47 protein-coding genes, 2 tRNA genes and 1 pseudogene (1 of these 50 only partly in view) are annotated in these 50183 nt (G+C 34.4%); 24 read left to right on the plus strand and 26 right to left on the minus strand.

Annotation, left to right across the window (positions count from 1 at the left end):
* The 17 genes and pseudogenes from QOX35_RS14430 to QOX35_RS14510 all read right to left on the minus strand — a co-directional run.
* A protein-coding gene (locus tag QOX35_RS14430; protein ID WP_283687517.1) for a GumC family protein crosses the window boundary here: on the minus strand, window positions 1-344 show its beginning. 2071 nt of this gene lie to the left of the window's left edge; 344 of the gene's 2415 nt are visible here — the first part of the coding sequence; it begins with the start codon at window positions 342-344; its stop codon lies beyond the left edge, outside the window.
* A gap of 19 nt (window positions 345-363) precedes the next feature.
* Window positions 364-1164, minus strand: a complete 801-nt coding sequence (locus QOX35_RS14435) for a polysaccharide biosynthesis/export family protein (protein WP_283687518.1) — start codon at window positions 1162-1164, stop codon at window positions 364-366.
* Window positions 1161-2318 (minus strand): MraY family glycosyltransferase, encoded by a 1158-nt coding sequence (locus QOX35_RS14440; protein WP_135105958.1) that lies wholly within the window; start codon window positions 2316-2318, stop codon window positions 1161-1163. The genes QOX35_RS14435 and QOX35_RS14440 overlap by 4 nt, the downstream gene beginning before the upstream one ends.
* 39 nt (window positions 2319-2357) lie before the next feature.
* A complete protein-coding gene (locus QOX35_RS14445; protein WP_135106448.1) occupies window positions 2358-2891 on the minus strand; it encodes a UpxY family transcription antiterminator in 534 nt (177 codons plus the stop codon).
* 427 nt (window positions 2892-3318) lie between these two features.
* Entirely contained in the window at window positions 3319-4527 is a 1209-nt protein-coding gene (locus QOX35_RS14450; RefSeq protein ID WP_283687519.1) for a site-specific integrase, read from the minus strand.
* A gap of 878 nt (window positions 4528-5405) precedes the next feature.
* Entirely contained in the window at window positions 5406-6224 is an 819-nt protein-coding gene (locus tag QOX35_RS14455; RefSeq protein WP_283687520.1) for a glycine betaine ABC transporter substrate-binding protein, read from the minus strand.
* Complete coding sequence (locus tag QOX35_RS14460; protein ID WP_283687521.1) at window positions 6221-7102, minus strand: ABC transporter permease; 882 nt, start codon at window positions 7100-7102, stop codon at window positions 6221-6223. The genes QOX35_RS14455 and QOX35_RS14460 overlap by 4 nt, the downstream gene beginning before the upstream one ends.
* Window positions 7103-7104: 2 nt before the next feature.
* On the minus strand, window positions 7105-8322 hold the full coding sequence (locus QOX35_RS14465; protein WP_283687522.1) for a quaternary amine ABC transporter ATP-binding protein: 1218 nt from the start codon (window positions 8320-8322) through the stop codon (window positions 7105-7107).
* 5 nt (window positions 8323-8327) lie between these two features.
* Window positions 8328-8870, minus strand: a complete 543-nt coding sequence (locus QOX35_RS14470) for a hypothetical protein (RefSeq protein WP_283687523.1) — start codon at window positions 8868-8870, stop codon at window positions 8328-8330.
* Window positions 8871-8884: 14 nt separating this feature from the next.
* The gene (locus QOX35_RS14475; protein ID WP_283687524.1) at window positions 8885-9496 is read right to left on the minus strand and encodes a hypothetical protein; all 612 of its coding nucleotides are present in this window, start codon (window positions 9494-9496) and stop codon (window positions 8885-8887) included.
* 476 nt (window positions 9497-9972) lie between these two features.
* Window positions 9973-10341, minus strand: coding sequence for a VOC family protein (locus QOX35_RS14480; protein ID WP_283687525.1), 369 nt, complete (start codon window positions 10339-10341; stop codon window positions 9973-9975).
* Window positions 10342-10431: 90 nt separating this feature from the next.
* The gene (locus QOX35_RS14485) at window positions 10432-11226 is read right to left on the minus strand and encodes a helix-turn-helix domain-containing protein (RefSeq protein ID WP_283687526.1); all 795 of its coding nucleotides are present in this window, start codon (window positions 11224-11226) and stop codon (window positions 10432-10434) included.
* A gap of 89 nt (window positions 11227-11315) precedes the next feature.
* The gene (locus QOX35_RS14490; protein WP_283687527.1) at window positions 11316-12176 is read right to left on the minus strand and encodes a GNAT family N-acetyltransferase; all 861 of its coding nucleotides are present in this window, start codon (window positions 12174-12176) and stop codon (window positions 11316-11318) included.
* A gap of 19 nt (window positions 12177-12195) precedes the next feature.
* Window positions 12196-12927: a DNA alkylation repair protein gene (locus tag QOX35_RS14495; protein WP_283687528.1), complete on the minus strand. Its 732-nt coding sequence runs from the start codon at window positions 12925-12927 to the stop codon at window positions 12196-12198.
* 26 nt (window positions 12928-12953) lie between these two features.
* On the minus strand, window positions 12954-13496 hold the full coding sequence (locus QOX35_RS14500) for a GNAT family N-acetyltransferase (RefSeq protein ID WP_283687529.1): 543 nt from the start codon (window positions 13494-13496) through the stop codon (window positions 12954-12956).
* Between the two features lie 167 nt (window positions 13497-13663).
* Window positions 13664-13986, minus strand: a pseudogene (locus QOX35_RS14505) (RNA ligase family protein); the annotation flags it as partial.
* Window positions 13982-14443, minus strand: a complete 462-nt coding sequence (locus QOX35_RS14510; RefSeq protein WP_283687530.1) for a hypothetical protein — start codon at window positions 14441-14443, stop codon at window positions 13982-13984. The gene QOX35_RS14510 and the pseudogene QOX35_RS14505, both read right to left, overlap by 5 nt.
* A gap of 326 nt (window positions 14444-14769) precedes the next feature.
* Between QOX35_RS14510 and QOX35_RS14515 the strand changes: the two genes are divergently transcribed.
* The 6 genes from QOX35_RS14515 to QOX35_RS14540 all read left to right on the plus strand — a co-directional run bounded on the left by QOX35_RS14515 (window position 14770) and on the right by QOX35_RS14540 (window position 19286).
* A complete protein-coding gene (locus QOX35_RS14515; protein ID WP_283687531.1) occupies window positions 14770-15174 on the plus strand; it encodes a VOC family protein in 405 nt (134 codons plus the stop codon).
* A gap of 9 nt (window positions 15175-15183) precedes the next feature.
* Window positions 15184-16125, plus strand: coding sequence for a helix-turn-helix transcriptional regulator (locus tag QOX35_RS14520; protein ID WP_283687532.1), 942 nt, complete (start codon window positions 15184-15186; stop codon window positions 16123-16125).
* Window positions 16122-16595: an AraC family transcriptional regulator gene (locus tag QOX35_RS14525; protein ID WP_283687533.1), complete on the plus strand. Its 474-nt coding sequence runs from the start codon at window positions 16122-16124 to the stop codon at window positions 16593-16595. Before QOX35_RS14520 ends, QOX35_RS14525 begins: the two co-directional genes overlap by 4 nt.
* An 83-nt stretch (window positions 16596-16678) precedes the next feature.
* The gene (locus QOX35_RS14530; RefSeq protein WP_283687534.1) at window positions 16679-17155 is read left to right on the plus strand and encodes a DUF1905 domain-containing protein; all 477 of its coding nucleotides are present in this window, start codon (window positions 16679-16681) and stop codon (window positions 17153-17155) included.
* 12 nt (window positions 17156-17167) lie between these two features.
* Complete coding sequence (locus QOX35_RS14535; protein ID WP_283687535.1) at window positions 17168-17593, plus strand: DUF3788 family protein; 426 nt, start codon at window positions 17168-17170, stop codon at window positions 17591-17593.
* A 358-nt stretch (window positions 17594-17951) separates the two neighbouring features.
* Entirely contained in the window at window positions 17952-19286 is a 1335-nt protein-coding gene (locus QOX35_RS14540; protein ID WP_283687536.1) for a tyrosine-type recombinase/integrase, read from the plus strand.
* Window positions 19287-19371: 85 nt separating this feature from the next.
* Here QOX35_RS14540 and QOX35_RS14545 read toward each other — a convergent pair whose 3' ends face one another.
* Entirely contained in the window at window positions 19372-20133 is a 762-nt protein-coding gene (locus QOX35_RS14545; RefSeq protein ID WP_283687537.1) for a response regulator transcription factor, read from the minus strand.
* Window positions 20134-20428: 295 nt separating this feature from the next.
* Between QOX35_RS14545 and QOX35_RS14550 the strand changes: the two genes are divergently transcribed.
* The 7 genes from QOX35_RS14550 (at window position 20429) to QOX35_RS14580 (ending at window position 29171) form a co-directional block, all read left to right on the plus strand.
* Entirely contained in the window at window positions 20429-21124 is a 696-nt protein-coding gene (locus QOX35_RS14550) for a hypothetical protein (protein ID WP_283687538.1), read from the plus strand.
* Window positions 21022-21786, plus strand: coding sequence for a HesA/MoeB/ThiF family protein (locus QOX35_RS14555; RefSeq protein ID WP_283687539.1), 765 nt, complete (start codon window positions 21022-21024; stop codon window positions 21784-21786). Before QOX35_RS14550 ends, QOX35_RS14555 begins: the two co-directional genes overlap by 103 nt.
* A gap of 34 nt (window positions 21787-21820) precedes the next feature.
* Complete coding sequence (locus QOX35_RS14560; protein ID WP_283687540.1) at window positions 21821-24223, plus strand: outer membrane beta-barrel protein; 2403 nt, start codon at window positions 21821-21823, stop codon at window positions 24221-24223.
* A gap of 356 nt (window positions 24224-24579) precedes the next feature.
* Complete coding sequence (locus QOX35_RS14565; protein ID WP_283687541.1) at window positions 24580-25887, plus strand: radical SAM/SPASM domain-containing protein; 1308 nt, start codon at window positions 24580-24582, stop codon at window positions 25885-25887.
* A gap of 4 nt (window positions 25888-25891) precedes the next feature.
* Window positions 25892-28054: a peptidase domain-containing ABC transporter gene (locus tag QOX35_RS14570; RefSeq protein ID WP_283687542.1), complete on the plus strand. Its 2163-nt coding sequence runs from the start codon at window positions 25892-25894 to the stop codon at window positions 28052-28054.
* Window positions 28054-28434 carry a hypothetical protein gene (locus tag QOX35_RS14575; protein WP_283687543.1) on the plus strand — a complete coding sequence of 127 codons (381 nt, stop codon included), beginning with the start codon at window positions 28054-28056 and terminating at the stop codon, window positions 28432-28434. Before QOX35_RS14570 ends, QOX35_RS14575 begins: the two co-directional genes overlap by 1 nt.
* 41 nt (window positions 28435-28475) lie before the next feature.
* Window positions 28476-29171 (plus strand): glycosyltransferase family 32 protein, encoded by a 696-nt coding sequence (locus QOX35_RS14580; protein ID WP_283687544.1) that lies wholly within the window; start codon window positions 28476-28478, stop codon window positions 29169-29171.
* Window positions 29172-29371: 200 nt separating this feature from the next.
* Here QOX35_RS14580 and QOX35_RS14585 read toward each other — a convergent pair whose 3' ends face one another.
* The 7 genes from QOX35_RS14585 to QOX35_RS14615 form a co-directional block, all read right to left on the minus strand.
* Complete coding sequence (locus QOX35_RS14585; RefSeq protein ID WP_283687545.1) at window positions 29372-30079, minus strand: hypothetical protein; 708 nt, start codon at window positions 30077-30079, stop codon at window positions 29372-29374.
* A 2-nt stretch (window positions 30080-30081) separates the two neighbouring features.
* Window positions 30082-31023, minus strand: coding sequence for a relaxase/mobilization nuclease domain-containing protein (locus tag QOX35_RS14590; protein WP_283687546.1), 942 nt, complete (start codon window positions 31021-31023; stop codon window positions 30082-30084).
* Window positions 30989-31357: a plasmid mobilization protein gene (locus QOX35_RS14595; RefSeq protein ID WP_135105906.1), complete on the minus strand. Its 369-nt coding sequence runs from the start codon at window positions 31355-31357 to the stop codon at window positions 30989-30991. Before QOX35_RS14595 ends, QOX35_RS14590 begins: the two co-directional genes overlap by 35 nt.
* A 19-nt stretch (window positions 31358-31376) precedes the next feature.
* Window positions 31377-31538 carry a hypothetical protein gene (locus QOX35_RS14600; RefSeq protein WP_283687547.1) on the minus strand — a complete coding sequence of 54 codons (162 nt, stop codon included), beginning with the start codon at window positions 31536-31538 and terminating at the stop codon, window positions 31377-31379.
* 138 nt (window positions 31539-31676) lie between these two features.
* Window positions 31677-31961, minus strand: coding sequence for a helix-turn-helix domain-containing protein (locus QOX35_RS14605; RefSeq protein WP_135105904.1), 285 nt, complete (start codon window positions 31959-31961; stop codon window positions 31677-31679).
* 124 nt (window positions 31962-32085) lie between these two features.
* Window positions 32086-32907 carry a hypothetical protein gene (locus QOX35_RS14610; protein ID WP_283687548.1) on the minus strand — a complete coding sequence of 274 codons (822 nt, stop codon included), beginning with the start codon at window positions 32905-32907 and terminating at the stop codon, window positions 32086-32088.
* Between the two features lie 300 nt (window positions 32908-33207).
* A tRNA-Met gene (locus QOX35_RS14615) sits at window positions 33208-33281 on the minus strand.
* Window positions 33282-33552: 271 nt separating this feature from the next.
* On the opposite strand from QOX35_RS14615, the gene QOX35_RS14620 reads away from it, so the two are divergent.
* The 6 genes from QOX35_RS14620 to QOX35_RS14645 all read left to right on the plus strand — a co-directional run bounded on the left by QOX35_RS14620 (window position 33553) and on the right by QOX35_RS14645 (window position 43582).
* Window positions 33553-35547: an LptF/LptG family permease gene (locus tag QOX35_RS14620; RefSeq protein ID WP_502846772.1), complete on the plus strand. Its 1995-nt coding sequence runs from the start codon at window positions 33553-33555 to the stop codon at window positions 35545-35547.
* A 27-nt stretch (window positions 35548-35574) separates the two neighbouring features.
* On the plus strand, window positions 35575-36792 hold the full coding sequence (locus tag QOX35_RS14625; protein ID WP_135105898.1) for a bifunctional 3,4-dihydroxy-2-butanone-4-phosphate synthase/GTP cyclohydrolase II: 1218 nt from the start codon (window positions 35575-35577) through the stop codon (window positions 36790-36792).
* 53 nt (window positions 36793-36845) lie between these two features.
* Window positions 36846-38039: a pyridoxal phosphate-dependent aminotransferase gene (locus QOX35_RS14630; protein ID WP_252639370.1), complete on the plus strand. Its 1194-nt coding sequence runs from the start codon at window positions 36846-36848 to the stop codon at window positions 38037-38039.
* 301 nt (window positions 38040-38340) lie between these two features.
* Window positions 38341-39411: a glutamine-hydrolyzing carbamoyl-phosphate synthase small subunit gene (gene carA / locus QOX35_RS14635; RefSeq protein WP_135105893.1), complete on the plus strand. Its 1071-nt coding sequence runs from the start codon at window positions 38341-38343 to the stop codon at window positions 39409-39411.
* Window positions 39412-39437: 26 nt separating this feature from the next.
* Window positions 39438-42662, plus strand: a complete 3225-nt coding sequence (carB, locus tag QOX35_RS14640; RefSeq protein WP_135105891.1) for a carbamoyl-phosphate synthase (glutamine-hydrolyzing) large subunit — start codon at window positions 39438-39440, stop codon at window positions 42660-42662.
* A gap of 164 nt (window positions 42663-42826) precedes the next feature.
* Window positions 42827-43582, plus strand: a complete 756-nt coding sequence (locus QOX35_RS14645; protein WP_283687550.1) for a hypothetical protein — start codon at window positions 42827-42829, stop codon at window positions 43580-43582.
* 100 nt (window positions 43583-43682) lie between these two features.
* Here QOX35_RS14645 and QOX35_RS14650 read toward each other — a convergent pair whose 3' ends face one another.
* Window positions 43683-44720, minus strand: a complete 1038-nt coding sequence (locus QOX35_RS14650; protein WP_283687551.1) for a tyrosine-protein phosphatase — start codon at window positions 44718-44720, stop codon at window positions 43683-43685.
* A 297-nt stretch (window positions 44721-45017) separates the two neighbouring features.
* Here QOX35_RS14650 and QOX35_RS14655 point away from each other — a divergent pair, with 297 nt between their 5' ends.
* The 5 genes from QOX35_RS14655 to QOX35_RS14675 all read left to right on the plus strand — a co-directional run bounded on the left by QOX35_RS14655 (window position 45018) and on the right by QOX35_RS14675 (window position 50070).
* Window positions 45018-45752: a hypothetical protein gene (locus QOX35_RS14655; RefSeq protein ID WP_283687552.1), complete on the plus strand. Its 735-nt coding sequence runs from the start codon at window positions 45018-45020 to the stop codon at window positions 45750-45752.
* Window positions 45753-46101: 349 nt separating this feature from the next.
* Window positions 46102-49065 (plus strand): PEP/pyruvate-binding domain-containing protein, encoded by a 2964-nt coding sequence (locus QOX35_RS14660; RefSeq protein WP_283687553.1) that lies wholly within the window; start codon window positions 46102-46104, stop codon window positions 49063-49065.
* Between the two features lie 11 nt (window positions 49066-49076).
* Complete coding sequence (locus QOX35_RS14665) at window positions 49077-49487, plus strand: septal ring lytic transglycosylase RlpA family protein (RefSeq protein ID WP_283687554.1); 411 nt, start codon at window positions 49077-49079, stop codon at window positions 49485-49487.
* 111 nt (window positions 49488-49598) lie between these two features.
* Window positions 49599-49669, plus strand: a tRNA-Cys gene (locus QOX35_RS14670).
* Between the two features lie 149 nt (window positions 49670-49818).
* Complete coding sequence (locus QOX35_RS14675; protein ID WP_283687555.1) at window positions 49819-50070, plus strand: Arm DNA-binding domain-containing protein; 252 nt, start codon at window positions 49819-49821, stop codon at window positions 50068-50070.
* Window positions 50071-50183 lie beyond the last annotated feature (113 nt).

Raw genomic sequence — 50183 nt, forward strand, 5'->3', positions numbered from 1 at the left:
AAATGCAACCGCTTTACTGTTTCCAGAATAATAGAGGGTGACTGTATAGCGATCAACTCATTATTTACGTTAGTATTGGGTTGAGACAACCCAAAGTCAGCAAACATAGAAGCTACATCACTCGATATGGATTGACTTTTCGAGTCTTCTTTGATAAGTATAGACGCTGAACGAATATATATTGGAGGAGTTGTTAATATATAAAAAGTTGCAATACTAATTGTTATAAAAAGAGATATTACAAACCAACGCCACCTGAAAAGGCATAAGTATAATAAATCTTGTAGACGAATAAGATCTTCCGTCTGTTTCTGCTCTGTTTTATTATGTTGAACTGAAGTCATTTATGTTTATGTTTTCTTTTTATTTAACAATAAGTACAGTGAGTGTAGTTATTAAAGAGGCCACTGACAGCCAAAAAGAAGTGGATATGACATTGTTGCCATTAACGGTTGACTGACGTGCTCGTGTTTTATTAGGTTCCACATAAACTACGTCATTTTGTTGCAGATAATAGACAGGTGAGGCATACATATCATGTCCCGAATTTAGATTCACTTTATAAGGAACCTGCTTACCTGCCGTCTGCCGTAAAACGAGAACATTTTCACGTTTTCCATAAATTGTTAGATCTCCAGCCATTCCCAGGGCATCGAGTAAAGTTATTTTATCTCGTTCTATGTTATACCGTCCTGGAGTACTTACCTCTCCTAAAACTGAAATAGAAAGGTTGGTAAACTCTACAGTCACAACCGGATCTTTGATCAGGTTATTTGATAACAGCTGATTTTTTATATAACTTGCAATCTCTTCTCGAGTCATTCCATCAACATGTATTTTGCCTAATACCGGAAAATCGATTTCGCCCGATGAGCTTACTGTATAACTTGATATTTGCTGATTTTGATTCAGTGATGGGCTTTGCGACTGTCCTACACGATGTGCCACGATAGGCAAGTTAAATAGTTCTGCTAATTGGGAGTCCTTGCTACTTATCACTATTGATATCTTATCATCTGTCTTTATTGTTATTTTTATCGGGTTCAGTATTTCCCCCGGTACACCTTGCTGTAAGTCTTGAAAGTAGCTAATATTTTGTGTTGATCCACAAGAATTTAAGATGATGGAAGCCATCAACACAAATAAGAAATGTTTTATTCTCATAATTTATAAATGGATTGTTTTTTGAGATTATTGTCTGTTTCGACTATAGAGAGCTTTAGTTCGTGCCTTTTTATTTTGAATGCCAGCCACATATTACCCAGCATCCATAAAATGATGTTGATAATCAAAAGTAGGCTTACGTCAACATATTGCGATAGGATGATATTATACAAAGTAAATATTAACGATACTGAAATTATAATTATCATTGCTGCTCGCTGACAGATTCCTGCCGCCAGAAGCTTATGATGTATATGACTTTTGTCTGGCATAAAAGGATGCTTTTTCATACGTATGCGACTTATAAAAACTCGCATTACATCAAAGCAGGGAATTATTAAAGGAGCAAATGCCAATACAGCAGGATTGAACGAAGCTGTAATATCTACGGGTTGATTTAATATCTTTATACTAAGAATACATAAAATGATTCCTATTGTCAAGCTACCAGTATCTCCCATGAATATTTTCTTCCCATGATTAACATTGCCAAAGACGTTGTAATAAAAAAATGGAATGAGAGCTCCCAATGCAGCAAAAGCCAGCATCGCAAAAAGCCACTGTTCGAGGTAGATATAAATTAGTCCGTAAAAGAGCAAAGCTGCTCCACTCAGTCCGGAAGCCAGACCGTCAATACCATCAATAAGATTGATTGAGTTGATAACAAATACAATGACTAAAATAGTTAAAGGATATCCTATCCATTCTGACAATCCGTAAATGCCACATATACCATACAAATTATTTATCCATACTCCTCCGGCAATTAATATAACGCCACATAATATCTGAATAATAAATTTAGTACGATAACGAACACCGATCAAGTCATCCGCAATTCCGACTAAATAGAGTATTGTGCTGGCGCAGAAGCCAAACAGTAATTCAGGCACGTTACTCCCTTCTTGCTTAAGAATATCCGGTTCCCCTAAAATAAAATCAAGACCAAGCAATAAAGAAATAGAAAAGAAGATAGCAGGATTGAAAGCTAGGCCTCCAAGCCTGGGGATCATTCCATGATGAATTTTTCTCTCATCCGGTAGGTCAAACAACTTTTTTCGAAAAGCAATAAGCAGAATATTTGGAATTAGTATCCATGCAAAGAACATGCAAAGAAAGAAAACCAAACCGATATTTATAATCCAGTAATACATTCTATGAAAATTAAAATTAGATTAGTTAATTATTCCACCTTATGATATAACTTCAATCAGGTCAGTTTCTATCTCGGCAGTTACAACAGCAGCAATACCTTGTATAAGAACTACCACTCGCCTACTTCGCACACCTTTCACTTTCACAAAAACACCTTCAACACCATCAAAAGGACCACCAAGTACCCGTACCAAAGTTCCTTTTCTCAAATCGACTTCCTCTGGTTTTAGGTAAGTCATTTTTTCGTGGCAAATACTCGCTACAGCAATGAAGCGTTTCATTTGATCATCAGGAACTATAATTTTTTCTTTACTCCTCGAGTCGATAATGTACTGAAGGTATTCGGTTTTTGACTTGACCTGTTTAATAGCTGTTGGCGTGGCGTGAACAAAGATCAGATTCGTAATAGCAGGAACCAGTTCTCTCACTTTACGACCATTTTTCATAGTGAGTGTATAATGCATAGGAATAAAACTCCGAATGCATTCCTTATCCAATAGTTTTTTTGTATCCATTTCTTTGCGGAATATCGCACGCATAGCGTACCAACTCGGAATCTCTTGCTTGTACATAAGAATGAATAGTGTGCTATTATCTGGAACTTTATAAGGTTTTATTTCAGATATGAGCATAGCTCTGGTTCCATGAAATATTACAATATAATGTATTCCAATTAGTTATAGATATAAAGTGTATAATACAGCAGATTTTTTATTTATTTACAACACACTTATGTGTTAAATAAAAATTCTCAATAAGTAGTTATGATCTCGCTGTATGCACATCTCTTGCTAAGAGATATGTTTTTATTGTATTAGATTATTTATCAAGTATATACGCAAACGGATAGAAAGCTTTCACTAAACATTTTTATATTTTAAATAATTTCCTTAAAAAAAGCTTCAGAACTATCTTCTTGTTTTCAATATTTTGTATACTTTTGCAGCATTAAACATATCTCTTAGCAAGAGACATCTACATTTAAGAATCATTTTAATACTACAATAGAGATTTAAGTATCATATTGTTAGCCCTATCTATTATAGATGTATCTAATGCTGCTAGATAGATCTGTGTGGTTACTTCTGAATCATGCCCCATTCCTTCACTTATTACCGTAACAGGAATATTCTTACTTTTTGCTATACTAGCCCATGAATGACGAGCCACATACATAGTTAAAGGAATAGATAGTCCTAATTTACTTCCAATAATTTTCAAATTACGGTTTATAAGGCAAGACGCATTCTTGTATTGACTTCTTTCATCTTTCTCGGCACTTTTAATAATGGGGAGTAAGTATGAAGACTCATTAGGAGGATACTTATCTACAATATCCTGCATACACTGCTCCCATTTAATAAATAGTTGCTGACCTGTTTTTTTTCTACGATAAGACAGCACTCCTCCACTAAGATCTTTCTTCTTGAGGTAAGCCATATCTACAAACGACATTCCTCTTGTGTAGAAACTAAATAGAAACATATCACGCACATAATCCAATGTTGGGTAAGGAGCCAGATCCAAATCTCTGATTTGCTTAATGACTTTAAAAGAGACTGCTCTTTTAATCGTTTTTTCAATGCCGGTATATACATATCTGAATGGATATTTCTGTTCTGTCAAACCTTTCTCCACACTACGATTATACACAGCTCGAAGTATCCTCATATAAAATGATGAACTATTCTGACTTACACCATTAGATCTTAGGTAAGCCTCATACTCTGTCATTAGCTCCGAATTAATGTCGTAAGGATATAAATCCTTTCCATTTCTAAAATGCATAAAACTATTTAAGGTAGTTTTATATGTCTCACTGGTTCTAATTCTACCAAATTGTTTGAGTCGGACAATCAACTGCTGCATAAAGACAAAAAAGGAAGTTCCTCGAATCTGCTTTTCAAAACTTGAGACAACTTCATCTACCGTATAAGAAACTCCTCTTTTACTAAATACGTCTATAATATTTGCAAGCCTTTCTGTATCCCATACTATCTTTTCTTCTATAGACAGGAGATAATTCTTTCTATTTTCATCAAACAGAGGCAGGATAATATTTGCACCACGTTTGTTCCACTCACCAGGAAAGATTTTATAATCTGTATTTATCTGCCTGGTTACTCGATTATGAATAAGTTGATAATAGAGCGCACCTTCCCTATTTTCGACAATGGAAGGTCTGATTTTCACTTTTACTGATGTCATGATTTACTAATTGAAAACTAATTATTTATATTACTTTGCTTTGTTTTCTTTCAACAAATATGAATAGGCAGAAATTTAATCGCCTATTGACTTGGATCCCAATAATAGAATCTTAGTATATTTCTATACTATCAGATATACCTATTTGAGACTTGTCATATTTCACCAAAAGACACTGTTCACATATTGGAAAAGGAAATTTTGCTATTTTCCTCATCCAAAAATGTATAGGATGAAAACTTTTGGTTTCTTTTTTATAACGCTCCTCACAGTTTAGCTTTTAATTGAATTTGAAGGATAGTTTAAATTCGCGATTGGCATACTGTTGCGATTATGTTTCTTGAAGGCAGTTCTTCTTACTGTTCTTACTATATCTTTGCTTACTCCGATAATAATTCTATACATTTATAAAAGTCTTTTTGATGTCTCTATAACTGAAATCTCTTTCAATTTGTAAAACATTAGGTACAATATAATTTCGAAGAAACGGTACTCATTCAATCTTATTTATACATCTCTAAATTTATAATCAAACATAATCTCTGATTTTTTAAGATTAAACCGTAAGTCAAAAGGCTTTTTACAAGCCTTCAGAACAGCTTTTTTTCGAATCGCAAATTTAATACATTCCCTTGTCTGGATGGTTTATTTTTGGCTTTTTAAGATTTCTTTTTGAGGCCTATCGGTAAGTTTGTATTCATTTTTTAGCATCTCACATGTCTTTGCGGCTCGTTTACATAATTGTTGTTAAGGATGATTAATTTTCATTTACCATTAATCATTAATTGTTTTTGAAAATAGGAAATGCTCATTTTGGAGTATAGTGTAGTTTTCTTATTTGTATATGTAAAAGTACCCTCCTCCACCCATCATTTTTATTACAGAAAAGTCCGGTGTTTTTCAAAAAACACTTTAGCTCCAATTTCAGGATTCTTATCCATACTTACATCAATTATCAGTTCGTGTAATAGCTTGTCATCTAATTTAAAATTCTCAAAAAAAGCAGCAATTTCGGGCTTGTCTTCTTTAAACCCGCGCCGAGATATAACCTGAATATTATCTGTAGGATATATACCTTTTGGATCACTCAATTTTTTGAGTTCGAATTCAGTCCACATAAAATGTGGTTTCCAACCTGTTATTACAATCCATTCTTTATTTTTCTCTGCCTTTTTCAAGGCTGTTATCATAGACGTTTCGGAAGAGGAAATCTGAGAGTAATCGAGATTATAAGCGGTTATTGCTTTTTCTGTATTAGCATGGATTCCTGCTCCTGAAGCAATGCCATAGATTTTCTTGTCAAACTTGTCTTTATTTTCATTCAACTCTTCTATAGACTCTATATTAACGTAGGCAGGAACAACAAGCCCGGTTATACCATCGTCAAAAACAGTTCCTAATACATCTAGTTTATGCCCGTATTTAGCCCAATAATCTTTTTGTGTATGAGGAAGCCATGCATCCATGTATATATCAGCATCACCACGAGATAGAGCTGTATAAATCGGACCTGGTTCTATACGCTTTAAGGTTACCGTATATCCTTTATCCTCTAACATAACCTTTGCCAAATATGTAATAGCGATACCCTCCGCCCAGTTGGGGTATAATATCAGTACATCTTGTTTATGACGAGGCTCACAAGATGTAAGACCGAGCAATAAGACTGAGAGTAGAATGTATATTATCTTATTCATTTCTGTTCCTCCTTTTCTTTTCCTAAAAGCTGTGTCATTCTATCTAATATAATCGCTAGTATTACAATACAAAGCCCTGCTTCGAAACCTAAAGCAACATCGGCCTGCTGAATACCTGCATATACACTTTCGCCCAGTCCTCCGGCTCCTACCATTGAGGCAATAACGACCATCGATAGAGACAACATAATTACCTGATTAATACCAGCCAAAATAGTCGTCATGGCTAATGGCATCTGGACTTTGAACAAAGTCTGACGTCTTGTACAACCAAAGGCAACAGAAGCTTCTACAACCTCTTTCGGTACACTCTTTATTCCCAGAGCTGTCATCCTAACAGCCGGAGGCAATGAAAAAATAACCGTGGCCAAAACACCCGGCACATTACCTACCGAAAAGAATAAAATTGCCGGAATCAAATAAACAAAAGCGGGCATTGTTTGCATAAAGTCTAGTAATGGGCGAATTATAGCATAGGCTTTTTTATTGTATGCGCACCATATACCTAGAGGTATGCCAATCATCAACACAATAAGCGTCGCTACCAATACCAGGATAAATGTATCCATTGTTTGTTCCCAAAAGCCCATCCAGTAAATAAGCAGGAGCCCTAACACACAAAAGAGTGGGAATCCTATCAGTGTTGCTATATTGTTTTGCCAGGATTTATGATTTCCTAAAGATTTCTTTTTAATAATAAAAGCGATCAGTGCCACAATAGCAATAATCATGTAGAACGGAACATAACCAAGAAATTCTTGTAATACATCAACGCTATTATCTATCATAATGGTTATCTGACGAAAGAGCGGTGCTGCTGTATCTGACAACCAATCTACAAAACGTTCTATATACTTACCTATATCTAGTTTATTCATATTTAACTTGCATTTTCTATTATTTCTTTAACAGCTTCTTCGTCATATCCTGTAACCATAGCTACTAGATCAGAATATCTTATACAGCCTATTAGCCTCTCATTACAGTCAACTACAGCCAAAGGATATTTTTGATTTATAAACAATGGGAGCATATCCGATACAGAGTGATCTTCCATTACTTTAGGAATATCCATCAATATAGATTCCAATCCCTTTTCTCCGGCAGCAATTTTACGTTCAACATCTTTTTTTCTTACATAGCCCTTAAACTTGTTATCCTCGCTTATAACTGCCACAAATCGTAAAGTGTGACGCTCCATCAACCTCAATGCCGATGCCAAACCATCCTTACCTAACTGCACTCTTGCTCTAAATGGTTCCATTATTGTAGAAGCTGTTATAATTTTAGATAAATCAACATTTCCGATAAAAGCTTTTACATAATCATCAGCAGGGTTCATCAAGATATCCTCCGGGCTACCTTGCTGAACAATCACCCCATCTTTCATAATCGCAATAGTGTTTCCTAACTTTAAAGCCTCATCAAGATCGTGTGTAATAAAGATGATGGTCTTTTTAAGTTTTTGTTGAATATCCAACAGATCGTCTTGCATTTGTGATCTGATCAGTGGGTCTAATGCACTAAAGGCTTCATCCATTAAAAGAATCTGAGAATCGGTTGCTATGGCTCGGGCAATTCCAACACGCTGCTGCATTCCGCCACTCAGTTGATAAGGGTATTCATTCTCATAGCCCGACAGACCAACTATATTTATTATTTCTTTTGCTTTCTCATAACGCTCTTTCAGATTTATATTCTGAATCTCGAGGCCAAAAGCAACATTGTCTATTATTGTCTTATGAGGCAAAAGTCCAAAATTCTGAAACACCATTCCTACTTTTTTTCTGCGAAGATTCAACAACTTAGATTTATTCATTTTTGTTATATCTTCTCTATCGATAGAAATGCTACCTGATGTAGGTACATTCAACATATTGAAGCACCTGAGCAAGGACGATTTTCCACTACCCGACAAACCCATTACAACAAATATTTCGCCTTCTTTAATCGAAAGACTTACATTATTCACTGCAATTGTACACTTTGTTCTTTGGTGAATTTCTTTTTTTGATTTTCCGCTTTTCAGCATTCTTAGAGCTTGCTTCTTGGCTGTTCCAAATATCAGAAACAAGTTCTTCATTTCTATTTTATTCATATTTATTATTGATTAAAATAATATCCTATATTTATATTAAAGCGACTATTCCATCTGGCATTTGCAGTCCCTTTACCTAGACCTTCTACAAAGTTAGATGTCAGCCACGGTTGATTTTTACCCAAAGCGAAATCAACATAGGTATATATGGGCCCCATAAAGACAAGTGCTCCGGGAATAAGGTGTTGTGTATTAAAATATTCTTTTTTGTATTTATCTACTATCGAATAGTCTATATATGGTTGTATATATTTTATAAATTTTCTGTTAATAGGTATCATATATGCTAATCCTAGAACATAAATATTTCCTTTCGTAGCCACATCATAAGCTGCACCATAAGCAGCCATCTGGAGGATGTCCAGTTTTTCTTTATTATTACCCTGAGCATTATAATTATATGAGATAAACTCTCCTTTAAAATTCCATTTATTATAATCAGCGACTATATGTAATGCAGTACTAATTCCCCATTTTCGACTATTAAGCTCTTTATTATATATACTTCCTAGTTGTCCGGAAACGCCGAACTCGATATTTTCATTCAATTTATATCGGGTTCTTAAATTGAATTGATCCAATTCTCTGATATTTGCATCCACCAGGGTATTACCGACATAACCTGTAGTAGGAACGACAGCATAAGAATACCTGCCATTGCCAAATCATTATCCAAAGTATTATCCGAAATAAAACCCTTTGGAGCTGCTTGTCGGAAATAAGCAAAATCAAAACGCCATTGACTTAATTGATATGATAAGCCTATCCCTGTGTTATACGTATCTTCCAATCCCATATAATAGGGAATCTGAAACCACCACGAATGGGACGCAAAATCTCCTATTCCGAAAGGTTTTTGAAATACACCTCCTTTGATATACAGGTTCTGATCAATTTGGTATCCGATATAACCATGATGTAAGAAGTGGGTCTTAGAGTCCGGATAGAAACGATATTGAAAGCTTAAATCAAATCCTGATTTATAGGCATCGGCTGACAAATACCACGTATCGAGTTTTATATAAGTATTTAAAGCTTTATTACTTTTTTCATAATTCTCTACTGATGTGTTAAAACGAATTGCTCCACCCAATTTGAAAAAATCTTCTTTTTCTTGTGCTCTCAGAGAAGATACAAAAATGGTTATAGCGCAAATAAATAATATCCTTTTCATTATCTGACGGATTGATCATAAGAATACCCTCTTTGAAATAATCAAAGAAAATAATCATTTTTGAAATGCTATCTTGCAAAACAAAGGGGGCATAACGCTACTAGTTAAAAGTCAATTTTAAAAGACTCAATACTACATTATGCGATATTAATAAATAGAATCCAGAGCATAGATACGACTGTATACCAAAGAATTTCGGTCTTGATTTTATTAAATAGTCAACTCTAGATTATTAGAAGATTTTCTCCTAACTGCCCACAAAGTTAACAAAAATCTATAATGACAGAAAGGAAATAGATAAATAATCAAAAAACAGGTTTCATTTTGATAGTATAAGTAGGCATATTCTTCAGAAAAGCAAAGAGAGATAATGACTCTTTTTAGTAGTTTTTAATTTTGCTGAAAACTATAAATAAACAGAACTGGCAGAATATAAAATCTTACCAGTTCTCACCTATAAAGATCTATATTTTCAGCTATTTATCCGAGTATAAACCTATACTGTTTCCTTCACTGTCGATGAATGTAGCAAAGTACCCTACCCTTTCGGCTTCAATCTTTGTTTTTGGGATAATTCTTTTCCCTCCGCTTTTCACTACATTATCTAATGATGTTTCGATACTTTCAACAGAGAAACTTATCAAAACCCCATCTTTTGAAGGGTTAAAGTCCGGCGTGTAAGATATAGCTCCGGGACATTTACCTGATTCTTCGGGAAAGAATGCCATTTTCTCATGACCGAAGTCCATAGCGTTAAAACTTATGCCTAGTACCAATTCGTAGAATTTTACAGCTCTATTAAAATCTACAGAAGGAATTTCAAAAAATGCAACTTGCTTTTTCATTTCATTTTTGATTTTTAATGAATAAATATTGACAATACAAAACTAAAAATTGCATTTCCCTTATACTTGGAAAAAAAGGACATCTATCTTTTAAAGAGAAAAGTAGTCGGAATATGGATCACATATCGCAAGATATTCACCCGGAGTATATCCCGAAAAATGTTTGAATTCACTTATCAAATGCGATTGATCGTAAAACTCACAGATGTATGCAAGCTCTGTTAGATTTGTAGAAGGTTTGGTTTGTAAAATATATAGTGCTCGTTGAAAACGAATTACCCTCAGGAATTCTTTAGGATTCAACCCTACATATTCTGTAAAGATACGTTTGAATTGCTTATAACCTAGACAGCTGATACCAGCCAAGGACTCAATTCCTACATGCCCCATATTAACAGCATTTACTGCGGCTTTCATTCGCCTCAAATTATATTCTTTGGAATAAAAATATTGCTTCTTCAAGAATGATTCAATCATTTGGACGCACACTCTATTATCGTATGTATCCAGAAGTAGTTTACCCAGCTCCAATATTTCAATATTGTCGAGTAAGTCAAGCGCAATAGACTGTTCTTTAAATTCGTGCATCGGCTCTTTGAAAAACATGCGTGCTCCAAATGCATGAAACGTAACGCAAATCATATCAGTAATACCTGATTGAATGAGGTTGGAATATGTAGTAGATTGTCCACTAATAAACATCTGAGGTAAAAGACTATTATTGCACTCTATTGACAGAGGGCTTCCCCGATGGAAGAATAGATTGATGTTCCCGGTTGGTATTATACCTTGCACATGATTTGCCGCATTTGCTTTTAAGAACCAATAGTTCTTAATGTAAGGCGACAATTCAATACTTGGCTGTACAACTTCAAAAGAGTCCATCGTACAAAGATAGTTAACCTCAACTTTGATAAATTGTAAAAAAGGGACATTTATAAGCAAACTGAATCTATAAAAGGAAATCGTCAATTTTAAATTTTTCTGATCATTTCAAATTGTTTTCCTTTCACTTCAATATTCTTTGCTTTTATAAAATTTGTCATCGAATCACATGATACATCCGTATTCACAATTTTCAGAATCGAATTTTTATTCAAATTTAAAATCTCTTTTAATAATAGAGATGCAATCCCCTGCCTTCTATATTTTTTGTCAACAGCTATTTGAGTAAGATCTCCCGATATAGGTTCGAAAACACAGTATCCGACTATTCGTCCATCGACAAATACTCCCAAACAAATAAAATCATCAACAGCCCGCTGTATAGATTCAAAACTATTCTGCCACGAAGGAGTAAAATCCCAAAATTCAGTAAACAAATCCAATTGATCGATACTTATCCGTTTAACCGAATATAAAGTATCTGATTCTTTTATAAGATTGCTTATATGCTCATTTGTTTGCATCGCATAATAGAATTCACGAGTTACTTCAAATCCAAGATTTCTGTATACGGAAACAGCTTTCGTATTGTGTTGCAACACTTCTAGCAAATATTGTTTAATCCCGGCTTCTCTTAAAAATGGTATAGAATATTCAAAGACCTGAGTAGCTAAACCTTGTCCTCGATATTCTTTCAGAGTTCCTGTTCCCGTATCGTATGCTGTGCGTATTCCTTTGAAGTCTCCAATTCCATTTAAAGTAAATGCAACTATTTTATCTCCATCAAATGCAGCGAACGATAATTCAGGATCAAATCCTCGCCTTTTAAGCATAGTTTGGAGTTGCACCTTATTGATTTGTACTTCATAGTTAGCAAAAGCTTGATCAAATGCTTCATATATTACGTCGAAGTGTATATCTTTCAATGACTTTACTTTTATTTCTTTCATATCTCACTCAATATAATTTTCACTTTTTCATAACTTCTGCTTTCATATTTGCGGGCATTTTTTCTATAGCATAACGTAAGGCTGTACGAGGCATTACTGATTTATGTTTCATCACATAATCAAACACTCTTTTCTGATAAGTTTCACTTTTTTTCTGTGTTTCGCTCGCTGCTTTCAGCATCCAACCATATCCCTTTTGTACCAAATCATCTTTATCTAAGAGCAATATATAAGCAATTTCAAACACATCATCTAAAAATAGACCTTTACGGGCAGGAATAATCAATGTAACGGCTGCTGCCCGCTTTACCCAACGACTAGAAGATTTTGCCCATTTTTTCAGTTCTGATATATATTCGGGATACATCATCACGAATGTACCGATAGTATGATTACAGAGAGTATCGCAATCAGCCCAGTTATTAACGTAGTTGTGTAACCAATATTCGAAAATCTCAAAATCAGCAGGTTCATATTGTTTATGTAATGATTCTGCCCAAACGCAAGCAACAACCGATTCTTCCAAGTAACCGGACTTCCAAAGGTCTTCACATAAGCCGAATATTTCCTGTTTAGAAAGCCCCTTCATCTGTTTAAGGCTCTCCTTCGCTATTTTAGTGACTTCCCCCATTCGCACACCATGCACCTTAGCAGCTTCCCCTTCTTTGAAAAATCGAGAGCTAGTATTAAGTGTACTTTCATCAATACACATTATCAATGACTGACGAACCTGTTCTACTATATTGTCCATAAAAAATGATAAGCAATTAAACGATACTAGCTATTTGGTCTTTTAATTTCATAAAGAAGATGCTTGCACAAAGGATTCTCTTTTTCTATTTTGGGATGATCAAAATACCCTTGAAGGTGCATACCAATTCGTTTCATTACTTCTTCAGAATCAACATTTAGTATAGAGGTAAATGATACAATCTTATCGAAGTTTAAAATATCAAAGCCATAATTAAGGCATGCTGTTGCAGCCTCAGTAGCTAATCCTCTCTTCCAGAATTCCTTTCTAAACCTCCAACCTATTTCTACACATGGCGTAAAATAAGAGTCAAAAGTAGGGATGGAAAATCCGGTGAATCCAATAAATTCTTCCGTAGATTTTTCCTCGACTACAAACAGTCCAAAATTATGTTTCTCAAAGTGTAACTTAATTCTATCTATAAAATCCAGAGTTTCTGAATAAGATAAAGTCTTAGGAAAAAACCTCATAACATCCTTATCCATATTCATTGCTGCAAACGGCTCAATATCTGAATCTTTCCAATGTCTTAATCTCAACCGATCAGTCGTCAAAATATAATCTGTCATTTTCTCTTTTAATATCAATTGATGATGATAGTTATGCTATTCTTTGAAGACAAAATATCTTTTTTAACTGATATTTATCCACAACAGATTTGTAAAACAAAGTTATCATAATTTTAATCCTTAATATCTTTCATAGTAAAAGAAATAAGTACTTCTTTATTGTAAAGCTACTGCTCCCATACCAACTTAGCCCGCTTCCAATTGCGAGTCCAGTGCTTATCGGTTTTCACATGACCTTTGCGGACGTATTTGAAAACATTATGCATAAATTCCGAAACGGGATATTCTCCAATATTGCGAGAGACAACTCCAACTCGGGGACTATAGGAAAATCAAACATTGATGCATAAAACTTCACTTCTTCCCATGAAAGACATTTATCCATCTGGCGCGCGGCGAAAATAAAATAATGTTCTTCGATACGTTTATACTCAATAGAGTGAAGAGCATAAAGGTTTTCTCCCAAAAGCTCTATATCTCCTAAATCATTCTAAAAACATCTTATTTAAACTTGTATCAAAAAAAGACAGATTATATATAACAGATTCTGAGTAACCCTCTCTTGTAATCTTAGCTATCCATGTAATTACAGATGGACTAGTAACTACATGAGATATATCTATAGATACGTCCGGATATTTGCTCTGTATCTCCACAGAAGACGCTGACAAATCTTTAGTCAATATTGCATATTCTATTTCAAAATGTTTTTTATACGGTTCACTCAGGGATCCTATTCCTGCTATATTTTTAGAATCAGTTAAGTCTAGTAATACTCCATCAGCTTTGACAGGAATGCGGCTACCGTTAATAGTAACAGAGGTTATACCAAGTAAATTGTAATCCGCCTTTTGCTCCGGAGCGTTATCTTCACTGCATGAAAAGAAGGTAAAAACGGTAAGAATTAACACAAAACAGTGACACAAACTAACTTTTATATTTTTCATTAGAATTTATTATTTAGTAGTTAACTTTATATCTATAAATTATTGGATCTTAATCCAAGGTTATTTTTTAAAATCGCACAAAATTAACTATTATTTACTAAATAAACGTGAATTTTAATACAATGTTTCATAGAAACATTTATCATTCATGTAACTTACTGTTAGTGAATTCAAAAGATTATAAATACTAATTTTTAGTATTGTGTTCTCTTCTATATCTTTAATATACCTGTATATTTTTTACAATTGAAAAAACTTGCTGACATACTGTTGTCATAATGGGGTGATACATTTGCATTATAGTCAAATTTTAAAACATCAGAATTATGAAAATTAAACCTTACCTGTCATTTAATGGCAATGCAGAAGAAGCACTTAACTTTTATACAGGAGTATTTAATGGTACTGTCGGAGAAATTTTTCGCTATGGAGAATATCAGGCAATGGAAAGTCCTGCCGAATACAAAGACAAGATAATCCATTCCGACCTTGACTTTAATGGCTGTACTATCAGCATGGCCGATCTTTTACCGGACACAAAGGCTTACTTTGGCTCTCTGGGACATACACTCACTATATTTTGTGACACAGAGGAACAACTGAAAGACATTTATACTAAATTAGGCATCGGTGGGCAAATAAAATGTGAACTTAGCCAACCACCTTATGCCAAACTTTATGCCGAAATTATCGATAAATTTGGCGTACTTTGGGCATTGATTATAGAATAATAAGAGAACATGAATAAAGAGTTAAATCGACTTGATCGCATATCGGCACTACTGGTACAATTACAGTCACGTCCCGTTGTTAAAGCGTCTGAAATGGCAGAACGCTTCGACGTGAGCCTGCGCACAATATATCGTGACATGCATACATTGTCTGAAGCTGGAGTGCCGATATGCGGAAATTCGGGAGTTGGTTATTCTTTAATAGAAGGCTACAGGCTACCTTCGCTCATGTTTACCAAAGAGGAAGCAATTGCTTTCCTCACAGCCGAAAAAATTATCGAGCAACTTACCGATACCCAAAACAGCAACTACTTTCGCCAAGGAATGGATAAGATACGAGCTGCTTTACGATCTGTGGACAAGAAATATCTCCACGATATGGACGACAGTATAGCCGTATATAAAAGTCGGAATGCCGGAGAAAGTCTACCGAATATAATGCAAACGATCTTAAATAGTATAAACGACAAGTTGGTCATAGAAGTAGACTACACGAATGCAGACGAAAGTAAGACCAGAAGAGCATTAGAAGCTGTGGGCATAACCTATTCATACCCTCGCTGGTATTTATCTGCTTGGTGTCACTTACGAAAAAGCTACCGAATATTCAGATTGGATCGTATCGGCAACATAAAAACAACAGAAGATAAACATACAAAAGTTCATCCTGCTCTGGAATCACTCCTCGGATGTGATGATCCTCAATATTTGACCGAAGTTGTTTTACGTACAAGTAAAGAGGTTTCTAAACATTTTGCCGACCGATGCTATTTTATGGGACTGACCGAAGAGAAAGAACTTGCAGACGGACGGATAGAACAAACCTACATGGCTTACTCGCTCGAAGGACTAGCTAGATGGGTGTTGGCAAATGCCGATACAACAACGGTTGTTAAACCCGTTGAAATAAAAGAGATTATTAAACAAATAATTGAAAAATTAGACTTATGAAAATAAATAGCACAGAGATAAAAAATCTCGAACCGATAAAGACAATTGCAATTTCGCATACAGGAGATTATTCAGGTATTGGAAACGTATTTGAGAAAATAGCCGCATGGGCTGGAGCCAATAATCTTTGGGAGGCTTCTCCTAAAATGGCCGGAGTTTATCATGATGATCCAATGAATACCCCTGTCGAAAAATTACGTTCGGAAGCCTGTTTGGAAGATCTTTCGGGCATCGAACCCGAAGATGGGATGAAACGTTATACAATAACTGGTGGCAAGTATTTTGTAATGCAGGTAGAGGTCACAATGACCGAATATGATGAAGCCTGGAAGAAGGTATATGTGGACATTAACGAAAAAGGATATGAATGTGACTCAAGAGACCACTATGAGTTATATGTGAGTTGCGATGGAGATGTTCAAGATCCCAATGCACCATGGATAGTAGAATTACGCATTCCTGTGAAATAAGCACCTTCACAACAAAATAACAATATGTAGAATAGCTGTGTTGTATATGTTTAGCACAGCTATTTTTATATTATCTTTAAAAGATGGAAATAGAAACACCCTTAGTAGATAAAGACTATCTATTATTAAAAACTGAAGGTAAAGGAGCTTGGACTTTTATTGAAATACCTGAAATACCCATGCCTAAAACATCTTTCGGAATGCTAAAAGTAAAGGGAAAGATAGATGATTATGCGTTTTCCAATACACACCTAATGCCTATTGGGAATGGACATGTGGGGTTGGCTGTTAGAGCTGAAATAAGGAAAAAGATAAAAAAGCAAGCAGGTGATATAGTACATATCACTATTTATGAGGATAAAACATCTTTAACAATCCCTCAAGAACTACTTCTGTGTTTGGAATATGAAGATGGAGTTCTTGGAAAATTTGAGATTTATACAGACGGGCAGAAAAAAGCATTTATAAATTGCATTAATTCTGCAAAAACGGAACAAACTAAAGCAGATCGGATTGCCAAAACTATCAGCATGATACAAAAGGGAGAAAAATTTTATTAACCTATAGAACCAATGGAAGGACAAATGCTATTAAGAGATGCGGATATATTCCCATCAGACAAGATTCTTGAAGATGCACTAGGTGAAGGGTTCAACGTATTAGTGTCTTTTCTTGAAGCTGTTACAAACAAAGAATATAGTCTGATTATTGAGTGGAGATACTATAATGATGGTAAAGCATGGCTAGGTAAGGCAGTGTATAAGAAAAAAACTATCTTTTGGCTTTCTGTATGGGAAGGCTTTTTCAAAACGAGCTTCTTTTTTACGGAAAAGCACCTTGAAGCAATTGCAAAACTTGATATTTCGGAAACGATGAAGGATGAATTTGCTAAAGCAAAAACTATTGGGAAACTAATTCCGATGATTTTTGATGTAAATAAAGAGAATCAGCTTGGCGATTTATTGACGGCAGTTCGGTTCAAGAAAAGTCTGAAATAAAGAATCTATAAAGAACTTTTCTCAATCAAAGCATTATCTGATATAACAAAAAAGACTTACAACGAGCTGTAAGTCTTTTTCATTGTAGCGGGACCGAGAATTGAACTCGGGACCTCATGATTATGAAAAATAAAACAACCTATTTTCTGATATTTCATATTTCTACTTTTTGTTTATTAATAATTGATTATCAATAATTTAATTGAATATTTTTTGAGTTTATTTTTGTTATATATATGTATTTTTATCTATATTTGCACGAGTAGTATGTACATAGTATGTACATTTATTTATCTTAAATAAAGGACTTGAATGCTATTAAGGGATAGTTAGTATGTACATTAATAGACACAACCATATGAAAGAAAAAATAGAAACCATTAACCAAAAACAAAAAGACAATGTAAAAATTGCAAGCTTTTTAGATACAAGAAGAGCCAATTATGATGGGTTGTATTTTGTCAGAACTAGGGTTACTTTGGTGAAAAAGCAAAAATATTACCCTACAGGAATAGCTATGACTATTCAAGACTGGCAACGGTTACCTAAAGCTAGAGAATCTAAGCTTGTAGAGGCTAGGCGAAGTATAGAAGCGTCATCACAAGTAATATTTAATGCAGTTAAACAGCTCTGCGAATTTAATGCCTTTAGCTTCGACAGATTAGAAACATTGTTAGGTAGAGGAGATAAACAGAGTGTTAATACAGCTTTTAAACATAAGATTCAGAAACTAATTGATGCAGACAAACTAAATACTGCTGAGTTTTATCAGGGTGCTTTAAATGCTTTCGTTTGTTTCAAATGTGGTAAGTGGTGTAAACGAAAAGAAATGCAGAAATGTAGTAAAGATATTCTAGAATTAACTTTTCACGATATTACTGCTGAACAAATGCAACGATTTGAGAAAGAAGCATTAGAACATGGATATACGAAAACAACTATTGCTATGCGTATGCGTGCCATGCGGACAATTTGCAATATTGCTTTAAGTGATGGTACAATAAGACCGAGTGATTATTGTTTTAAAAAAGGCTCTCAAAAATCATATACCATAAAAAAAACAGGTAGCAGAAAAATAGCATTGACATTGGATGATATTAAAATAATAGCAAATGTTTCTATAAAAGAAAGGAATCGTAAAATGTCAAGAGATTTATTTTTATTTTCTTTCTGGGCTAATGGAATGAATTTTGCCGACCTTATTCGTTTAAAATGGTCTGACTATAGCAGAAAGACAAATGAGTTTACGTTTATTAGAGAGAAGACAAAGAGTACCGCTACGGAGGATCTGTATATATCTTTTCCTTTATTTCCAAAAATGAAAGAAATTATTGAAGAGTGGGGTAATAATATGAATAAAGAGAGTTATGTCTTTTCATTTCTGAAAGGTGATGAGTCATATGCTGATGAAATAAGACTGACAAAGAATATTACTTATGTTGTTAATAGTAATATTAAAAAACTTATCAAGTCTATAAATGATAATTTACCCGAAGAAAAGCATCTTCCTGAAAATGTAAGCACATATGCGGCTCGGCATTCCTATGGGACAATATTGGCTCATAACAGAGTCCCTGAATCTTATATTGGTTTTGCTTTGGGACACTCTAATAAATCAGTAACAGGTTCGTATATTGAAGGATACAGCATAGAAGACAGGCTTCAATATAATTCCTTACTACAGTTTCAATAAATAATTATCTTTGAATAGCCTATATAGTTGAAGAGTAGACCGATATAATAAAATTAGAGTAATCCCCGGTTATAGAAAAATGAGCTTATATTATATAATTATTATGAGCAAATACGATAGCTTCTGTAATATTTTTTACATTAAGTTTTTGATAAATATTTTTCTTATGAAATTTAATTGTATTTATATTAAGATAAATTGTTTCAGCTATTTGTTTATTTGATAAACCTTGTGCAGAAAGCTTAAGTATAACGTTTTCTATCTTTGATAGGGAAACAACTTCGGTCGATCTCCATCTTTTTCCTTCAAAGGAATATCTTAGTCTATGTAGAACCCCAGATTTATTAATATATACGTTTCCAGATTTTTTTTCTGTAGATAGCATTACAGAACATAGAGCTAGCCATATATTACCTTTTGGTGTTAGCAATATAGGTGTTAATTTATGATTAATCATTGTTGTTGATTTGTTCTTTTGAAGTAATCTAAAGTCATATGAAATTGTAAATTTAAGTCTGTCTTCTATTGGTTGTTGATAAAAGAAAGCAAATCCTTTTTTATTTATTTCAAGTAACATATCTATATCTTCTTGGGGTAAGTTTTTTTCATAAAATGAATATCCCATTTTTAACACATCTTCTCTTAAATAACCATTTAAAAATAAAGGATTTTGAGAAACGTATAAGAATCCTCTACTTAAATAGTTAATAACATATAGGCTTTCCCCTGATACTCTACTCATTGCATCTAGGGTATCAATGAGTAGTTGTGATATTTTATAATCAATAGTACCATTGCATTCTTCATCAGTAACCCCTTCAAAAAAATCGTCTAAATTGAATAACATAAATTCTTCATTTTAAATAGATATGTAAAGATGGATTATAGTATTTTTAGTAAAAAAAGAAAAACTACCCAAAAGGGTAAAGGTAGTTATTATTTAATAAAATATTTTTGTATACATAAATAAAACAGAACTCATATTCAATAAATGCTCGTTTTTTAGTGATTCTCAAATGTTTTCTGTGTGTTTAAAATTTGATTTTCATATTATTACGGCTGTATTTGTGATTGGTCGCTAATCATCTACTTCAAACTTTATTCTGTAAGTTTCTAATAAATAACAATTTAAAGTTTTTATCATGGAGTGCTTAATACGTCAATTTGAGAATTTTTCTTTATGGAGGTTTTCCAATGCAAGTTTAAAGGAGGCTTCAAATTTTATAATTGAAACAAATTATAAATCTCATTTGGGGTATTATCCTACAACTATAAAAAGGGAAATTGAAGAGTTATATGAGAGAGAAAAATGCTGGCTTCAAGATTCATTTTTTTATGGAATAAGAAATAATCAAGGAAATATAATAGGAACTATTAGAACTTTAAGATGGACTAAAAAATATGTTTTACCAATACAAGCAGTATTTGATATTAATATTGACAATATTCAAGAGAAAGAAACTAAAACGCCGAATATCTGGCATATTGGTTGTTTAGCTATTGACTCTTTTTCTTTAGGGAAGGCTAGTTCTGTTATTTTAAAAATATTATTGGTACAAGCGTTATTTCATATCTGTTCTAATGAATCAATAATGTTTGCAGAGTGTGATCGTAAATTATATGAGAAAATAAGATTGCTAGGTATATATATGCTTCAAGCAGGAGAGTCTAAAAATCATATTGGTTCTGAAACAATTCCTGTCTATAATATATCAAGAAATTTAAAACCTTTTCTATGGAAACAACAAAGGTATCTTTATATAGCAGAAACAGAATCTATATTTCAGATGAGGAACAAGAAAGAATACGAAACTACCGAATTCTTGTTGGAGGAGTAGGTTTGGGGAGTGGAATAGTAGAATGTGCATTAAGGCTTGGTTTTGAGAATATATGTGTTATTGATGGAGATTGTGTAGAGGAGTCTAACTTAAATAGACAGAATTATTTAATGTCTGACATAGATGAGTTGAAAACTAAGTCAATATATAACAGATTAAAAGCGATAAATCAAAATGCTAATATAACATATCATTCAATATTTCTGACAGAGGAAAATCTTGAAGATTATGTATCATTAGATGCATATGATATTGCGATTAATGCTCTTGATTTTACATCGAATGTTCCTTTTCTTTTTGACGATGTATGCCTAAGTCACAATATTCCAATATTACATCCTTATAATTTAGGGTGGGCAGGTTGTGTATTTATCATAAATAGAGAAAGCTTGAAGTTAAATACATTTTATGATACATGTGAAGGATTTGAGGCATATTTTGTCTCCTATGTAATAACACATTTGAAACACTTGAATAATCGAAAAAAATGGTTGGAAGAAGTGCTTGAGGCTTATTCACTAGAAAATAGAGAATTATCTCCCCCACAATTGGCTGTTGCCTCTTGGATTGTGGCAGGGATGTGTACCAATATCCTATTTAATATAGCAACAGGGAAAAATATTAAATTGTTTCCTGAATTTTATTTTGCATCAATTATGTAATTGACATCCTTAATTTAATAATAAAAACAAGTCTGTGAAAAATAACGTATTTATAATGAGAGTATTATTTCTTATCTTGCTTCTACTCATTGTTCCTTTGTTACATAGTCAACAAATCAAGAATTTTTGTTTAGAAGGTGTATTGTTTGATACATCAAAAAGAGCAGTAGATTACGCAACAGTTACAATTCTTTCTGAGGTTGATTCTTTGTACGTTAAAGGAAATATTAGCAACGAAAAAGGTCAATTTAGAATTGAAAATATTCCATCCGGAAGATACATACTATCTGTTACCCATTTATTGTATAAACGCAAATACGTTAATATCGAAGTACAAGAAAATACAATACTTGATTCCATTCTAATGGAGGAAAATGTGGTTGGATTAGATGCTGTTACAGTTACGGCTAATGTTATTCAACAAAAAAATGATAGATACGTAGTATTCTTACAAGGAAACCCGATAACAAAAGGAAATAATACAAAAGAGGTACTTACATTGTTACCTGGTGTTACCAATGAAGAAAATTCCTTAAAAATTAATGGCCGAGATGTTTCCGAAATTTATGTTGATGGACGAAAACTAAGGGATAGAAATGAGTTAGATGCAATTCAGGCTGAAAATATTGATAAAGTCGAAATTGTACATATGAGTGGTAGTGAAGAGAGTGCTTCGAGTATGGGAGGGATCATTAATATCAAATTGAAGAAGATGTCTAATGGAGGATATTATGGATCTGTTTCGAGCGATTTTTCTGTACATTTCAAAGGGGGACATTATTCAGATAATATAAATGCATCATTGAATTACAGGAATAAAAATCTGAGTATATATAATTACACATATTTTGGACATTTAAAAAATATTAGTCAATATAATATTTACTCCCATTACAAAGAGATAAATAAGTATATTGATATGCAGACCGATGGTAAAGGTTGGACAAATTCTTTCTCTGATAGATTGAGTTTAACCTATGATATTACTAACAGACATAGCATAGGTGGTAATTTTAGATTGGGAATAACTAACGGAGAGCCTATCAATAGATCAGAGTCTACGGTTAAAAACAATGTTGGTGAAAGGATAGACAGATCTGAATCGATAATAGAAGAAAAGTTAAGAACTAGGCAATATCAGGCGGCCTTAAATTATGATTGGATATTAGATGATAAGGGTTCAAAAATAAAATTTATCATTGACTATTTAAGATACAATAATAAAAGGATACGAGGTAACAGCTATTTATACAATCTGGATAAAGATAATGGGTATGAAGAGAATACTAGTGATCGATTAGATGATAGAACTGATATGCTAGAAATAGATACTAGGTTGGAGCAAAGAATAAGTGATAAATCGCAACTAGATATTGGTCTTAATTATAGTTTGAATAATTCAAAACAGTTTTTAGACTATAAAAAATGGGAAAATAACATTTGGGTGTCTGATCTTGATCTTAGTGATAATTATAAGCTGAAAGGACAGAATTATGCAGGTTTTGCTTCTTTTTCATCGATGATTACAAAAAAAATTACTTACAAAGTGGGTATTAGAATACAGGAAAACAAAATTGAATACAATTCTGTAAAAATAAGCAAACAGAATTCTAAAAATTATTGGGGCATATATCCTACGCTTAACTTAATGTATAATATTAATGAACAAAAAGGGAACTCAATAAGCCTTTTCTATCAAAAAGCTATGGATCCAATTCCATATAGCGCGATCACGCCTGTGGTAATCTATAATAATGAATATTTATATACTAAAGGTAATCTAGATATAAAACCTGTAAATTATCACCTTATTATGTTAGGAGGAGCGATTAATGGTCAATGGAATATTAATTATCTATTCGGATTTAGTAAAGATGTTTTGTTCTTTAAAACCTTCCAAGACGAAAAGGACCCATTAGTAACCTATACTATGCCTGTTAATGATGGTAAGAATTATATGCAAGCCTTGTCTCTGGATAGAACCTTTAAAATAGCAAAATGGTGGAGTTTAAAAGCTATTGGACGAATACAATGGCTAAAATATGAAGGAGTAGATATAAATTCATCAAGTTGGAAACCTTATTTAGCGATTAATAATAATATGGACTTTGACAATGGCTGGGGTGGGAATCTCTCTTACTATTTAGAACCGACTTATAAAACACAGGATAGAATATATAAAACAGTACATGGTATAAATGGGAAAATATATAAATATTTATTGGATAATAAATTATTGTTGAATTTAAACTTTACACTGTATCGACATAATAGAAGAAGGATTACAAATACTCTTGATATATGGTCAAAAAGGCACTATACAACAAATGAAACCGGATTTATGATTAAAGTCATTTATAACTTTAATGGAGGCAGAAAAGTAACAACTAAGCAAAGCAAGAGTATACAAGATTATTATGAGTATAAAGATAATTAAATAGATGTACATCAATCAAGGGAGTAACTCGAAAATCCTATAAAGAGTAGAGATAATATTATTTTTTTAATCATGGAAGAGAAAAAAGTATTAAAAGTTAATGAGGATATAACTCCTCTAACTTCAGATGAAGAAAACTCGTTTAAAGGTGGATATGGAGTTGTGGAAACGGATCTGATCAAACCTAGATGGGGTAGTAACAATGACAATTGTAGCAATAGTAGCCTTAGCAATAATGACAATTGCAAATGCGATAATTGTGGAAGTGCTAAGAGTAATATGTCTTACTATTAACAGTGAAGTGAAATACCCTCAAATGAGGGTATTTCACTTATTGAAAAAATAAAGTTAATATCATGAAATGGAGTAAATATAATTCAACTATAAAAGCAGGAGATGAAAAATATATATTATATAATTGTAGAACTGACAAAATTTTAATTCTTACAAAAGAACTTCATACAATTATTTCTCAAAATAATTTAGATAGGATTAAATTACTTCATCCTGATTTCCATACCTGCCTTATAACTAATTCTTTTATAATAGATAATTATAAAGATGAAGATGAAGTTGAAATAACAATACAAGATAGGGAGAAACAATTAGATTCTGATGTGTATTTTAGATTAACTATAAATCCAACTCTTGATTGTAATTTACGTTGTTGGTATTGTTATGAAACACATCAGAAAAACAGTCATGTTGATGATAAGACAATGGATTCAATAAAGAAATTGTTAGAGAATAAAATTAAAACTTTACAATTAAAGACTTTGGCTATTTCTTTTTTTGGAGGGGAGCCATTGTTAAAATTCAATAAAACGGTAAAACCTTTGATTAACTTTGCTCAAGAATTATGTAATGGCTCTGAAACCAAATTGAATATTGGATTCACAACAAATGCAGTTTTACTTACATCTAATATTGTAGATTATTTGTCTTCATTAGACGTCATAGGATATATTCAAGTTCCATTTGATGGAAATAAGAGTTTGCATGATGCGATAAAAAAAATGTCTAATGGTAAAGGGACTTACGATATCACTCTGAAAAACATTAAATATGCAATAAAAAAAGGTTTGCATGTTAATATACGATGTAATTACAATATTGATAACCTTAACTGTTTTATAGATCTTATAGATGAATTTAAAGATTTGGATAAGAAATATTATGATTCATTTCATTTTAGTTTTCAACCTGTTTGGCAAACGCATGATGGGGGGCTAAAAACCTCACCAATATTAAAAAAGATAAGATTCGCTTTAGACACATTTGGAATGAAACATGATGGAAACAGTGAGAATGGAGGCTTGGGAACATCTTGTTATGCAGATAGAGGGGATAGTATAGTCGTAAATTATAATGGAGATGTATATAAGTGTACATCTCAAGATTTTATTCAAGCTAAGCGAGAAGGGATACTAAACGAAGATGGAACAATAACATATAATAAATATTATCAAGGTAGAATGAACTCTAGGTTTTCTAATCCAATATGTAAAGATTGCTCTATTTTGCCAATTTGTAGTGTATGCTCTCAAAAAAAAATTAATCAGTCTCTGTATATATGCCCTGGTAACATAGGTGAAGATGATAAATTAGATATAATTCAAAGTAGGATTCAGATAATAAGTAATAATAGGATTACATTAACTTAAGGGTATGAATTTTTCACGACAATTGGATAGTATAGACTGCGGTCCCGCTTGTATTCGTATGATAGCAGCATATTATGGTAAAAAATATTCATTAAACTATCTTCGGAATTTATCTTTTCTATCGTCAGAGGGAGTCTCAATTGCCGGAATACGAGATGGTCTAGAAGCAATAGGTATGACCGTAAATAGTTTCAAACTGCCCCTAGAAAGATTGTGTGAGTTCAAGCTTCCCGTAATTTTGCATTGGCATCAGAACCACTTTGTCGTTCTTTATAAAATAACTAAAAATAAACATTATTGGATTGCAGATCCTGCTTATTCCAAATACAAGTTATCTGAAGAAGAGTTTTGTAAAGAATGGAGTCATGGGGGGCAAGGAGTGATTTTAATTCCCACTCCTACTGATTTATTCTATCAAATGATACCTCCTCCAGAGAATGATTCTATAAAGAAATTTTTATTAAAATATCTACTTCCTTTCAAAAATGAGATGTTTCAGCTAAGCTTGGGGTTATTAGCCGGAGTTATTGTTTCACTAATAATGCCTTTTTTGACTCAAGCAATGGTTGATAAAGGAATTGGGGAACTTGATATAGGTATCATATTAATTATAGCGATATCTCAGCTATGTTTGTTTCTGGGAAGTTATGCTATTATTCTTTTGAGAAATTGGATTGTCCTTTATTTGGGTACTAGGATTAATATTGATATAGTCTCTGATTTCCTAGAAAAAATAATGCGCCTACCTATGAAATTCTTCGATACTAAGTCTACGGGAGATTTTCATCAAAGGATTGCGGATCATTCTAGATTACAATCTTTCGCAACCTCAGATACTCTTCTGACTGTTTTCTCCCTATTATCTTTCTCTGTTTTTTTTGTCATTATTGGTCTCTATAGTCTAAAAGTTTTAATAGTTTATACATGCTTTACAGTTATTAGTATACTGTGGATGCTTTATTTTTTGAAGAAAAGAAAGGTTGTTGATTACAAACTATTTAAAGTAAGAACTGAAAATCAGAATTCCATATTAGAGATTATAAATGGAATGCCTGAAATTAAACTTAATAATTTTCAGGATTATAAAGCAAAAGAATGGAAAGATATACAAGAGAAACAATATAAAGCTGATATTGATTCTTTAAAGGTAAATCAAGTACAATCGGCAGGGTATTCATTGATAAATCAGGTTCGAAATATAACAGTAACTTTTCTTGTTGCTGTTTCTGTTGTGCAGGGACATATTACTTTAGGTATGATGATGAGTATCACATATATTATTGGTCAAATGAACTCTCCGCTGGAACAATTAATCGGATTTGTAAGAAATTTTCAAGATTCAAAAATTAGTTTGGAAAGAGCCGGAGAGATCCATATTTTAGAAAATGAGGACAATAAGGTCGAATATCAAAAAATACCAGATTCTGTTTCCAACATAAAATTGGAGGACGTCTATTTTCGGTATGGTCCATTTTCGGATAAAATGGTTTTAAATAATATAAATTTATTAATTCCTAAAGGAAAAGTTACCGCTATTGTAGGAGAAAGTGGTAGTGGAAAAACGACCTTGCTTAAATTACTACTTAAATATTATCAACAGACAGATGGAGAAATACTTATAGATAATTATGACATAAATAATTTCTCATCTGATGAATGGAGGAAAAGATGTGGTATAGTTATGCAGGAAAGCTATATTTTTTCTGAAACTATTTTGAGAAATATTGTTTTAGGAGCTGATCCTATTGATGAAAATAGATTAAAGGAAGCTATTGAAATTTCTAATTTACAGGAATTTATAGAAAATAAGCCCTTGAAATTATATACAAAAATAGGCAAATCAGGTCTAGGCATCAGTGGTGGGGAAAAGCAACGTATTATGATAGCAAGGGCTGTTTACAAAAAACCTCAGTATTTATTTCTGGACGAAGCGACAAGTTCTCTAGATGCTGATAATGAAAGTATAATTGTCCAAAATTTAGAGCATTTCTTTAAGGGAAGGACTGTTGTTATTATAGCACATAGATTAAGTACTGTCAAGAATGCAGATCAAATTGTAGTCTTAAAAAATGGGATTATAACTGAAGTAGGTAACCACGAGCAATTAATTCGAAAAAAAGAAGTATATTATAAATTAGTTTTTAATCAATTAGAATTGGCTAAATAATGAGTAATACAAATCAAAAAAAAAATTTCTTGATACGTTATGGTATATCTATTATTTTAGTTTTTCTAATTTTAATAGCAATTGTCATTTCGAAAAAAATTCCAGTTAGTCAAAATGTAAATATTGAAGTTGTAAAGACAAATATGGCTTCATATTTAGGAATTATGCAAATACCAATAAAACCAAAACAAATAAATCACCAAGATTCAATTATATTAAATATAGAAAATAAGTCAATAACGTTTCGAGTAGATTCTATTGATGAATCTTTTAAAATATTGTATCTATACAATAATAATGAAGAAAAGCTTCCTGACGTATTTAATGCAAAACTTAAAGGTGAAGATAAAAAACTTTGGGATATTATCTTTATTTATTAGCTAAGTAAAAATGCAGTTCAATCTTATTAAATTAAAATATCATGAAAGTACCTCAAGTTATTCATCAAATCTGGTCAGGAATAAGTGATCCTTTGCCAGAAAATTTTAAACGATTAGGAGATACATGGAAACGTGATTATCCAGATTGGAAATACGAATTCTGGGATAATAAACGCATGAATGATTTTGTGAAAAAATATTATCCTCAATATTGGTACGTATATAATAAATACCAATATGATATACAACGATGGGATGCTATACGTTACCTTATTCTAAATAAAATTGGAGGGATGTATGTAGATTTTGATTATGAGTCTATAAAACCGATGAACACTCTCCTTAAAGACAAAACGTGTTGTTTCTCTTTAGAAAAAGATTTTATATCTAACCATTTTCGCATCTTCAACAATGCATTAATGCTTAGCACTCCAGAGCATCCGTTTATGGAAAGAATAGTAAAATATGTATTTTCTAGAACTCTTTTGACTGACGCTAAATATGCTTCTAAAAGCATGGCTGTATTTAATACTACTGGTCCATACGCCTTAATTCGTCTCTATGATACATTAACAGATCAAGAAAAGGAAGATGTCTATCTCATACCGGCGGTCTATGTATCGCCTTTTACAGGTAATGAGGCAGAAGAATTTAGATATGGTGTTAGAAATAAAGAATTCGAGGAATGCGTAAAAGAAGCTTATGCTATTCATTATTTTTTTAGCAATTGGGCCTAAAACTAAAATAAAACAAGTCCTAACATTTTCCTATAAAATGAATAAAGAGGGGTGACAAAAAAAGGACTATCCGAAATATTGTGTAAATGAAAACTACAGGTTGAAACCTGTAGTTTTCATTTACACAATATTATGGACTCTGTCAAAACTAAGTTAAAAGACACACCCTTTATTTACAAATTACATTGCTTATGGCAAATCTATTTTGTCAATTTTTCTAACTTTTTATTAATCAGCTGTTCCTCCTTCTCATTTTGTTCCTTTATCGTTTGATTATACACTTTCCTTCTGATTGTAGCTTCAAAATCAATCACTTTCCTCTGTATACTATCACGGTATTGAGATCTTTCAGCGTAGGATTTGTTCAAATAAAGTAAATGCTCCTGAGAGACACCTCCTCTCATCTGTATATACCTGTATTTAATATCATTATGCTTCAATCTCTTGTTTTCCTGTAACTGGTCATAATTGTAATACAATGAACATCCAATACCTAAGATTAAGATAACAAGAGCAATAAACGTTTTACTAGACTTGAAATCAATCGAATATCTGTTTTCCACTATACTCGGCTTTTTAACAAGTTCGTTTAACTCTGCAATCTTCTGGTTCAGGAATTCGGCAGAAGCTTTATTAGCTTCTTCCTGTAACTGAGTCGTAACACTGATGATAATATTTATGAATTTTTTCAGATCCTCTTCATCAATCGCTTTTTTAGCATTGTCAACAGTATCGGCTATCTTATTCAATAAGTCTGCCGTTAATGGCGAATCAGTAGGATTATCATTACTGTTTGGACTTGTGTTCTCCTTAATAACAGTAATATCCTCTCTAATTTCCGATATAGTCTGAACAAAACCTTCCATTACAATCTGTAACTCCTCATTGTTATCTATATTATTTTTCATAATTAAATTCCGTTTTTAAATTTTCGTTTTCGATCCCTCTTATTTTGCTCATACTGCATCCTTTTAGCAAACTGTTCGTCTTCATAATTATCCCCATGAACTTCAAATGTGGATAAAGAGCTTATCCCATGAATCAATGACCCCAGAAGGCTCGCACCCAGATTCTGGGGCTTATCTTCTGATATATTCTTGACAGGTTCAACCATCCTTTGATTTTGAGCGTTCTCTTGCAATCTAGTATTGATCTTCGAATAACTGAAGCTGCGGTCTACTTCCGAGCCTTTAAATGTTACCTCTCCTTTAGTAAAAGAAATACCCTGTATCTCATTTGTTCGCCCTTTACACTTATAAGAAAGAACAATTCCTTTTTCTTTCAACAGTTTTTCAAAGTCAGTCCAATTGGTAGATTTAGACAAAGCATCTTTTACAGCATTGTAAACCTGATATTTGGTTTTATCCTTACCTCTCAGCTTTTGTCGCTTTACTTTATCCTTTCCTTTACCATAGGTCAAGCCGTATTTATCTTTCAGCTTTTTACAGACCGCTTCATTCCTATACCGGTCGTTTTTATCACTGATAACTTTGCCGTTATTATCGATGCGGTTATATACCAAATGAACGTGGGGATTACCGTTGTCAAAGTGGCGTACTAAAATATACTGAGTGTCTTTAATACCCATATTTTCCATATATTCTTTGGCTAATGTAACCATAGCACCATTTGTCAACCTCTTCTCATCATCAGGCGAATAACTTAACGAGATATGCCCGACAGGATGTTTAATATTAGGCTTTATGAGGCGTTGAGCATTGAAACTCTGGACTATGTTATTGACATTCCCCAACAATACACCATCGGCTGAAATTAGCTTAGCATCCTGCTTATTCATTACATAATTGACACATCCTTTAAATGCTGCTCTTTTCATAACTTTTCCAATCATTTGAGAGTTGGTTTATGATACCGACTATTATACCCCGAAGGTTAATCACATCAGAAGCCACATTCTTGAATCCTTCTCTATTGGCAACCCTTGCCAACTGATTCAAGTTGTTTGCTTCTCCCGAGAGTTTACGAAGTATATCCGCATCGGATTTACTGATACGCTGGACTACTTTTCCAGTCAGTAAGACTGAACGGACAAATTTACTCAGGCTTACCCCTGCATCTTTTGCCCTTTTCTTCAAAGCCATGTACTCAATACCCGAAAACCGGGCACTGATAACTTTATCTTTGAGCTTTCTTTTAGCTGTATTTTTATATGAATCTTTTATCATAATTTCAACTGTATTTTAATTATTTCTTCTCTTCAAAACTGCGACCAACGGGAGCGGTTTTCCCCTCCGCCAAAGGCGGAGCAAGGTAGGAAATGTATACATTTCCATAACCTTGCCACACACTTTCGATAAAGGCTTCGCATCCGATTGGAATAGCAGGATTCTTCAAGAACTGATACACAAAACTTAGGACTTTGGCTTATGTGGATATACCGACTAAACCATCAGAACCAAGTAAACCAGAACACCAACAACTCATCGGTCGGGGATCGCCCAGCGGCAAGGGGGGAGACCACTCCTCCCGACAAGCGAAAAAGAGTTATTTCTTCTTGGATGAGATAATCCGATTAGCAGCTTCGTTTTGCAACTCTTGTTTTGTCCGGATAGGATTTTGCCTTAACCAATCTTCCAATAGCTCTTTTTCAAAGTAGATCATCTTACCTTGTGGTTTATAATGCGGAATTACACCCTTTGATGTGAGTTGATATAAATAACTCTTAGATAAGTTAAGGAACTTACTTGCTTCTTCAAAAGACAATATCTTTTTAAGAGCATACAAATGTTTCTCTAATGCGGAAACCCTCATTTCTAAATTTTCATTCATAGCAATATGAATTTATAACATTAATAAATGGGGTTGCGCATACCCCTGTTTTTTGTCGACAGGGGCAAATGTAAATTGATATTTAAGAAGTTATGTTTGAGAGGGTAAAAGTCTCAATGTATTCTCAATGTTCTTGCAGTTCTTTGATATACTTGTCTATGATATGAGAATCTTTTGGCGGGTAGTCTTGGTTTGTACTAACAGTACTGGAGATATTGTCCTGATTTAGAAACACCCCTTTTTCGGATGTAAGGAATATCTTATTCTGGCCACATACCGCTTGCCAGCTGTTTGTTATATAGCAGCGTTTATTTAATTCGTTAAATAGATAGATAAGGAGTTTGTTTTTCTTACTGGCAATCTTCAATGGCTGTTTTGTTGTACAGGATAGGATTTGCTGTACAATATCAATAGTCATTACAGTATCTAATACCTTTATTTTATTGATACATTCTACAAGAATTTCTATCTGTTTTTCATTAAGGGTAGATTTAAAGTCTTTTATTATGATTTCAGGTTGTAGTGCTTGTAATTCCAGTTCAGGTACTTTATCAAACTTATTAATATTCACTTTAAATAGTAAATCGAATGTTGTATTTATTTGACTTTGTTTTTCTGTGGATAGATTCCCATAAGATACTCGATTCTTATACTCCGAAAACTGCTGGTCAAGATATTCTTTTTCCTCTTCTTTGCTCATATTATTATATTCAATCACAGTTCTCATATAATGAGGAGTAAACTGAATATCTTTGAATAGTAACGTAAGAAAACTAATCCAACTCAATATAGCTACAAAGCCAAAGAGAATACATGCTAATGGAAACCAAAGGTGGGCTAAGAGTGTGTTTTTCTTTTTCAATAACTCATATTTATTCATCAAAGAACTCCATATCTTTTGATTGGCTTCTTTTTGGGAATATTTAATATAAGCTAGTTTGTTCATACAGCTTTGATTTAATTATTTCAAAGCTAAATAAAAGATGACGAAGAGCAAAAAGATAAGCTTATTTTACTGCGTTTTTCTCAATTTTGTATGTATATAAGATATACATTTGCCTGCTGCACATAAATAATTATCAGTTTTATTTATATCTTTCCGATTATCAGAACTAATAAGACTTATTTTTCATCTTTGTTTTTCTTTCTCTTAGTTGCTGATTTATAGGGGAAAGTAGTATGTACATAGTATGTACATCAAAAACAAAAGAGACTTACGATATTTTGTAAATCTCTCATTTTCAAGTAGCGGGACGGGGACTTGAACCCCGGACCTCATGATTATGAATCATGCGCTCTAACCATCTGAGCTATCCCGCCATCATCTTGTTAGCGGGTGCAAAAATAGAAGTTTATTTCTTATAAAACAATACTCACAGCCGAAATTTGCAAAAATATTTAATAATTATATCGGAAATAGCTCATATACAAAGCCTAATTACCTAATAAAATTTAAGAATAATATCTTTCACTCCAATATTACTCTTTACATTCTTCTTTTTACTACTTTTGTACCTGATTTAGTCAATTGTTAATGCTAAGGATAAAGAGGTTATACACATTCATTCTTCAGACATTTTTCCCCGTCTTCATGATGACTTTCGGGATATGTTTGTTTATTGTCTTGATGCAATTTCTATGGAAATTTGTAGAAGACCTTGTCGGCAAAGGACTTGACAACGTAGTGCTTGCCGAACTTTTCATGTATGCAATCCTCAGCCTTATCCCTCTTGCCCTGCCACTCTCTTTGTTACTTGCCTCTCTTATGGCTTTTGGTAATCTGGGAGAACGACTAGAACTATTAGCAATAAAGGCATCCGGGGTTTCACTCTTAAAAACGATGAAGCCTCTGATTATATTCATTTCGTGTGTAGCTGTGGGAGCCTTCTTCTTCCAAAACGAAGCTATGCCACGCATTCAAGTAAAACTCCGCTCATTAATGATATCCATACGGCAAAAATCTCCGGAGTTGGATATTCCTGAAGGATCATTTTATAGTGGAATAACAAATTACAGCCTTTACGTAAAGAAAAAAGAAAAAGAAACCCGAATGCTGAAAGATGTAATGATCTATGATACATCCGAGGGGTTTGATAATATGTCCGTATTCGTTTGCGACTCCGCCCTTATGAGCATATCGTCCAACAAAGACTTTCTTTTGTTGAACTTATATTCGGGACAGAGATTCTCGAACTTCACACAATCAGGATTAAACGAAACACGCCAAAATAATCAGTTTCTCACATACGGCAGAGAGAATTTTAAAGAAAAGAAAATAGTTATTCCATTCAATAGCGGATTTGATAGAATGGATGAATCTAATCTGGAAGGAACACAAATATCAAAAAACATTCTTCAATTAGGGAATTCCATAGACTCTCTTAGTTCCACGCTTGACAGTGTAAACGTACACGACAGGCAGGTAATAGGAAAAAACACCTATTTAACGTATCGCAATTCTGATGCATACAAAAAGGTGGAAACAGGAGAAACCGCTTTACCGAATAAGGAGCAAGCGAATGAACCTTTGAAGAAAAAATCTATAAATACAATAGATTTTGACTCATTGCTAAATACATATAGCAATGATGAAATATCAAGGTATGTGGGTTTTGCTGCAAACGAAGCCGAAAGCAGTAGGTTCAACATCATGGAGACCACGCAGAAAATGAACATGCAAAAGAATATACGTATGCATAAAGTTGAATGGCATCGTAAATTCGTATTATCTTTTGCCTGTCTCATCTTCTTCTTTATCGGAGCACCATTGGGGGCTATTATACGAAAAGGAGGATTAGGTATGCCGGTAGTTGTCTCTGTACTTCTATTTATCGTTTATTATATCATCGATAACATCGGCTATAAAATGGCACGTGATGGAGTTTGGGAGGTTTGGCAAGGTATGTGGCTAAGCTCATTTGCCCTTTTCCCATTGGGCGTATTTCTCACATATAAGGCGATGAACGACTCTGCTCTATTCAATCCCGAAGCTTATGGAAACTTCTTCCGAAAAATATTAGGCTTAAAGAAAAAGACAATATATGAAACAGAGCAATCGGTTGACATTAATACTGTTCCCGATCTTGCTTCTCTCAATGCAACTCCCGATCAGATTGCGTATATCCAAGAGATGAGTGTTGAGAATCTGAAGGACATAGCGAAGAATCATAAAGAGTATAGTTACGACGAAGACACCTTACAGCTCGTATTAAGCGTATTGAAAGATAAGGGTGCCAGCTTCTTTGATGTGAAGGTAAAAAAGATAAACTATGTAGAATCTCAAAGTATATTTAATGCATTTATGAAAAATGCGAAAATAGCCATGCTTATTTATTTGGCTATTATACTATTCGCTATATTGTCAGTGATAATAAAGCTTAGCTTTATCATGTCGTCTTTGATAGTAGTAGCGTATGCTGTATTTTTCATAAAATCATTCATTTGTTACTTCGACTTCTACAGATCTATTGACAAAAAGACAAGAAAAAATATGTTTGGTATCATTGTTGGTTCTTTTATATTTATCTGGGGATTCTATCCTTATTTAAAGAAGAATATAGAACGTGAGATGATAAAAATTAAATGACAAAAACAGACTGGAAATAATATAATAATGGATAAGATTAAACTGGACACAGTAGAAGAAGCAATTGACGAAATTAAAAAAGGCAATTTCGTTATTGTAGTAGACGATGAAGATCGTGAAAACGAAGGCGATTTAATAATTGCAGCAGAAGCAATTACTCCAGAAAAGATAAACTTCATGGAGACCCATGCCAGAGGTTTGATTTGCGCTCCGCTGACATCAGAACGCTGTGACGAACTGGATTTACCAATGATGGTGACCAACAATACCTCTATGCATTCTACTCCGTTCACTGTATCAATAGACCTATTGAAAAACGGTGTTACAACAGGGATATCTGCATACGACAGGGCGCAAACCATATTGGCTCTAACAAAAAAAGAAACTAAGCCGGAAGACTTTGGTCGTCCGGGACATATATTCCCATTACGTGCTAAAGACAAAGGTGTTCTAAGCCGTATTGGACATACCGAAGCAGCTGTAGACCTGGCGCGTTTAGCCGGACTATATCCTGCCGGAGTATTGATTGAAATAAAAAAAGAAGATGGTGAAATGGCTCGTCTGCCTGAACTGAGAAAGATGGCAGATGAATACAACCTCAAACTTATATCTGTTGCTGACCTGATACGATACAGGCTCGGAAGAGAGTCTCTTATAGAAAGAGGAGCTAAAGTAAAAATGCCAACTGCATATGGAGATTTTGAACTAATTCCTTTCAAACAAAAAGCAACAGGATTAGAGCATGTAGCCATTATAAAAGGAACATGGGATAAAGATGAACCGATACTCGTTCGTGTACACTCGTCTTGTATGACTGGCGATATTTTTGGATCGAAACGCTGCGAATGTGGCGAGCAACTTCACAAATCGATGGAGATGATACAAAAAGAAGGAAAAGGGGTTGTCATCTACCTCAATCAGGAAGGTCGTGGCATTGGCCTGATGGCAAAAATGGAAGCATACAAATTACAGGAAGAAGGTTACGATACAGTAGACGCCAACCTACACTTGGGATATCGTGCCGATGAGCGCGATTATGGCGTTGGTGCTGCAATTCTTCGCGACCTGAATGTATGTAAAATGCGCTTACTTACAAATAATCCTGTAAAAAGAAAAGGTTTGGAATCCTTTGGTCTTACTGTTGTAGAAAATGTACCGATCGAAGTTACTCCTAACCAGTATAATGAGTTTTATATGCATACTAAAAAAGAACGTATGGGCCATGACTTACATAATGTAGATTAATCTGTTATGTAATTATAGAAATAAGAATATCATATAATCAAAATCGATAGAAAATGACACAAGTATCAGCACGCATAGCGAACCTTTCTGTATCAGAAACTTTAGCAATGTCGCAAAAGAGCAACGAATTGAAGGCTCAAGGAATCAATGTGATCAACCTAAGTGTTGGAGAGCCTGACTTTTATACACCGGATCATATAAAGGCGGCTGCAAAAAAGGCTATTGATGATAATTTTTCATTTTATTCTCCTGTTCCCGGATATCTTTCGTTGCGACAAGCAATAAGTAAAAAACTGGAGACAGAAAACGGATTGAGTTATAAGCCTGAACAAATTATTTGTTCGAACGGAGCCAAACAAGCTGTTTGCAATGCCGTACTAAGTGTTGTTAATCCGGATGACGAAGTCATTATACCTGCTCCATGCTGGGTAAGCTACATAGAAATGGTAAAACTTGCAGAAGGTAAGAGTATTGTTATACATACAGGTATAGAGCAAAACTTTAAAATAACTCCGGCTGAATTAGAAGCTGCAATTACACCTAAAACAAGAGCTATAATACTATGCTCTCCTTCTAATCCTACAGGAAGTATATACAGCAAAGCAGAATTAAAAGGTCTGGCTGATGTATTGGCTAAACACCCTAATATAATCATAATCTCTGACGAGATATATGAACATATAAACTATACAGGCAAACACGAAAGTATTGCCCAATTTGAAAATATCAGGGAAAGAGTAGTAATTATAAACGGAGTATCTAAAGCGTATGCCATGACCGGATGGCGCTTAGGATGGATGGCCGCCCCACAGTGGATCGCTGCAGCTTGTAATAAGCTACAAGGTCAATACACTTCGGGAGCATCTTCTATTGCTCAGAAAGCAGCAGAGGCAGCATATCTAGGCGGACAGCAGTGTGTGGAAGATATGCGACAGGCTTTTGTACGTCGCCGTGACCTGATCGTAAAACTAGCTTCCGAAATAGAAGGTTTTAAAGTAAACAAACCCGAAGGAGCTTTCTATTTGTTCCCTGAGTGCAGCTATTACCTTGGCAAATCATACAACGGAAGATCGATCAAAACATCGGCCGATCTTGCCATGTTCCTTTTAGAAGAAGGACATGTGGCATGTGTTGGCGGACTTGCTTTCGAAGCTGCAAATTATATCCGTTTCTCGTATGCAACATCTGATGAAAATATCATTGAAGCAATGAAACGAGTTAAAGAGACTCTGGCTAAATTAAAATAAATCAATTTATATAGCTAAGAAGTGGAGATAAGTAATTTATCTCCACTTTTTTATTTAAAATAGATCAAGTTTATGAAAAAAGAAAAATTATAATTTCAAAAAGGCACTTTATCTCATTTTTTATACTTAACTTTGTACCTCAGATATTCGCTTGAGATATTTAGAATATTTGAAATAATGAGAAAGAAAAAGATACAATATTTACTATTATAATAAAAGGAACAGATATGACAGATATCCCGTTCCTTTTTTTTTATCTTTGTAAATAGCTTATTTAACCACATATTTATATAAACAAACGATGCATTTAGACAAACCAGTTCAACTAATTCTTGATGACGGAACAATTTTCGAAGGAAAGTCATTCGGCTCTGAAACTGCAAAAGCCGGAGAAGTTGTATTTAGCACTGCAATGGTAGGCTATACAGAAAGCCTTACCGACCCTTCTTATTTAGGTCAGATACTAGTTGTCACATTTCCTCTTGTTGGTAACTACGGGGTTCCCGATGATACACTTACCGACGGAATTTCCGATTTTTACGAATCGGAAAAAGTACAAGTAAGCGGACTCATCGTCTCTGATTACTCGCACGAATACTCTCACTGGAATGCTAAAAAAAGTCTGGGAGACTGGTTAAAAGAGCACGACGTACCGGGTATTTATGGCATTGATACGCGTGAGCTGACAAAGATACTCCGCGAAAAAGGTTCGATGAAAGGAAAAATCGTTTTCAAAGGTGCAAACGAAATTGAGTTTTATGATCCGAATATCGAAAACCAGGTTGCAATTGCAAGTTGCAAAGAAGTGCTGACATACGGCAACGGAGAGAAGAAGGTAGTTCTAGTAGACTGCGGTGTTAAGCATAATATCATACGCAGCTTACTAAAGAGAAACGTAACAGTAATACGCGTGCCTTGGGATTATGACTTCAATCAGTTGGAATGGGATGGATTGTTTATCTCAAATGGTCCCGGCAACCCTGATTTTTGCGAAGAAACTGTAAAGAATATTCGTAAGGCTATGGAAGGAAGCAAACCGATCTGCGGAATATGTATGGGCAACCAGCTACTTTCTAAAGCAGGCGGAGCAACCATATATAAATTGAAATATGGACATCGCAGTCATAATCAACCCGTAAAGATGGTTGACTCGACTCAATGCTTCATCACTTCACAAAACCATGGCTATGCGGTAGCGAATGCGTCATTAAGTGCAGAATGGGAGCCTTTATTTATCAACCTGAATGATGGAACAAACGAAGGTATCAAGCATAAGACTAAACCATTCTTTTCGGCACAGTTTCACCCAGAAGCATGTAGCGGCCCAACAGATACAGCCTTTATTTTCGATTTATTTATTGAAAAATTATAATCCACTATATAAAAAAAGCAGCTTAAATGGATATAAATATAGACGTAAAAAAAGTATTAGTCCTTGGTTCGGGTGCATTAAAAATTGGAGAAGCCGGAGAATTCGACTACTCCGGTTCACAAGCTCTGAAAGCACTGAAAGAGGAAGGAATTGAAACTGTACTTATCAACCCTAATATAGCAACAGTACAAACTTCGGAAGGGAGTGCTGATAAAATATATTTCTTACCTATTACTCCATACTTTGTTGAGAAAGTTATCAAAAAAGAAAAACCAGATGGAATCCTGTTAGCTTTTGGAGGACAAACAGCACTCAACTGTGGAGTACAGCTTTTTCAGGAAGGAATTCTTGAAAAATACAATTTACGAGTTCTCGGAACGCCTGTACAGGCCATCATGGATACTGAAGACCGTGAATTGTTTGTAAAGAAACTAGATCAGATAGATGTAAAAACCATCAAGAGCCATGCCGTTGGCACAATTGAGGATGCAGTAAAGGCAGCTAAAGACTTAGGTTACCCAATCATCATCCGTGCCGCTTATGCCTTAGGCGGATTAGGTTCAGGCTTCTGTGACAATGAACAAGAGTTACGGGCTCTTGCAGAAAAGGCATTCTCCTACTCTTCTCAAATTCTTGTTGAGAAATCGCTCAAAGGTTGGAAAGAGATCGAATACGAGGTGGTTCGTGACAAATATGGCAACTGTATGACTGTTTGTAATATGGAAAACTTCGACCCGCTCGGAATCCATACAGGAGAAAGTATTGTTGTAGCACCATCGCAAACATTAACGAACGATGAGTTTCACAAGCTTCGTGAACTATCCATCCGCATCGTAAAACATATAGGCATCGTTGGAGAATGTAACGTACAATTTGCCTTCGATACAGAATCGGAAGATTACAGGGTAATCGAAGTAAATGCACGTCTGAGCCGCTCTTCTGCTCTTGCATCTAAAGCTACAGGATACCCTTTGGCTTTTGTTGCGGCAAAATTAGGTTTGGGATATGGATTGTTCGAATTGAAAAACTCTGTTACAAAGTCTACTTGTGCATTCTTCGAGCCTGCACTCGACTACATTGTGGTAAAAATACCTCGCTGGGATTTAGGTAAGTTCCATGGAGTATCGAGGGAGATTGGCTCTAGTATGAAGTCTGTAGGCGAGATAATGGCAATAGGACGCACATTCGAAGAAGCAATACAAAAAGGTCTTCGTATGATCAATATCGGCATGCACGGATTTGCGGCTAACAAACCTCTGGAAGTGGATGACCTAGATGAGTCACTCAAAAACCCGACAGACAAACGTATATTCTGCATCGAAGAAGCCTTCAAAAGAGGATATACTGTAGATCAAATCCATGACCTGACTAAAATCGATAATTGGTTCTTACAAAAACTGAAATACATATATCAATGTTCTAAAGAACTTGAAAAATATGATGATGTACAGTCTCTTCCTTTAGACTTGTTACATACATCAAAGAAGATGGGATTCTCTGATTTCCAGATAGCTAAGATTGTATGTAAAGAACCAACTCTTGTAGAAAGAGTTCAGCACGATGTGCGCCGTATACGTAAAGAGAACGGAATAGTACCTTGTGTCAAACAAATAGACACATTGGCAGCAGAGTATCCTGCTCAAACAAACTACCTGTATATCACATATAATGGTAGAGAAAACGATGTAAAATACTTAGGAGACCATAAATCTGTGATAGTTCTGGGTTCAGGTGCATACCGCATCGGGTCTTCGGTTGAGTTTGACTGGTGTTCGGTGAATGCCTTGCAAAGTATCCGTAAAGAAGGTTATAGATCGGTAATGATCAACTATAATCCCGAAACGGTTTCTACAGACTATGACATGTGCGACCGCCTATACTTCGATGAACTTACATTTGAACGTGTAATGGATATCATCGAACTCGAAAATCCTCATGGAGTAATACTTTCGGTGGGTGGGCAGATACCTAACAACCTTGCAATGCGCCTTGACGCAGCTAAGGTAAACATATTGGGAACTACAGCTAAAAGCATCGATAATGCAGAAGACCGCCACAAGTTCTCGAGTATGCTCGACCGCATAGGTGTAGATCAACCTCGCTGGAAAGAACTAACATCTCTGCAAGACATCAAAGGCTTTGTTGACGAAGTTGGATATCCTGTACTGATCCGTCCATCATATGTACTGTCAGGTGCAGCGATGAATGTATGTTCTAACGATCAGGAACTGGAAAACTTCTTAGGATTGGCGGCCGAAGTTTCGAAGAAACATCCGGTAGTAGTGAGCGAATTTGTTGAAAATGCAAAGGAAATAGAGATAGATGCTGTAGCCAACAAAGGTGAAATCATAATGTATGCAATCTCAGAACACGTAGAGTTCGCCGGAGTTCACTCGGGAGATGCTACAATACAATTCCCTGCTCAACGCCTATATATAGAAACAGTAAGACGCATAAAGAAAGTTGCCCGCAAGGTAGCTGAAGAGTTACAGATATCAGGACCTTTCAACATGCAGTTCTTAGCGAAAGACAATGAGATTAAAGTAATCGAATGTAACCTGCGAGCATCCCGTTCCTTCCCTTTTGTTTCTAAGGTTTTGAAAATAAACTTTATCGAACTGGCTACCCAAGTCATGCTTGGCAAAAAAGTGGAGAAACCGAACAAGAATGATTTCGATCTTGACTATGTGGGAATCAAAGCATCTCAGTTCTCTTTCTCACGTCTGCAAAAGGCCGATCCTGTATTGGGAGTGGATATGGCTTCGACCGGAGAAGTAGGTTGTATCGGGGATAACTTCTACGATGCCATGCTTAAATCAATGCTGTCTGTAGGGTACAAGATTCCGAAAAAGACTGTATTGTTCTCAACCGGCCCGGCTAAATCGAAAGTAGAGTTGCTCCAAGCTGCAAAACTTCTACACCAAAAAGGATATGAATTATATGCTACCGGAGGTTCACAACGATTCCTTGTAGAAAACGGAATTCCTGCAACTCAGGTATTTTGGCCAAATGACAATCAACAGCCAAATGCATTGGAAATGATACACAACAAACAAATCGACCTAGTCGTAAATATTCCTAAGAATTTTACCACCAGTGAGCTCGACAATGGTTACAAAATCCGTCGTGCAGCGATAGACTTTAATGTACCATTGCTTACCAACTCGCGCCTTGCATCAGCTTTTATACAGGCATTTTGTAAGATGAATGTGGATGAGCTTGAAATTAAAGCATGGAATGAATACGATTAATTGATCTGAATTGACAAATATTAGAATAGCCTGACTATAAAATCAGGCTATTTCTTTTTGGTCTTTTCATTCAAAGGAATCATCACACAAATAAATGTTTTACAATCGATACTAAACTTTTAAAACTACCGTTCATAATATATTATTTTTAGAATCTGACATATATGAAAAAAACTCTTGCCCTTGTTCTCTTTAGTTTACTTTGTCTGAATTTTAGCATCGATGCCCAAACAAAAAAGTTGATTATAGAGATAAATTCTATACAATCGAAAGAAGTTGTTAGTCTGAAATATAATTCAAAAAATCAATTAATATATATCGAAGAAAAAGGGCCGATTATTTTTCGGGAATTCACTCTAAAATATGACAAAAATGGGAAACTAGCCGAATGCCTTATAAACAGAGATAGAGGCGAAGCTATTAACAATTCTAAATTTATGTATGATAATAACGAATACATTACCGAAGAAGTTAAAAGTAGCGGCAAACAGCTCCGTAAAATAACAGAATATAATAAGATTTATACAGATAACTCAGATAGATTGAGTAAAACAACATTTGAAGATGGGAATCTATGGGAAATGTTCTCGTACGACAATCACAATAATCTTGTAAAATATTCAGTTCACTCAATTTCGGGTAAAGAAGATATAGTGGTTGATTACTCTTTTGACACGAAAAAGTCTATCTTTTCCAGCATAGAAGGTTTACCACTCTGGTTTTGGACATTACATATGAATAATATGAAATGGTGTAGCGACTTTTTAGGTCATAACAATGCTATTGAGGCTACTACACTAGACTCGAGGTTTGGTACTGACACTAAAGACATTACATACGAGTACGATGCTGACAACTATCCTATTAAACAATACTATGATGGAGTATTAGCCAAAGAATTCAAATACAAAGCTATTTAAATAAAAAGAAGTGAGTTAAATGTAACTTCAATATTCTCCGTTATGTTCAAGGGAGTGAAACATCTCCGACTACATCGACTTTTAGACTAGCGTCTTTTTATCAAAATAAATACAACTCACGCATTTTTTCAATATCCACATTTAGAATATTCTTCAAAAACGTATCTATTGTACTATGCTCTTTTTTAATCGTATTTAAGCCTGATTTCAAAAATTCAGGTTTGACTTCAAATAAAGACTTCAATGCCGGAGAGGCATTTTTATATTCGGCATATTTATCTGCTAAGTAGAAATTAGAAAGCAAATAGTCGTCCAATATAGTTTCTTCATCTACACCCAAAGACGATAATACAAGAGCTGCCGCCATACCTGTGCGGTCTTTCCCGGCAGAGCAATGAAACATAAGAGGAACATTTTCTTCATTTTGAAGCAAGCTGAACAATTTTCGGTATCTGTCTATACATATTGAATCTGTAACCAAAAGAGTATTCATTCCTTTCATCATGGTGTCCGCTTCATCTACTGAAAGTTTATACAAATCATCTTTAGAAGTTGCTACAGTCATAAGATTTCCGGGACTTATACACAAGGGATAGTTCTGTTTTACCGAAACCGGATTTTTATCCGGAGCTTGCATCATTTCTTTTTCAGACCTGAAATCTACGATAGAAACCAAAGGAATAGAAGCCAGATAAGCCAAGTCTACATCATTCAGATTATGAAGATCATCTGAGCGAAATATTTTACCCCATTTCACGCGACGGCCGTCTTGTGTTTTGTAACCTCCTAAATCTCTAAAATTATATCCTCCAGCCATTGGCAAATGTTGCTCGGATAATACAACTTTTTCGTTGGCTGTGACTAACACAAAGTAGTACCTTGTTGGGTCTGATATAGTCAAGGGAAGAACACCCCTCCCCTGCCCTTTTGCTATTGGTTGGGTATAATCAATATCTTCAAGCGAAGTTCCCGCAAAGAGTGACCATTCGTCAGAAAAATCAATTTTTAATGATGCTGACTTTGATATTTTATCTCTAATTATTGATGTATATTTTGTTATGCCCGACTCAAAATATTGAATACTATCTAACTCTCCTCTTTCTTCATTCGATGCAATCGCAAATCTATCCCAAGTCATAAAATATCAGTTTATTGATTTATCTTATCTATTTTATGCAAGTTAATCAAAATACCGCTGGGCATAATTATTGTTTTCACATTATTAACTGATTATTAAATTATGTTATATATCACACTGATCGCAAACGGGAATTACATAGGGCAAAACCCTTGGGAATAGGTCTGTAGAAGTAATAAGAAAGAAGAAATTAATCATTACTAAACATATAATAAAAAGTTAAAATAACATTTCATATTAAACCTCAAGAAGTTATATACATCTAAGTATCATGAAACAATTAAAAATCGAAAGATTATGAAAAGATTATTTTTATCATTAGCTATATTGGCTTTTACTTCGCTAACAATAGTTAGTGCACAAGAAGGAAGGCGTAGTAAACGAGGATTTTCTTTACCGCAGGAATTAAACTTAACTTCCGAACAGCAACAAAAAGTGGATTCTGCTAATAATGAATTCAGAGCAAAAATATCGGATTTGAGAAGTAATTCAAATATTTCGAAAGAAGATAGAAGGACTAAAATTAAAGAACTGCAAAGCAAAAGAGAGAAGGAAATGAGTATGAGAGGCAAAAGGCACGACAAGCAAAGAGAATTAGCAATACAATACAAGAAGGACTTGAAGGACCTCAACCTTACGAATGAACAAAAGCAACAAATAAGAGCAATAAATGAAAACTACAGAACCAAATCGAAAGAACTAGCACTACAACATCGTGAAGATTTGAATAAAATCTATACCCCTGAGCAACAAAGCAAATTAAGAGATATCAGAAAAGATTTCTCAAAGGACAAAACTCCTACTTATGGAAGTAGAAAAGGCATAAAATTAGATAATGCCAGTGTGGAAAAATTAAATGCTTTAAAAGAAAACTATATTAAAGAGAAGAAAGCTATAGAAATGAGCCGCATTGCTCCGGCTGCCCAAAAACAAAAGCTATCTGATTTGCGTGAAAATTTCAGAAAAGAAAGACGTCAGATACTTGCAGATGCACAAAAGGAAAAGGCTAATAAACAAAATACTCCGGCATAACACATAATACATAAACTATTTCAATATTCGTAAAACGTCAACTTCCGGTTGGCGTTTTTATCTTATATATATATACCACCGGATTATTCAATTGCGAGAACGTTCACAAAGAATAATGAGAATATTTTATAAAAAGCACAAAAGGTATGAGACAATTAATGAAACAATATCAAAAGTGTTACTTTTGTCACCTTTTCGACAGTATAACCTAGATATCAACCATTTACAAATAAAAACATTTGTCACCTTTTGTGAAGATATACCTCCGAATTGTAAACTTTTGAAGCAAACCGCTAAAAAGTAAGCGCTGCTTGATTATATTTGTTCTCTTAATTGATAAAACCATGACATGGAGAAATTACCCGATATAAAAGCTTTCCGATTCAAGGATACATCTTTTGCCAATCTGATGACTAAACGTATTTTTAATGTCTTGTTGATAGCAACGAAATACGATTCGTTTATGTTGGAGGATGATGGGCGTATTGATGAACAGATATTTAATGAATATACATCACTTAATCTAAACTATCCGCCTCGTTTTACTCAGGTATATTCAGAAGATGAGGCCATACGGAAAATAAGTGAAAATCATTATGAACTGATAATTCAGATGCCAAATATGGATGATACGGATATATTCTCTACAGCAAAGCATATAAAAGAATTATATCCTGAAACACCATTCATTGTACTTACGCCTTTCTCTAAAGAGGTATCAAAAAGACTATCGTCGGAAGACTTATCGGGTGTTGATTACGTGTTTAGCTGGCTTGGCAACCCCGATCTCTTATTGGCTATAATCAAGCTAATAGAAGATAGTATGAATGTAGAACATGACACAGAGAGTGTAGGTGTACAAGTTATACTCCTCATCGAAGATTCTGTACGGTTTTACTCTTCAGCCTTACCCACTCTGTTCAAAATTGTAATGGAGGCATCAAAAGAATTCTCGAAAGAGGCTTTGAACGAACACCAGCAAATGTTGCGTATGCGTGGACGCCCTAAAATTATGCTGGCTCGTACCTTCGAAGAAGCTGTTGACATCTATAAGAAATACTATAACAACATCTTAGGCGTTATTACCGATATGAGTTATGCTCATGGCGGGACAAAGGATAAGTTAGCGGGCTACAATTTTGTAAAATGGATGCGGAAGCAACGGCGATTTGCTCCGGTAGTTTTCACCTCATCAGAAGTTAAAAACAAAGCTTATGCTGATGAGTTAGGCTGTAGTTTTATTGATAAGAATTCTAAGAGTTTTCCTCGGGATTTGAAAAAGCAGGTGGTCAACAATTTCGGATTTGGAGATTTTATTATAATAGATCCTGAGACCGGAAATGAGATTATGCGAATACGCAACCTGAAGGATATGCAGAAAAACATATTCAATATTCCGGATGCATCGATAGAGTACCACCTTTCACACGATCATTTTTCCCGTTTCTTCTATTCCAGGGCCATGTTCCCTTTGGCTGAATGGCTTAAGCGTATTGCGGTTACAGATTTTAGCAGTATGGAAGAGGCTCGTCAGATTATATACGATATGATAATAAAATATCGTAAGGTAAAGAACTCGGGAATAGTTGCCACATTCGACAAAGATCGCTTCGATGAATTTTCTAACTTTGCCCGAATGGGTGACGGCTCTATAGGCGGCAAAGGACGTAGTATTGCTTTTATTGATAATATAATAAAGGAACACTTAGAGTTAAATGAGGATAACAAGATTTCGGTCAAGATTCCTCGTACAGTAGTATTATGCACCGACATCTTTGATGAGTTCATGGAGACCAACGACCTGTATCCAATAGCATTATCAGACAAGTCGGATGATGAAATATTAAGATGCTTCTTTCGGGCGGGCTTACCGGATCGCCTTATCGAAGATTTCATGGTCTTTCTGGATGCAATAGACGCTCCAATTGCCGTACGCTCTTCCAGTCTGCTTGAAGACTCGCACTATCAGCCTTTTGCGGGAGTATATTCAACTTACATGATTCCTTTGATGAAAGACAAGTATGATACACTCGGATTGCTGAGTAAGGCTATAAAAGCAGTGTATGCTTCTGTTTTTTACAAAGACAGTAAAACTTATATGACTGCAACACAGAACCTGATAGATCAGGAAAAAATGGCAATAGTTATACAAGAGGCTGTAGGGACTAATTACGAAGATCATTTTTATCCAACTATATCAGGTGTGGCACGATCATTGAATTTTTACCCTATAGGGAACGAACGACCCGAAGAAGGTATAGCCAACATTGTATTAGGTTTGGGTAAATACATTGTGGAAGGAGGTTCGAATCTACGTTTCTCACCAGCACATCCACACAATATTGTACAGCTGAGTTCCGTAGATTTGGCCTTAAGAGATACTCAACGCTTTTTTTACGCTTTGGACACAAAGAATATTCAAAAGGAATTTACAACGAATGATGGTTTTAACCTTTTGAAGCTAAATATAAAAGATGCAGAAAAAGATGGCTCTATAAAATATATATCATCGACGTACGACCCTGTTGATCAGGTTATATATGATGGATATTATGATAGTGGTCGAAAGATAATATCGTTTGCAAACGTTTTACAGCATAATGTTTTCCCTCTTGCTGAAATTCTACAGCAAGTTTTAAAAATTGGACAATCGGAAATGGGACGTGCTGTAGAGATAGAATTTGCTGTAGATCTGAAAGAAAAAGGAGAAGGGATATTTTATCTGTTGCAAATAAGACCAATAGTACAAAATAAAGAATTGCAGATTGAAGATTTGTCTCGGATAAAACCGGAGGATGAGATATTACACTCGAATAATGCTTTAGGCCACGGAGTTATAAGTGATGTGCATGATATTATCTACGTGAAAACAAAGAATTTCAATGCAGCTAACAACACAAAAATAGCGACAGAGATTGATAAACTGAATGCTGAATTTTTGGAGAAAGAGAAAAACTACATACTGGTAGGTCCCGGAAGATGGGGAAGCAGTGATTCTTGGCTAGGTATTCCGGTTAAATGGCCTCAAATATCGAATGCTCAGGTGTTAGTTGAGCTTACCTTGGATAACTATAAAATAGAGCCAAGTCAGGGTACTCATTTCTTTCAGAACCTGACATCTTTTGGCGTTGGATATTTCTCTATCAATCCGTTCACATCTAAAGATGGATTGTTTGATGAAGATTATCTGAATAAACAACCTGCGGTCTTCGAAACTGATTATATACGACATGTTCAGTTTCTAAATCCGATGGTTATAAAGATAAATGGAAAAAAGAACATTGGAACCGTACTGAAACCCGAACAAATATAAATTAATTGTTTATGAGAATAATAATTGGGATAATCTTACTTCTATCTTTTGTTGCTATTGGGCTGAAGGCTCAAAATGTAGGGCTTGCAACTTATTATGGCAAGAAATTTAATAACAGGAAGACAGCCAGTGGCGAAATATACAAAAAAGACAGCATGGTTTGTGCTCATCGGACTTACCCTTTTGGCTCTCTATTGAAAGTAAAGAGTTTAAAGAATGATAAAGAAATAATTGTCAAGGTTATCGACCGAGGGCCTTTTAGGAAGAAATGCATAATAGATTTATCATATGCTGCAGCGAAAGAGCTCGATATGGTACATCATGGTTTGATGAAAGTAGAGGTGTCGGAATATATTAAACCGACTCAAGATACCATTAAGCCGGATAGCATCGCCATGATAAAAAATCCGCTTGTAGAGTGATACTGAGTGTTAGATATTTAGTATATTTGGAGGTAGAATTTGCGATTAATCACACAAAAAATCTTGTATCTTGAATAAAATATTATATCTTTGCAGTCGCTAACCCAAAATGGTTCCTTGGCCGAGTGGTTAGGCACCGGTCTGCAAAACCGTCTACGGCGGTTCGAATCCGCCAGGAACCTCTGGATATGTTGAAGGAATAGAAAGAAAAATTCTATTCCTTCTCTTTTTCAAAGACTTACGTCCTCTGTGGTGGAAGGACTAAAAGGATAAATTTCATAGATTTTCAGCTTTTGTTGTACAATTGTTAGACTAAAAAACGATGTGCAACATGAAAGCAACCCTAAAAATTATTCTCCGTAACAACTATGTTACAAAAGAAGGTAAACGTCAAGTTTGTCTTCGTTATACAGCTTACAGACAATGTACTTTTATCGGATTGAATATTTCTGTTTTACCCCAGCATTGGAGTGAAAAGAGATTAGCTGTATTATCTGGCGATGAACGCTTCCTTTTCTATAATGAACTAATTAAAAAGATGTACCATAAAGCAGATGGTATTATAATTGAGAATTGTATATAATAAATGAAAAGTATACCGGAATGGATTTGAAAAGTATACCACTTAGGAAGGATTTTCAAAGAACGTAAAATGCTTATAAGTTAGCTTCTCTTGCTAACATTTTTTCAGTTTCT

This window comes from Dysgonomonas sp. Marseille-Q5470 (genome assembly GCF_951230145.1).
Taxonomy (GTDB): Bacteria; Bacteroidota; Bacteroidia; order Bacteroidales; family Dysgonomonadaceae; genus Dysgonomonas.

Bases quoted from the DNA above. Each gene is read 5' to 3' on its own strand.
- QOX35_RS14595 (WP_135105906.1), bottom strand. From the start codon at position 31,357: ATGATAAAAGATTCATATAAAAATACAGCTAAAAGAAAGCTCAAAGAT.
- QOX35_RS14450 (WP_283687519.1), bottom strand. From the start codon at position 4,527: ATGACATCAGTAAAAGTGAAAATCAGACCTTCCATTGTCGAAAATAGG.
- QOX35_RS14500 (WP_283687529.1), bottom strand. From the start codon at position 13,496: ATGACAGATTATATTTTGACGACTGATCGGTTGAGATTAAGACATTGG.
- QOX35_RS14610 (WP_283687548.1), bottom strand. From the start codon at position 32,907: ATGAACAAACTAGCTTATATTAAATATTCCCAAAAAGAAGCCAATCAA.
- QOX35_RS14510 (WP_283687530.1), bottom strand. From the start codon at position 14,443: ATGAAAAATATAAAAGTTAGTTTGTGTCACTGTTTTGTGTTAATTCTT.
- QOX35_RS14530 (WP_283687534.1), top strand. From the start codon at position 16,679: ATGGAAATAGAAACACCCTTAGTAGATAAAGACTATCTATTATTAAAA.
- QOX35_RS14565 (WP_283687541.1), top strand. From the start codon at position 24,580: ATGAAATGGAGTAAATATAATTCAACTATAAAAGCAGGAGATGAAAAA.
- carB (WP_135105891.1), top strand. From the start codon at position 39,438: ATGGATATAAATATAGACGTAAAAAAAGTATTAGTCCTTGGTTCGGGT.
- QOX35_RS14620 (WP_502846772.1), top strand. From the start codon at position 33,553: ATGATGACTTTCGGGATATGTTTGTTTATTGTCTTGATGCAATTTCTA.
- QOX35_RS14625 (WP_135105898.1), top strand. From the start codon at position 35,575: ATGGATAAGATTAAACTGGACACAGTAGAAGAAGCAATTGACGAAATT.
- QOX35_RS14630 (WP_252639370.1), top strand. From the start codon at position 36,846: ATGACACAAGTATCAGCACGCATAGCGAACCTTTCTGTATCAGAAACT.
- QOX35_RS14485 (WP_283687526.1), bottom strand. From the start codon at position 11,226: ATGGACTCTTTTGAAGTTGTACAGCCAAGTATTGAATTGTCGCCTTAC.
- QOX35_RS14460 (WP_283687521.1), bottom strand. From the start codon at position 7,102: ATGAATAAACTAGATATAGGTAAGTATATAGAACGTTTTGTAGATTGG.
- QOX35_RS14495 (WP_283687528.1), bottom strand. From the start codon at position 12,927: ATGGACAATATAGTAGAACAGGTTCGTCAGTCATTGATAATGTGTATT.
- QOX35_RS14585 (WP_283687545.1), bottom strand. From the start codon at position 30,079: ATGAAAAATAATATAGATAACAATGAGGAGTTACAGATTGTAATGGAA.
- QOX35_RS14550 (WP_283687538.1), top strand. From the start codon at position 20,429: ATGGAGTGCTTAATACGTCAATTTGAGAATTTTTCTTTATGGAGGTTT.
- QOX35_RS14555 (WP_283687539.1), top strand. From the start codon at position 21,022: ATGGAAACAACAAAGGTATCTTTATATAGCAGAAACAGAATCTATATT.
- QOX35_RS14660 (WP_283687553.1), top strand. From the start codon at position 46,102: ATGGAGAAATTACCCGATATAAAAGCTTTCCGATTCAAGGATACATCT.
- QOX35_RS14440 (WP_135105958.1), bottom strand. From the start codon at position 2,318: ATGTATTACTGGATTATAAATATCGGTTTGGTTTTCTTTCTTTGCATG.
- QOX35_RS14590 (WP_283687546.1), bottom strand. From the start codon at position 31,023: ATGATTGGAAAAGTTATGAAAAGAGCAGCATTTAAAGGATGTGTCAAT.
- QOX35_RS14605 (WP_135105904.1), bottom strand. From the start codon at position 31,961: ATGAATGAAAATTTAGAAATGAGGGTTTCCGCATTAGAGAAACATTTG.
- QOX35_RS14665 (WP_283687554.1), top strand. From the start codon at position 49,077: ATGAGAATAATAATTGGGATAATCTTACTTCTATCTTTTGTTGCTATT.
- QOX35_RS14445 (WP_135106448.1), bottom strand. From the start codon at position 2,891: ATGTACAAGCAAGAGATTCCGAGTTGGTACGCTATGCGTGCGATATTC.
- QOX35_RS14650 (WP_283687551.1), bottom strand. From the start codon at position 44,720: ATGACTTGGGATAGATTTGCGATTGCATCGAATGAAGAAAGAGGAGAG.
- QOX35_RS14520 (WP_283687532.1), top strand. From the start codon at position 15,184: ATGAATAAAGAGTTAAATCGACTTGATCGCATATCGGCACTACTGGTA.
- QOX35_RS14475 (WP_283687524.1), bottom strand. From the start codon at position 9,496: ATGAAAAGGATATTATTTATTTGCGCTATAACCATTTTTGTATCTTCT.
- QOX35_RS14535 (WP_283687535.1), top strand. From the start codon at position 17,168: ATGGAAGGACAAATGCTATTAAGAGATGCGGATATATTCCCATCAGAC.
- QOX35_RS14675 (WP_283687555.1), top strand. From the start codon at position 49,819: ATGAAAGCAACCCTAAAAATTATTCTCCGTAACAACTATGTTACAAAA.
- QOX35_RS14545 (WP_283687537.1), bottom strand. From the start codon at position 20,133: ATGTTATTCAATTTAGACGATTTTTTTGAAGGGGTTACTGATGAAGAA.
- QOX35_RS14465 (WP_283687522.1), bottom strand. From the start codon at position 8,322: ATGAATAAAATAGAAATGAAGAACTTGTTTCTGATATTTGGAACAGCC.
- QOX35_RS14525 (WP_283687533.1), top strand. From the start codon at position 16,122: ATGAAAATAAATAGCACAGAGATAAAAAATCTCGAACCGATAAAGACA.
- QOX35_RS14480 (WP_283687525.1), bottom strand. From the start codon at position 10,341: ATGAAAAAGCAAGTTGCATTTTTTGAAATTCCTTCTGTAGATTTTAAT.
- QOX35_RS14490 (WP_283687527.1), bottom strand. From the start codon at position 12,176: ATGAAAGAAATAAAAGTAAAGTCATTGAAAGATATACACTTCGACGTA.
- carA (WP_135105893.1), top strand. From the start codon at position 38,341: ATGCATTTAGACAAACCAGTTCAACTAATTCTTGATGACGGAACAATT.
- QOX35_RS14645 (WP_283687550.1), top strand. From the start codon at position 42,827: ATGAAAAAAACTCTTGCCCTTGTTCTCTTTAGTTTACTTTGTCTGAAT.
- QOX35_RS14455 (WP_283687520.1), bottom strand. From the start codon at position 6,224: ATGAATAAGATAATATACATTCTACTCTCAGTCTTATTGCTCGGTCTT.
- QOX35_RS14540 (WP_283687536.1), top strand. From the start codon at position 17,952: ATGAAAGAAAAAATAGAAACCATTAACCAAAAACAAAAAGACAATGTA.
- QOX35_RS14570 (WP_283687542.1), top strand. From the start codon at position 25,892: ATGAATTTTTCACGACAATTGGATAGTATAGACTGCGGTCCCGCTTGT.
- QOX35_RS14580 (WP_283687544.1), top strand. From the start codon at position 28,476: ATGAAAGTACCTCAAGTTATTCATCAAATCTGGTCAGGAATAAGTGAT.
- QOX35_RS14435 (WP_283687518.1), bottom strand. From the start codon at position 1,164: ATGAGAATAAAACATTTCTTATTTGTGTTGATGGCTTCCATCATCTTA.
- QOX35_RS14655 (WP_283687552.1), top strand. From the start codon at position 45,018: ATGAAAAGATTATTTTTATCATTAGCTATATTGGCTTTTACTTCGCTA.
- QOX35_RS14515 (WP_283687531.1), top strand. From the start codon at position 14,770: ATGAAAATTAAACCTTACCTGTCATTTAATGGCAATGCAGAAGAAGCA.
- QOX35_RS14575 (WP_283687543.1), top strand. From the start codon at position 28,054: ATGAGTAATACAAATCAAAAAAAAAATTTCTTGATACGTTATGGTATA.